The sequence below is a fragment of the Salana multivorans genome (assembly GCF_003751805.1).
Taxonomy (GTDB): Bacteria; Actinomycetota; Actinomycetes; order Actinomycetales; family Beutenbergiaceae; genus Salana; species Salana multivorans.
This window is the reverse complement of the sequence record NZ_RKHQ01000001.1, coordinates 53,356-111,026: the sequence shown is the minus strand read 5'-3', so window position 1 is coordinate 111,026 and position 57,671 is coordinate 53,356. Positions and strand designations below refer to the sequence as shown.

Here is a 57,671-nt window from a genome sequence, read left to right as displayed (position 1 = left end):
CTCGACGAGCAGGCCGCCGGCATCGAGGCTGCCGTCGAGCAGGACATCGCCGACCGGGCGGGGAACCCCGCCCCGCGCAGCACGACCGAGGTCGGTGACTCGATCGTCGCGCGAGTACGCGGCTGACATCGAGCTCTCCCGTCCTCCGTCGGTGACCAGGGTCGCCGGAGGAGCCGTAGCGGCACGCGTCGTCGTGCGCTCTCCCGCCCGTCAGAGGGCGTAGGTTCTACCCAACGCGAACCACGGAGGTTTCTGCTGTGTCCGAGTCCACCCTGACGTCTCCCGCGACCGTGTCGTCGTTCGAGGTGCGTCCCTCCTCCAGCCCGCGCACGGTCACCGAGCGCGCCGCCGTCCTCGCCGACCTCCGGTTCGGCACCGCCTTCACCGACCACATGGCCCGCGCCGTCTGGACCGTCGACGAGGGCTGGCACGACCGCCGCGTCGAGGCCTACGGGCCGCTCCAGATGGACCCCGCAGCCGCCGTCCTGCACTACGCGCAGGAGGTCTTCGAGGGCCTCAAGGCGTACGCCCACCCGGACGGCTCCGTCTGGTCCTTCCGCCCGGAGGCCAACGCCGCGCGGTTCGCCCGCAGCGCCGAGCGTCTCGCGCTGCCCGTCCTGCCCGAGCAGGACTTCCTCGACTCGCTGCGCACGCTCGTCCACACGGACGTCGAGTGGGTGCCGACGACGCCGGGCTCCTCGCTCTACCTGCGTCCGTTCATGTTCGCGTCCGAGGCGTTCCTCGGCGTGCGTGCGGCGAACCGGGTGGACTACCTCGTCATCGCCTCGCCCGTCGGGCCCTACTTCGCGAAGGGCCTCAAGCCCGTCGCGATCTGGGTGAGCCGCGACTACAAGCGCGCGGCCCCCGGCGGCACGGGCGCGGCCAAGTGCGGCGGCAACTACGCCGCGAGCCTGCGGCCGCAGGCCGAGGCCGCCGCCAAGGGCTTCGACCAGATCCTGTTCACCGACGCGAGCGACACCTACGTCGAGGAGCTCGGCGGCATGAACGTCGTGGTCGTCGGGAAGGACGGCGTCGCGTCGACCCCGCGCCTGTCCGGCTCGATCCTCGAGGGCGTCACGCGCTCCTCGATCCTCACGCTGCTGACCGAGCGCGGCCTCGAGGTGCGCGAGCGGGACATCCCGGTCGCCGAGCTCATCGACGGCGTCCGCTCGGGGGAGGTGGCCGAGGTGTTCGCGTGCGGGACGGCCGCCGTCGTCTCCCCGATCGGACGGCTGGCCGGCGAGGGCTTCGACCTCGAGGTCGGGGGCGGCGAGGCCGGTCCCGTGACCGAGTGGGTCCACCGCACGCTCACGGACATCCAGTACGGGCGCGCCGAGGACTCCCACGGCTGGCTGACCCGCCTCGTCTGATCGACGCGGTGTCCGGCGGCCGGCACCGGCCAGCGGCGCCGGGCGGACACGTGGACACGTCCGACGCATCGGACGCATCCACGCGGTGACACCAACGGAGGAGGTTGCGTGAGACTGCTCGTCCTCGGCGGGACCGGCTACCTGTCCGCGCTCGTCGCGCGGGAGGCGCTCGCGCGCGGCCACTCGGTCGCGTGCGTGACGCGCGGCCGGGGCGGTCGCCTGCCGGACGGCGTCGACGCGCTCGTCTGGGACCGGCTCGTCCCGGCTCCCGACGACGTGCGGGCCGCGCTCGCCGACCTCGCGCCGGAGATCGTCATCGACGTCGTCACGACGCCGCTGGCCGTCCGGAACGCGCTCGACGCGCTCGCGTCGAGCGCCCCCGGCGCGCACTGGACCTACGTCTCCTCCGTGAGCGTCTACGCCGACCACTCCGCGCCGACCGGCACGGCCACCCCGCGTCACGCGCCGCTGCCCGACGCTCTCGCGCCGCCGGCCACCGCGGCCGAGTACGGCGGGATGAAGGCGGCGTCCGAGGACGCCGTGCGGGAGCGCCCCGGCGCCGAGCCGGCCGGCACCCTCGTCGTGCGGCCGGGTCTGCTCGGCGGACCCGGCGACGAGACGGGGCGCCTGGCGTACTGGCCGGCCCACGCCCTCGCCGCGGCCACCGACGGCGACCCGCGCCTGCTCGTCCCCGGCGATCCCGAGGCCCGCGCGCAGGTCCTGGACGCCCGCGACCTGGCGACCTTCCTCGTCGACTCGGCCGAGGCGCGGCGCACGGGCACGCTCGACGCGGTCGGCACGCCGACCGCGTGGGCGGACGTCGTCGCCGCCCTCGAGCACGCCGTCGGCACCCGCCTCGATGCTCGCCGGCGCAGCGACTCCGAGCTGCTCGCGGCCGACGTGCGGCCGTGGGCCGGCCCCCGGTCGCTCCCGATGTGGCTCGGCGGCGACGCGGACCTCGCCGGCATGCAGCGCTGGCCGGGTGAGGAGGCGATCGCCGCCGGGCTCGCGCCGCGCCCGCTCGCCGCGACGCTCGCCGACGTCGCCGCGTGGCTCCGGGCGGCTCCGGGAGCCGCCGTGACCGGCCTGACGCGCGCCGAGGAGCTCGCGGTGCTCGACGCCGGCACCGGCTGAGGAGACACGGCGTCGCGAACCGGGCGGGGCGGGGGCGTGACCTGTGGCACACTGGATGCGTGGCACACAAGGCCCTTCTCATTACCTAGCGCGTCCGGCCCACCCGGACGCGCCGCCTCCCCTACCCGGGAGGCTTTTGTGTGTCCGGACGACCCCGCTGGACGCACGAGTCGGCACAGCGGACGGGCGATGAGCTCACGGACGGGCCACCGGCACCACCCCAGCCGGTCGATCCGTGAGCATGCAAGCAGAGAGCAGGACTACACGATGACGACGCCCCGCGCGCTCGACGGCGTGACCGTCGAGATCTACGACACCACCCTGCGCGACGGCGCCCAGCAGGAGGGCATGAACCTCACGGTCGCGGACAAGCTGATCATCGCGCCGCTGCTGGACGAGCTCGGCGTCGGCGTCATCGAGGGCGGCTGGCCGGGCGCGATCCCGAAGGACACCGAGTTCTTCGGCCTCGTCGACAAGGAGATCGAGTTCGAGCACGCGACGTTCGCGGCGTTCGGCTCGACCCGCAAGCCCGGGGCCCGCGCGCACGACGACGTGCAGGTCCGCGCGCTGCTGGACTCCGCCGCCGACGTCGTGACGCTGGTGGCCAAGAGCGACATCCGGCACGTCGAGCGCGCCCTGCGCACGACCGGCGAGGAGAACCTCGCGATGATCGCGGACACCGTCGCGTATCTCGTGGGGGAGGGGCGACGCGTCATCGTCGACGCCGAGCACTTCTTCGACGGCTACCGGTTCGACCCCGCCTACGCGCTGAGCGCCCTGGAGACGGCGTTCGCGGCCGGGGCCAGCGACGTGGTGCTGTGCGACACCAACGGCGGGATGCTGCCCGACTGGGTGCACGAGATCGTCTCTGCGGTCCGGCTGCGCAGCGACGGTGCGCTCGGCATCCACGCGCACAACGACTCCGGCTGCGCCGTCGCGAACTCGATCGCGGCCGTTCTCGCGGGTGCCCGGCAGGTGCAGGGCTGCATCAACGGCTACGGCGAGCGGACGGGCAACGCCGACCTGCTCACCATCGTCGCGAACCTCGAGCTCAAGCTCGGGGCGACCTGCCTGCCCGAGGGCCGGCTCGCCGAGGCGACCCGGATCGCGCACGCGGTCAGCGAGGTCACGAACATCCCGCCGTACGGACGCCAGCCCTACATCGGCGCGAGCGCGTTCGCGCACAAGGCCGGTCTGCACGCGAGCGCGATCCGCGTCGACCCCGACCTCTACCAGCACATCGACCCGACGCTCGTCGGCAACGACATGCGGATGCTCGTCTCGGAGATGGCCGGCCGGGCGTCCGTCGAGCTCAAGGGCCGCGAGCTGGGGATCGACCTCACGGGGCGCCCGGAGGTGCTCGGCCGCGTGGTCGACCGGGTGAAGAACGCCGAGGCCGCCGGCTACACCTACGACGCGGCCGATGCCTCGTTCGCCCTCATGCTCCGCGAGGAGCTCGACGGACAGCGACCGACCTACTTCCGCGTGCAGTCCTGGCGGGCCTCGGTCGCCTACTCCGAGAAGGTCGGGGGCGACGGGGAGAGCGAGGCGACCGTCAAGGTCCACGCCGGGGGCCAGCGGTTCGTCCGCACGGGCGAGGGGAACGGGCCGGTCAACGCGCTCGACCACGCCCTGCGCCTCGGGCTGTGCGAGGTCTACCCCGAGATCGAGGCGTTCGACCTCGTCGACTTCCGCGTCCGCCTGCTCGACACCTCGCACGGCACCGACGCCGTGACGCGGGTGCTCATCCAGACGACGGACGGCGAGCGCGTGTGGAGCACCGTCGGCGTCGGGCCGAACATCCTCGAGGCGTCCTACGAGGCGCTCGTCGACGCGCTCGTGTTCGGGCTCATGCAGGCGGGCATCGAGCCGCGCTGAGCGGCTCGACCGTGCCGGGCTCAGAGCTCGGCGCGCGGGACCTGGTCGACGACGAGACGGACCCGCTCGGCCTTGCGGGCGAGCTGCTTGCGCATCGCGGCGATGGTGGCGTCGACCTCGGCGTCCACGATCTCCTCCGCGATCGTGACCTGGAGGACGATCGGGTGGTCGTCCGGCGCGTCCGCCGGCGCGGGCGAGTCCGGGCCCACGGCCGCGGCCAGCGCGGTCTCGACGGCCGAGCGCAGGTCGGTCGCCGCCCCGGCGTCGCTCGCGTCCGCGAGCTCCAGCCGCGCGACGACGCCGCGCAGGTTCGGGTTCCAGGCCGGAGCACCGGGCGACGACGGGGACGTCGCCGGAGCGGGAGCCTGGGAGGGCTGGGGCGCTGGTGACGCCTCGACCGGCGCCGACGTCGGCGTCGTGGTCTGGGTCTGGGTCTGGGGCGCCGCGGGCTGCTCGACCGGCGCGGGTGCCGCCTCGACGGGGGCGGCGACGGTCGGCGCGGGGGCCTCGGCGGGGACAGCCGGCTCGCTCGGCGCGACGGGCTCGACGTCCGCGGGCTCGGGCTTCGCGGGCTCCGCGGGCTCCGGCGTCGTCGGTTCCGCCTGCCCGGGCAGGACGCCGCTCTCGACGGGGGCGACCTCGTCCGGCGCCTCGTCCTCGGACCGCTTCTTCCGCCACGGGAACCATGCCATGCGCCAAGCCTGACACAGCCGCGGGCACGTTCGGCGCACGGCGGACGTACCGCCGAGCGCGGCGTGTGGGGTTGGATGGACCCATGCACGGTGAGTACAAGGTTCCGGGCGGGAAGCTCGTCGTCGTCGACCTCGAGACCGACGGCGACGGCGAGGACGCGACGATCCGCGACGTCGTCATCTCCGGTGACTTCTTCCTCGAGCCGGACGAGGCGCTCGGTGACATCGTCGGCGCGATCACCGGCCTCCCGGCCGCCACGTCGGTCGAGGCGATGGCGCGCCTGGTCGCGCGCGCCGTCGGCGACGAGGCGGTCATGGTCGGGTTCACGCCCGAGGCCGTCGCGATCGCGGTGCGCCGCGCGCTGGGGCACGCGACGAGCTGGCAGGACCACACGTTCGAGGTCATCCGGGGCGGTGCCGAGGCGCCGTTCGTGCAGATGGCGCTGGACGAGGTGCTGGCCCAGGCGGTCGGCGCCGGGACGCGCGGGCCGACGCTGCGGTTCTGGGAGTGGGAGCGCAACGTCGTCGTCATCGGCTCGTTCCAGTCGATGCGCAACGAGATCGACCCCGAGGGTCGCGACCGGCAGGACGTGACGGTGACCCGTCGGGTCTCCGGCGGGGGCGCCATGTTCATCCAGCCCGGCAACACGATCACCTACTCCCTGTACGTGCCGGCGTCGCTGGTCGAGGGCCTCAGCTTCGAGCAGTCGTACGCGTTCCTCGACGACTGGGTGCTCGGCGCGCTGCGCGAGATCGGGATCGAGGCGACCTACGTCCCGCTCAACGACATCGCCTCGCCGGCCGGCAAGATCGCGGGTGCCGCGCAGAAGCGCTACGCGTCGGGCGCGGTGCTGCACCACGTCACGATGGCGTACGACATCGACGCCGACGCGATGCTCGACGTGCTCCGGATCGGCCGCGAGAAGCTGTCCGACAAGGGGACGAAGAGCGCGAACAAGCGAGTCGACCCGCTGCGCAGCCAGACCGGGATGAGCCGCGAGTCGATCATGGACTCGTTCGCCGCGTCCTTCTCGGCGCGGTACGCGACGGTGCCGGGGGAGATCACGGCGGCCGAGCGCGCCGAGGCCGAGCGGCTCGCGGCGGAGAAGTTCTCCACGCCCGAGTGGCTGAACCGCGTGCCGTGACGAAGGAGGAGACATGACCACCGACCACCTGTGGCTCTCGGGCAACGACGAGGCGGACGAGCTGCTGACGCGCGACGACTTCGCGCTGCTCGTCGGCATGCTGCTCGACCAGCAGGTCCCGATGGAGACGGCGTTCGCCGGCCCGTGGAAGATCGAGCAGCGCCTCGGCGCGTTCTCGCCGGCGGCGATCGCCACGGTCCCGGCGGAGGAGTTCGTCGAGCTGTGCCGCACGCCGCCGGCCGTCCACCGCTACCCGGGCTCGATGGCGGGCCGGATCCAGGACCTCGCGCGCGCCGTCGTCGAGCAGTACGGCGGCGAGACGTCGGGACTGTGGCGCGGGACGGACGGCACGACGGTCACGGGTGCCGAGCTGCTCGCGCGGCTCCGCGCCCTGCCGGGCTTCGGCGACCAGAAGGCCCGCATCATGCTCGCTCTCCTTGGCAAGCAGCGGGGCGTCGACGCGACCGGATGGCGCGAGGCGGCGGGCGACTACGGGCTGGACGGTTTCCGCTCCATCGCCGACGTGCGCGACGCCGAGAGCCTGCACCGCGTGCGCGAGACGAAGCAGGCGGCCAAGGCCACGGCGCGCGCGGCCAAGGGCTGAGCCCGGGTCGTCAGGGGGCGGGGCTCACCGTGATGGTGACGTCGGCCTCGAGCCAGGAGTACTCGGTGAGCAGCAGGAACGACGAGCCGGCCGGGAAGGTCGCGTCGACGTAGGGGTCCCACTCGCTTCCGCCGAGGTCGGACGCCTTCTGCGCGCCGCGGTCGCCGGACAGCGTCGGCACGCCGCGGGGGAAGAACGCGATCTGCGGGTCGTCCCAGTCGCCGTCGCCGCGCACGTCCACCACGAGGTCGGTCTCCGCGTCGAGCGTGAGACGCAGCACGACGTACTGGTCCTCAGGGATGGTGACCGTCACGGGGGCGTCGGGCGAGATGTCGACGGTCTCGACGGGGTAGAGGAGCACCTGCGCCGAGGTGGCCAGCGCGTCGTGCTCGGTCACCTCGAAGGCGTAGTCGCCGGTCTCGAGCTCGACGAACACCGCGGGGTCGGACCACTCGCCACCGATGACGTCGGCGAGGACGTTGCCGCGGTCGTCGCCGCGCCACAGCTCCTGGTCGCCCTGGAGCAGGCGACCGGCGATGTCGCCCTGCTCGCCGACGGCCTCGATGAGGTAGGACCCCGGCTCGCTCACGTGGATGGGCACGACACCGGTGCCCTGCGCCGGGACGTCGACCGTCACGGCCTGGCCGACCTCGACGGCGGAGGACGCCGTCACGGTCGACGACGGCGACGGGTCGACCAGCGGGGACGTCGTGTCCGGTCGCAGCGCCGTCACGACGCCCACGACGACGAGCACGAGCGCGACGGCGCCCGCGACGATCCACCAGCGCAGCGCCGAGCCCTGCCGGCGCGGGCGACCGGGACCGCCGCCGATCGGCGTCACGACCTCCGGCGTCCACGTCTCGACGAGCCGCGGCTCGCGCGCCGGCCCGATGTTCGCGTCGGCGAGGTAGGGGTAGTCCGCCTGGGCGGTCTCCGGCCCGTGGGAGAGCACGGCGACCGGGGTGAGCGGCTGGACGTAGTCCGTCCACTCCTCACCGTCCCAGAAGCGCACCTGCCGACCCCCGTCGGGGTCGGGGTGCCAGCCCGGTTCCTTCGTCAGCACGGGGGAAAGACTACGCTGTCGGGCTCGCCGGCCCCAGGCGCACCGGACGCACGACGAGCTCCCCGGCGGCGTCGGAGGCGTCGAGGTCGACCTCGAGGACCAGCCGCCAGTCCCGGTCGCCCTCGGGGTCGTCGAGGATCTGCGCGAGCCGCCAGGTCCGCCCCGTCTCGTCGAGGATCGTGAGCGACGGTGCCCGCGCGGCGCCGGAGACGCCGATGTCGTCGTACTCCTCCCAGTACGGGGCGAGCTCGTCCCGCCAGCGCTGCGCGTCCCAGCCGGCGGTCGCATCGAGCTCGCCGAGCGCGCCGTAGTCCTCGCGAGCGAGCAGCTCGACCCGGCGGAACGCCGCGCCGCGGGCGGCCACGCGCACGGCGCGCGTGTTGACGGAGAACGGGGGCGGGGTCTCGGCGTCGCCGAAGCGGCGCTCGGCGCGCTCGACCTCCTCGTCCGTGAGGCCGTCCGCCGCGTCGGAGGCGGCTCCGGCGAGCGCCTCCCACTCGTCGAGGAGCGAGGAGTCGACCTGCCGCACGACCTCGCCGAGCCACGTGAGCACGTCCTCGGCCTCGGGTGTGCGCAGCGCGTCGGGGAGGATCTGGCGCAGTGCGCGGTAGACGTCCGTCAGGTAGCGCAGGACCAGACCCTCGCTGCGCTGCACCGAGTAGCGCGAGACCAGCTCGGAGAAGGTCATGCCGGTCTCGACCATCTCGCGCACGATCGACTTCGGCTGGAGCTCGTGCTCGGCGGCCCACGGGTTCGCCCTGGCGTAGGCCGTCCAGCCCGCGCCCAGCAGCTCGGCGAGCGGCTGCGGGTAGGTCACGTCGTCGAGCAGCTCCATCCGCTCCTCGTACTCGAGGCCGTCGGCCTTCATCGCCCCGATCGCCTCGCCGCGGGCGGCGTGCTGCTGTGCCATGAGGACGGGACGCGGGCCGGGTGTGACGGCCTCGACGACGGAGAGCACGTCGAGCGCGCGGGTGAACGGGTCGGCCTCGGGGTCGAGCAGCTCGAACGCCGCGAGGGCGAAGGGGGCGAGCGGGGAGTTGAGCGCGAAGTCGTCCGGCATCTCGGCGACGAGGCGGACGGTCGGCTCGCCGGGCGCCGTGCGTGAGCGCTGGACGTGCTCGACGAGACCGGCCTGACGCAGGGAGCGGTAGATCGCGACGGCGCGGCGCAGGTGCGGGTTGGCCGGGTTCGGGTGCGGCCCGAGGGAGTCGTGGGTCGAGGTGAGCAGCCGGTACAGGCGGGTCACCGGGTCGCCGGGGCGTTCGAGCGCCGCGAGGACCATGGCGTGCGTGACGGTGAACCGGGAGGTGAGCTGCTCCGGGTCGGCGTCGCGCAGCCGCTCGAAGGTCTTGTCGGTCCAGTTCACCTGGCCCTCGGGCGCCTTCTTCCGGACGATCTTGCGGCGCTTGCGCTCGTCGTCGCCGGCCTTGGCGAGCGCCTTGGCGTTCTCGATGACGTGCTCGGGCGCCTGGACCACGACGTCGCCGACGGTGTCGAAGCCGGCCCGGCCCGCGCGGCCGGCGATCTGGTGGAACTCACGCGCCGTGAGGTGGCGCTGGCGCTCGCCGTCGAACTTGACGAGCGAGGTGAGCACGACCGTGCGGATCGGCATGTTGACACCGACGCCGAGCGTGTCGGTGCCACAGACGACGCGCAGGTGGCCGGCCTGGACCAGTCGCTCGACGAGCCGGCGGTAGCGGGGGAGCATCCCGGCGTGGTGGACGCCGATGCCGAGCCGGAGGAGGCGGGACAGCGTGCTGCCGAAGCCGCCGGCGAAGCGCTCGCCCGCCAGCGCCGCGGCGATGGCGGCGCGCTGCTCCCGGGTCGTGACCGGGATCGAGGTGAGCGCCTGCGCGCGCTCCAGGGCGGCCGCCTGGGTGAAGTGGACGAGGTAGACGGGGGCGCGGTGGGTCGTGAGCAGCTCCTCGACCAGCTCGGTCAGCGGCTCGAGGGAGTAGGTGAAGCTGAGCGGGACGGGCCGCTCGGTGTGCGTGATGACCTGGGCGGTGCGGCCGGTCCGGCGCTCCAGGTCGGCGACGATGCCCGTCATGTCGCCGAGCGTCGCGGACATGAGGACGAACTGGGCGCCCGGCAGGTCGAGCAGGGGGATCTGCCAGGCCGCGCCGCGCTGCGGGTCGGCGTAGAAGTGGAACTCGTCGGCGACGACGACCACGTCGGCGTCGTTCTCGCCGTCGCCGGCGTCGTGGCCCGACGGCGCGGCGCCGGACGCGAGCTGGCCGCGCAGCGTCTGGGCGGCGAGGATCTCGGCGGTGCAGCAGATGATCGGGGCGGTCGGGTTGATCGCGACGTCGCCCGTGATCATCCCGACGTTGGCCGCCCCGAACACGGCGGCGAGGTCGAAGAACTTCTCGCTGACCAGCGCCTTGACCGGTGCCGTGTAGAAGGTGCGCGCCCCGCGCGCCAGCGCCGCCGCGTGCGCCGCGACCGCGACGAGCGACTTCCCGCTGCCGGTCGGCGTCGCGAGGACGACGTGCTCGCCGCCGACGATGGCGAGGGCGGCCTCGGTCTGGTGGTCGTAGAGCGTGAGGCCGCGCTCGCTGGCGTACCCCTCGAAGGCCTCGAACGCCTCGTCCGGTGAGGTACCCGCGGCGAGAGCGAGCGGGTGGGCGGGGCTGAGCACGGTCACCCCTCGACCGTAGTTCACGTCGATGGAGCGGGAGGGGCTCGATGCCGGCGCGCGCCGGGCGGAGCGACGGTGCCGGGCACGGCACCGTCGCAGGGCGGTCACCTAGGACGCCGCGCCCTCCACGACGATGGTGAAGGTGGTCACTTCGCCGTCCGGGCTGGTGACCTCGGCGGCCGTCGTCCCCTCGGAGCGGCCCTCGAAGCCCGCGTTGAAGACCGCGCCGTCCTGCTGGGGGTGGGAGAAGACGGCGATCGAGTCGTCGTCGGTGCGGCCCGACCACGCCTCGTCGCCGGTGTCCTCGATCACCAGCGGCCTGGTGGTGGCGATCGTCACCGTGCTGCCGGCGAGGTCGTCGAGCGAGACCATCACGGGTGCCGGGAGCTGCTGGTCCCCGCCGTCGGTGCTTCGGGCGCAGCCGGCGGCGGTCGCGCCGCTGATCAGGACGAGTGCTGACAGGACTCCTGCCGTGTGGCGGCGTACCGCCGTGACGCGGCTGTGCGGACGTGTCTCCGACATCGTTGGCCTCTCGTCATGGGCCCGTCTCCGGAGAGGCGCGAGTCGTCGGGCGACCGACGCGAGCCTCGTCCAGAGGGCCGGTACGTCACTCGACTCTACTCGTCACGGTCGACCGACGGTCCGGGTGCGCGGACCGCGTGCGGCGCGACCCGCCCAACGGTCGGCGGTGCGTCGACCGAGATCGGCTCCGGATGCCGGTCGGCGATGTGCGATAGTCCAGGCTATGACGCGCCAGACCCGTCCCGATCACCGGATTCGCACGGATCGACTTGTCCTGCGGGCGTTCCGGCCGGACGACGGTGCCGGGCTGCTGGCGATGCTCGGCGACCCGGAGGTCGTCCGGTTCGAGCCGTACGGGCAGCAGACGGCAGCTGACTGCGACCGCATGGCGCTCGAGCGCGCGGCGGACGAGCGGTTCCTCGCGGTGACCGACGCCGACGGTGAGCTGGTCGGGAACCTCTGGGTGGCCCCGGAGGGGACGCCACGACTTCGGACGTGGCTCATCGGATACGTGTTCCGTCGCGACCGCTGGGGACGAGGGCTCGCCGGGGAGGCCGTCGAGGCGGTGCTGACCGATCTGTTCGTCCAGCGCCGGGCGCACCGCGTCGTGGCCCGCTGCAACCCGCTCAACGAGAGGTCGTGGCGGCTGCTCGAGCGCGTGCCGATGCGCCGCGAGGCGCACGTGAGGCAGGGGGCGAGCTTCAGTGACGATGAGGAGGGCGAGCCGATCTGGCACGACTCGTTCCACTACGCGATCCTGGCCGAGGAGTGGCGCGCGCTGAGGCTCCCCGAGGTGCGTCCAGTCGGCTGACGGCTGTCCGGCGTGCCGGGCCCGTCCGGCGAAAGCGGCCTGCCCGGCCCGGGCCACCCCCGTGCTGACCAGGTGTAGGTCCGCCGGAGCGCGCGCCGCGGCCCGGCCCTACTGCGCCGACCCGATGTTGACCATCCAGAACGTGCCGTACCGGTCGAGGAGCATGCCGAACTCGTCCCCCCAGGGAGCCTTCGTCAGGTCCTCGAGGATCGCCTGGGCGCCGTCGCTCAGGAGCGCCCACTGGCGGTGCATCTCCTCGGCGTCCTCGGCCCCGCCGAACAGGGACACCGCGATGGACGACCGCTCGGGCAGCTCCATCGACGCCGGGGTGTCGGCGCCCATGAGGACGGCGACGCCGTCCTTGACGATCTGGCTGTGCATCACCTGGTCGGCCTCTGCCGGGTCCTCGGTCATGCCGAACTCGCCGAAGGTGGAGAACCCGACCTCCCCGCCGAGCACGCTCCGGTAGTAGGTCATCGCCTCGCGGGCGTTCGAACGGAACTGAAGGTAGGGCGCGACTGCGATCGTCATGGGAAGCTCCTTCGCCGGTGGCCCCGCGGTCGGAGCCGATGTCGAGACGGTAGACCCGGCTACCGACAAGAACTCATCGGTCACCGCTCTCGCCGCCGCAGGAGGGTCAGCACCTCCGAGTGCGGGGTGTTCGGGAACATGTCGAGGAGCTGTGCGCGCTCCAGCCGCAGCGAGGGCATGGCGGCGAGGTCGCGCGCCAGCGTCGTCGGGTTGCAGGAGGAGTACAGGACGGCCTCGGCCCGGCCGCGCTCCAGCCACGCCGCCAGGTCGGGTCCGATGCCGCGTCGGGGAGGGTTGACCACGACGACGTCCGGGGTGGGCGCGACGTCCGGACCCGACGAGTCCGCGTCGCCGGCCGGTGCGCCGCTCGTCGTGCGGCCCGCCGCGCCACCCGTCGTGTCGGCCTCGCCGCGGCCGACCTCGCCGCGGCGGGTCCCGCTGCCGTCGACCGTCGTGGCGTCGCCGACCTCGAACCGCGCGTTGTCGAGCCCGAGGTCGGCGGCGCTGCGTCGCGCGCTCGCGATCGCCTCGTCGGAGATCTCCACCCCGAGCACGTCGAGCCCGGGGACGGCCCGCGCGGCACTGAGCGCGAAGCCGCCCACCCCGCAGTACAGGTCCCACAGGGAATGCGGCGCGAGCTCCCCGACCCACGCGGCCGCCCGTCGGTAGAGCGCCGCCGCGACACCCGTGTTCGTCTGGAAGAAGGACCGCGGGCGCAGATGGAGGTCGAGGTCGTCGACCGGCATGGTGAGCGTGTCGCCGACGAGCACGATCTCCTGCGCCCCCTCGGTCAGCGCCGCATGCTCCGGCAGCAGGTTGAGCGAGACGACACGCAGACCGGGCAGCTCCGCGAGCAGGTCGGGCAGGTGCTTGCGGATGCGGGTCTCGGCCTCGCGCGAGCGCAGGACGAACCGCACCATGAGCTCTCCGCGCGGGTTGGCCGTGACCAGCAGGTGCTTGAGCTCCCCGCGCCGGGTCGCGACGTCGTAGGGGACCAGCGTCGCGCGCGTGACGAACGACCGCAGCGTCCCGAGCGCCGCCTCGATCGGCTCGACGTGCAGGGGGCAGGCCGCGAGATCCGTCACGGCGCCGACCGGGCCCGCGAGTGAGGGGATGCCGAGCAGCGGCGCGTCGACCGTCCCGCCGACGCTCACCTTGGCCTTGTTGCGGAACCGCTCGCGCGGGCTGCGGACCGGAGCGAGCCAGCCCTCCCTCGGCTCCGGGAGGAGGGCTCGCGCGGCCGCGAGCTTGTCGTCGAGCTGGTCGTCGTAGGACAGCGGCAACCAGGAGCAGGAGCGACACACGTCCCGCTCGAAGTAGTCGCACCGCACGCCCGTCAGCGTACGGGCCGGCGCGGGGCCGTCTTTCGTCGCCTCTGTCCACAGCGGCTGCGTTCCGGTGGCGGACTCGGCGGATGCGAGGCACCCTAGAGGGTACGAGAAGGAATGCGACGGTTCGGGTCCGGATGGGGGCCTGGCCGTCGACGAGCGAGGGGGTGGGTTCATTGGCAGCCAATCGGGGGGCGAGTGATCGGTGACGCCGGCTCATCACTCGGTGCTGCTCATGCTGCGCCAGCTCGGCCGGCGCTACACCTCCGGCCCGCTGCCGGAGTGGGACACGTTCGCCGCCTCGACCCGACTGCTCGCGTTCAACCCGCGCGAGGTCATCCCCTCCACCGAGCGCGACGTGTTCATCGTGGTGCGTGGCCTCGTCAAGATCGTCAACGCCGACCCGGAGGTCGTCGAGCCCTACGTCGAGGAGTTCATCGAGGCGCCGGGCGTCATGGCACCGCGCGCTCGCCCGTCGTGGGCCTCCTCGACCGGGGCCCCGCTCAGCTTCACGCGCGCCCGGTCACGGGCCTGGGGCATCTCGCCCACCGACCTCGTCGCGATCGAGCGCTCGCACCTGTTACGTGCCGACTATCGGGTGCTGGAGGGTCTGGCGGCACGCCACCCGCAGTGGGGACAGGTCCACGCCGCCTTCCTGTGGACCGGCATCGAGTCCGTGTACTCCGCGGCGCGCACGATCCGGCTCAAGGACGCCGAGCAGCGCTACCGGGACCTGCTCAAGCACCGCTCGTCGCTGGCCGCGCGGGTCAGCCAGCGCGACCTGGCCTCCTACCTCAACGTCACGGAGTCGGCCCTCAGTCGGATCGCGCGCCGGGTGCGGGAGGCGCCAACGCCGCCGGCGGCTCCGGCCCGGTCCGCGCGGGCGACGCGGCCTCCTTCGCCGGGTGAGCCCGCGTCGGGCGTCCGGAGGAGTGCGGACCCGAACGGGTCCGCCGCGGCACCGGGCGGGACGCGGCCGGCGCCGACCGAACGGCCCGCGGTACCGAAGGGGCCCGAGCCGGGGGGCTCGGCCGCCGGACCGATCGAGCGATCCTCGACCTCGGACGAGCGCCCCGCGGCGTCGAGTGGGCAGCCCCGGTCAACCGGTCGCGTTCCGACGACGAGACGGTCCGCGGCGCCGACCGGCCGGCCGACGACCATCGGACGACCCGCGCCCGAGGGGCCGACATCGGGGGACGCAGCGGCGACGTGACCGAACCGTGACCTGGACCGGTGCAAGCCGGCCCCGGCCGCGGCACACAGCCAGGACATCACCAGGTTCCACCCCCGAGGAGTCCCGATGTCCCTGACCACGACCGTCCCAGCCCGCACGTCCGCAGGCGCCGCCCCGGCGCGCGGCCGTCCACGTCGCCGCATCCTCGTCGGCCTCTCGCTCGCGGTCTCGGCCGCGCTCGTCGGCGCCTGCTCGAGCGGCGGGACCGACAGCGGTGGCGCCGCCTACGACTCGGCCGCGGACGGTGGCGAGTACTACGCCCCCGAGGCCGGCGACATGCCGGTCGACCCCGGCCTCCCCGGCGGGGTGAGCGGCGCCGAGCGCAGCGTCATCCAGACCGGCTACGTGTACGCCACGTCCGACGACCCGGTCGCCGCGGCCACGAAGCTGGTCGGGATCATCGACGCCGTGGGCGGGCGGATCGAGTCCCAGCAGATCGTCACGGCGTCCGAGTACCGCCACCCCTCGGCCGACCTCACGACGCGGATCCCGAGCGACCACCTGACCGAGATCCTCGCGCAGGTGGGCGACGCCGTCGACGTCGTGGAGAGCCAGCTCACGTCCGAGGACGTGACGGCCCAGGTGGTCGACCTCGACGCCCGGATCACGGCCAAGGAGCTCTCCATCGAGCGCCTCGAGGAGCTGCTCGCCGGGGCGACCACGACCGCCGACATCATCAGCGCCGAGGAGACCCTGACCCAGCGTCAGACGGAGCTCGAGCAGCTCCTCACGATGCGCAAGGGCTACAGCGACGCCGTCGAGATGGCCACGATCACGCTCCACGTCTCGATGCCGGACCAGATCCCGGTCTCCCCGCCACCGGGCTTCACCGGCGGGGTCGCGTCCGGCTGGACCAGCCTCGTCGCGACCGTCACGGGCGTGCTCGTCGTGGTCGGGTTCATCATCCCGTGGCTGCTCGTGGTCGCCGTGATCGGCGGCGCGTGGATCCTCGGCCGGCGCTGGCTCCGCGCGCGCCGCCCGGCCACGCCCGTCACCATCACGACGGTCGCGTCGCCGGCCCCCGCGTCGCCGTCCACCCCGGCGGAGCCGTCCGCGCGGGTGTCGGAGCCGACGGCCCCGGCCGCCACCCCGCCCCGTGGGAGCGAGCTGCCGACCCCGGCACGGCTGTCCGACCCCGTCGCCCCAGCCGGGACGACGGCGGCGGCGACGGCAGCGCCCTCCGCGCCCGCGTCGGAGGCCTCGCCCACCCCGGCCGACGAGTCGGCGCACCCGGAGGCATCCCCCGAGCCCTCGCCGACCGAGCAGGCGCCCGAGCCGCCGGCCTCGACGCGGGACTAGCGGATCGACGCGGGGACCGGTCCGCCCTCAGGGGAGCGCGGGCGCTGCCGCGAGCAGCGCCCGCGTCACCGGGTGCTCGGGCCGGGCCCAGACCCGCTCGACCGGTCCGCGCTCCACGATCTCCCCGCCGCTCATGACCGCGACGGTGTCGCACGTGCGACGGACCACCGCGAGGTCGTGCGAGACCAGCACGAGCGCCAGCCCTCGCTCGCGCTGCAGCGTCGCCAGGAGGTCGAGGATGCCGGCCTGCACCTGGACGTCGAGCGCCGAGACCGGTTCGTCGAGCACGAGCACGCCGGGATCCGTCGCCAGGGCGCGCGCGATCGCGACGCGTTGACGCTGTCCACCGGAGAGGCTGCGGGGCATCCGTCCGGCCGTCGCCGGCTCCAGCCGCACGGACGCGAGCAGCCGGACGACGGCCGCGTCGTCCGCCGCACCCGCGTCCCGCAGGATGCGGCCGACGCTGCGTCGCGGATCCATCGCCCCCAGCGGGTCCTGCGGGACGAGCCGGACGAAGGCGCGTCGGCCCCGCCGCTGCCGCTCGGGCGCCGGGCTCCACGGGGCGCCCGCGAGGGTGACCTCGCCCGCGTCGGGTCGCTCGGCCGCGAGGAGCAGCCGGGCCAGCGTCGACTTGCCCGACCCCGACTCGCCCACGACGCCGAGCGACTCACCGGCGTGCAGCGTCAGGTCGACGTCACGCACGGCGTCGATCGGTCCGGCCGGCGTCGGGTAGACGCGCCGGAGGCCGCGGCCCTCCAGCAGCGGCGGTCCGGTCGGCTCGTCGCGCGCGACGGGCTTCGGGCCGCGGGGGAGCGCGGCGAGCAGGCCGCGCGCGGCGTCGCTCGCCGGGGAGGTCAGGACGCTCACGGCCGGACCCTGCTCGACGACGCGGCCGGCGTCGAGCACGACGACGCGGTCGGCCACCCGCGCCACCGCGCCGAGGTCGTGCGTGATGAGCAGCAGCCCGTGGCCCGCGTCCCGCAGCCGCGCGAGCAGGTCGAGCACGCCGACGGCGACCGTGGCGTCGAGCGCCGTCGTCGGCTCGTCGAGCACGAGGAGGGGCGGCGCCGTCACGATCGCCGACGCGACGAGCGCGCGCTGGCGCATCCCGCCCGACAGCTCCTCCGAGCGCTGACGTCGCCGGACCGGCGGCCGGTCGAGCCCGGCGTCCGCGAGGGCCGTCTCGACGCGCGCGGTCCGCTCGGCTCCGGCCGCGAGGCGGTGCACCGCGAGCGGTTCGGCGACCTCGGCGCCGACCGTCCGGAGCGGATCGAGCGAGCCGAGCGCGTCCTGGAGCACGAGCCCGACCGCGCGCCCCCGCACCTGGCGCCACGCCCGCTGGGACGCGCGCGCGAGGTCGCGCCCGGCGAGGGCGAGCCGCTCGGCCGTCACGTGTGCGCGCGCCCCGCCCTCGCCGGCGAGGCCGAGCAGACTTCGCGCGAGCACCGACTTCCCGGCGCCGGACGCACCGACCACGGCGACGCACTCGCCGGCCGCCACCGTGAGGTCGACGCCGTGCAGGACGTCCGTCCGGCGACCGCGGCCGGCGTCGAACGCGACTCGCAGCCCGCGCACGTCGAGCACCGGAGACGGCTGCCCCGTCGTCATGTCGATGCCCGTGAACCGTCCCGGCGTCCTCATGACGGGCTCACCCGCCCGAGCGCACGCCCCAGCACCGTGAGCGCGGCTGCCGTGACCGTGATCGCGAGACCGGGCCCGACGCTGAGCCACCACGCCGTCGTGAGGTAGACGCGACCCGCGTTGAGCATGGCCCCCCACTCCGCCGCGGGCGGGAGCGCGCCGAGGCCGAGGAAGCCGAGACCGGCGACCCAGACGACGGCCTGCCCGATCCCGAGCGTCACGACGACGACCAGCGGCCACAGCGTGTTCGGCAGGACGTGCCGGGTCAGGCGGCGCCACCACCCCGCGCCCTCGAGCCGCGCGGCCGTGACGTAGCCGGAGACGGCGACGCCCCGCACCCGTGCCCGGAGGATCCGTGCGTACCCGGGCGCCGTGGCGATCCCGACGGCGAGGACGGACGCCGCGAGCCCCGGGCCGCGCACGGCGACGAGCAGCAGCGCGAGGACCAGCGTCGGGAAGGCGTAGAGGATCTCGACGATGCGCGCGACGACCGTCGACAGCCAGCGCGGGCCGAGGCCGGCCGCGAGACCGAGCACGAGGGCGATCGCGACGCCGATCGTCGTCGCGACGAGGCCGACGCCGAGGGAGGACCGCGCCCCGTGCACGACGCGGGTCCACACGTCGCGGCCGAGCTCGTCCGTGCCGAGCGGGTGCCCCCAGCCGGGCGGGTGGAGCGAGGTGGTGACGTCGGTGGCGTCCGGGTCGCCCGGGGCGAGGAGGTCGGGTGCGGCGACGGCGAGGAGCAGGAGGACGACGACGGCGAGGGCCGCCCACCCCGCGACGCCGAGCAGCCGGGCCCTCATCGGTCCTCTCCGGTCGTGGCCGCGCGCGGGTCGAGCAGCCCCTCGACGGCCTCCGTCACGACCGTGAGCAGCACGTAGACGAGCGCGATGACGACGATGGCGCCCATGACGACCGGCACGTCCCGCTGGAGGGTCGAGTCGACCAGCAGCCGGCCGAGCCCTGGCCGGCCGAACAGCGTCTCGACCACGACGGCCCCCGAGACAAGGAAGCCGAACGCCCACCCGGTCAGCGCGACCGTCGGGATGGCGGCGTGCCGCAGCGTGTGCCGCGCGAACACCCGCGTGGGGCCGGCGCCGCGGGCTCGCGCGGTCGTCGCGAACGGGCGCGACTCCGCGTCACCCACGCCCTCGCCGAGCAGCTGGCCGAGGAACCCGGCCAGCGGGATCGCGAGCGTGACGGTCGGCAGGACGAGCCCGGCCAGCGAGCCGGGCGTCGAGGTCGCGGGGAACCAGCGCAGGCCGACGGCGAACAGCGCGACGAGCACCGCCCCCAGCCAGAAGTGCGGCAGGACGGAGGCGAGCACCTCCCAGCCGCGGACCACGGCGACGACGGCGCGGCCCACCGGCGCCAGCCTGCCGGAGACGGCGCGCGCCCACGAGACGAGCCAGGCGGCGCCCAGCGCGAGGAGCCAGCCGAGGACCAGGGCGGACACCGCGAGCGCGGCCGTCGGCCCGAGCGCCGAGAGCACGAGGTCGAGCACCGGCGTGCGCCGGGCGTAGGAGTCGCCGAGGTCGAGCGTCAGGACACGCCACAGCTGGAGCAGGTACTGCTGCCAGATCGGGAGGTCGAGACCGTACTGCGCCCGCGCGGCGGCCACGGCCTCGGGGCCGGCCTGCGATCCCGGCCCGCCGAGCACGGCCTCGACCGGGTCGCCGCCCGCGGCGCGCAGCGCGAGGAAGACGACCGTCGCCGTCACCCAGACGACGAGCAGCGCCCGGCCCGCCAGCGCCGCCACCCGGAGGAGGGCGCGGCGCGACGGGCCGGGCGTCGTCGTCATCGATCGTGCGGTGGGGCGGGTGGGACGCGCGTCAGTCGGTGAGCGACGCGGTCTGGAAGGAGAGCGTCGCGACCGGGTTCGACGTGTCGATGCCCGTGACACCGCGGACCAGGAAGTGGTTCTGCTGGTCGTACAGCGGGAGGATGTAGTAGCCCTCGAGGATGCGGACCTGCGCCTGCTCGAGCAGGTCGGCCCGCTGGGCCGCGTCCTGCGTGGCGGAGGCCTCGTCGAGGAGCGCGTCGAGCTCGGCGTCCCGGACGTAGGCGTGGTTCGCGAAGTAGCCGGACGGCGCCGGCTCGGTGCCGCTGGAGTGGTACAGGATCCGCAGGACGTCCGGCCCCACCTTCGTGTACGGCGCCGACACCGCCTCGTACTCGTGCGCGCCGAGGGCCGCGTACCAGGCCCCGAGGTCGAGCGGGGTGAGGACGACCTCGAAGCCGGCCTCCTTGACGTTCGCCTGGATCTGCTGGAACAGCGCCTGCTCGGCCGGGACCGACTGGTTCGTGCTCACGGGGAACCGGACGCTCAGGCGGGCGCCGTCCTTCGTGCGGTAGCCGTCGGCGTCGCGCTCGGTCCAGCCGGCCTCGTCGAGGAGGGTGTTCGCCGCGTCGAGGTCGTAGGTGAACTGCTCCTCGCGGGAGACCGCCACCGGCTCGACGCTGGAGAGGGGGGAGAACGACGGGACGGCGGTGCTGGAGAACAGCGCCTCGATGCCCGGGCCGGGGTTGGCCGAGCGGATGAACGCCTCGCGCACGCGGATGTCGTCGAACGGCGTCTGCCCGGAGTTCAGCTCGATCCGGTTGACGCTGCCGGGCCGCGGGTTGTCGATGTGCTCGATGCCGAGCGACGCGTCGGCCTCGGCGGCCGTGATCGTGTCCGGCTGCGGGTTGTCGATGACGTCGACCTCGCCCGAGACCAGCGCGGCGTACCGGGTCGCGGCGTCCGGGACGAACCGCCACGTGATCCCGTCCAGCAGCGGCGGGGCCGCCTCGCCCGTCGCGTCGACGTAGTCCGGGTTGGCGACGAGGTCGACCTGCTGCTGCGGCGTCCATCCCGTGACGACGAACGGGCCCGTGCCCGCGGGGGCGAGGCAGTTCTCCTCCATGCCGCGCGCCAGCCCGGTCGGGGACTGGATGGCCGTCCACTGCTGGGCGAGCGACTCCAGGAGCGCCGCGTCCGGCTCGGAGAGGTGGAAGCGCGCGTGACGGTCGTCGACGACCTCCACCTCGGTGACCTTCTCGACGGCGAGGTAACCCGTCGACGAGCCCGTGTCGGGGTCCTGCAGGTGCTCGATGTTGGCCTTGACGGCCGCCGCGTCGAACGGCGTGCCGTCGGTGAAGGTGCGCTCGGCGAGCGTGAAGTCCCAGGTGAGGCCGTCCTCGCTGACCGTCCACTCGGTCGCGAGCCACGGCGTCGTCGTGCCGTCGGCTGCCCGGCCGACGAGGGGCTCGAGGTACTGGGTCGAGATGAGCGCCTGCGGGTAGTTGCCGCCGACGTGCGGGTCGAGGCAGGTCGGCTCGGCGTCACCGCTGGCGTAGACGAGCGTCCCGCCCGCCTGCGTGGGGGCGTCCGTGCCGTCGGACGCGGTCGAGCCGCCGCTCGCCGCGTCCGAGGGCGACGACGGGTCGGGCGCGGGCGAGCCGGAGCACGCGGCGAGGACGAGGGCTGTCGCGGCCGACGCGACGGCGAGGAGCGGGAGACGGCGCACGGGTGGCCTTCCGGAGAGGGTTGTTGATCGCAGTCCAACAATAGGCGTCGCGGATCGTCGACGTCGTAGCCTTGAGCCATGGACACCCCGCGCCGCGCCGGTCGACCGCGCGCCGCGTCCCGGGAGATCCTGGAGGAGGCGGCGTGCGAGCTGTTCCTCGAACAGGGGTACGACGCGACGTCCGTGGCGGACATCACGTCCCGCGCGGGGGTGAGCCGGTCGACGTTCTTCAACTACGTCGAGTCCAAGTCCGACCTGCTCTGGGCGCGGTTCGACGACGGCGTCGAGCGGCTGCGCGCGACGCTCGCCCGGTTGCGGGAGGAGGTGGCGGACGGCGGGGTCGGTCACGATGTCGGGATCGGTGGCGATGTAGCGACGGGTGGCGACGTGGAGAGTCGCGAGGCGCAGGCGCGCGCCGCCCTGGCCACGCTCGCGGCCGACCTGCCGCCCGAGAACGTCGCGCTCGCGTACACCCAGGCCGGCGCGATGGGCCTGGGGGAGGACCTGCGCCTCGCCGAGGCCCGCCGGCTCGTGGCCGTCCGCGACGCGCTGGCCGTCCACCTGCGCACCGCGGTGTCGGACCAGCTCGCGGCCCAGGTGCGGGCAACGGCGCTCGCGGGCGCCCTGCTCGCCGCCGTGCGCGAGTGGTCGCTCGCCGGTGTCGGGCGTCCCGCGCTGCCGGCGGTCCTGGCGCGAGCGCTCGACTGCCTCGGCCCAGGCGCCGCGACGGGTCTCGACGCGGGGACCCGCTGCTAGCTGGCCGGTTCCGGTGTGGACGCCGGGCAACCCGTGTCCACCGCTGGGCCGGATGGGTTCCGCGATCCGGCTCAGGTGTGGCCACGGCGCAGTCCGTGTCCGCCGTTGGGCCGGCTGCGGCGGTCATCCGGCTCAGGTGTGGCCACGGCGCAGTCCGTGTCCACCGTTGGGCCGGCCGCGGCGGTCATCCGGCTCAGGCGTGGCCACCGCGCAGTCTGTGTCCACCGCTGGGCCGGACAGGTTCGGTCATCCGGCTCTCCGGTGGCCACCGCGCGTCCGGCGCCACCACGGGGTCCCGCTCGGCCTCCCCGCCGCACGGCCCCGCCGCTAGCGTGGGGCCGTGCCCCTCAGCTCGCTGTTCCTCGTCGCGGTCGCCGCCGTCGTCGCACCGCTGCTGTCCGTCGCGACGCGACGCGTCGTGCCCGGCGTCATCTTCGAGATGCTGCTGGGTCTGCTCATCGGTCCCGCGCTGCTCGGCCTCGCCCAACCCGTCGGGCTCGTCGACGAGCTCGCGAGCGTCGGCATCGCCCTGCTCATGTTCGTCGCGGGCACCGAGGTCAACCTGGCCGACTTCCGCGGACCGGCGCTGCGCCGCTCGGGCGGCTCGTGGCTCGCCTCGCTGGTGCTCGCTGGGATCGTCGGCGTCGTCGTCGCCCTCGTCAGCAGCGTCGACACGGCGGTCCTCATCGCGATCGGGCTGAGCACGACGGCGCTCGGCACCCTCGTGCCGATCCTGCGCGACCGCCGCGTCCTCGAGCTCCCGCTCGGCCGGGCCACCATGTCGGTCGGCACGCTCGGGGAGTTCGGCCCGATCGTGCTCATCTCGGTGTTCCTCACCGACTCGGCTGGGCCGCTGCCGACGCTCGGCTTCCTCGCGGTGTTCGCGCTGCTCGTCCTCGGCTGGATGTGGGCGGTGCGCCGGTTCCCCTGGCCGCGACTGCGCCGGGCGCTCGCGGCCGGGCTGCACAACCCGTCCCAGCTCCCGGTCCGCGTCGCGATCCTCGCCGTCGTGTTCTTCGTCATCGTCGCCGACGACCTCGGCATCGACGCGCTGCTCGGAGCCTTCTGTGCCGGGCTCGTCGTGCGCCAGGCGGTCGGGATCGATCGCGAGGCCGGCGACGTCCGGCTGTTCGAGGGCAAGATCGAGGCCGTCGGGTTCGGCTTCTTCGTCCCGATCTTCTTCATCGTCTGCGGCATGAAGATCGACATCCACGCGATGGTCGCGAGCCCGTGGACCTTCACCCTCGTCCCCGCCTTCGCGCTGGCGTTCCTCGTGTGCCGGGGACTGCCGTCGTTCGTCGCCTACCGTGGGGTCCTCGGCGACGACCAGGCGCGCCGGCTCGGGCTGCTGGCCGCCTCGGCGATCTCGCTCGTCACGGTGCTCGCGACGATGGGGCAGGAGTCGGGCGCGCTGAGCCCGGCCGTGGCCGCGGCGTTCGTCGGGGGCGGGCTGCTCACGGTCTCGCTCTACCCGGTGCTTGCCCTGCGCGGCATCCGCGGTCCCGCCGCCAGGGACGCGGCCGTCGGCGCGACGGCGGCCTGACCCGGCGGCCCGCCGTGCGGCCCGGGTCGCACGGCTGTCGGGCCGACCAGCGCGTGAGCGCGACCGTCCAGCCGGGGCGACCAGCGGGCCGGGGCCGCTAGATCGCGCAGCCGTCCGGGCCGCAGGCGTCGCCGTCGGCGAGCTGCTGGAGCCGGGGCCGCGACGCGGCCCACGCCTGCTCCAGCGCGGTCGCGAAGACCTCGCTCGGCTGCGCGCCCGAGACCGCGTAGGTCATGTCGAGGACGAACGTCGGCACGGCCTGGATGCCGAGCGCCGCGGCCTCGGCGACGTCCGCGCGCACCGCGGGGATCCGCGAGCCGGAGGCCAGCTCGTCGCGGACGTCCTGCTCCGCCAGGCCCGCGGCGACGCCGATCCGCACGAGCACCTCCTCGTCGCCGATGTCGCCGCCCTCGACGAAGTGCGTCCGCAGCAGCGCCTCCTTGACCTGGTCGGCGACGCCGCTCTCCCGGGCGAGGTGGAGGAGCTGGTGGCCGCGCATCGAGTTGGCGACGACGAGTGCGTCGAAGTCGTAGTCCAGGCCCTCGCCGGCCGCCTGCTGCGCGACGTGCGCGAACATCTGGTGGACCTGCTCCTCCGGCAGCCCCTTGCGCGTGGCGAGGTAGGCGGCCTCGGTGCCGTCGTAGTGCTCGGGCAGCGTCGGGTCGAGCTGGTAGGAGTGCCAGACGACCTCGACCTCGTCGCGGTGCTCGAACGCGGCGAGCGCGCGCTCGAACCGGCGCTTGCCGATGTAGCACCAGGGGCAGGCGATGTCGGACCAGATGTCGATCTTCACGCTCGACGCAACCGCGCGTGCCGCCGTTCCATTCCGCCGTCGCCCCGGCGCCCGGCGACGACGCGCGTCGGCACCGGGCGCCGCGACCGCGGCCGCGACCCGCGGCCGCGACCCGCGACCCGCGATCGTGCCCGCGACCGCCCGCGGGTCGAGGGGCGAGACGACGCGGCCGGACGCCTTGACCACAGAGGGAAGTCATGCCTAACCTCAGTTACATCAGATGTGTCGGAGTCGGATGCATCGACACCCACATCCCTCAGGAGCCTTCGACCCATGCAGTTCTCCGTGCGCGCTCGGGCGAGCCTGGGGGCGCTCGTCCTCGGCGCCCTGCTCGCCCTCACCGGCTGCGGCGTCCCCGGGACCACGCCCGGCAACGACGGCGGCGCCTCGGCCGCCGCCGGCTCGCCGGCCGCCGGCGCCTCTGCGTCCGCCGCCGGGATCGGCCCGGAGGAGACCGAGATCGGGGCTGAGGGACCCGCAGCGGGGGTCCCCGGCGTCGCGGACGGCACCCCCGTCCGCGTCGTCGAGGACGTCCGGCACGACCCGGTCGTCGTCCCGGCGGAGCCGCTGCGCGTCGTGACGCTCTCCGAGCCGACCCTCGACGGTGCGCTCGCGCTCGGCGTGACACCCGTCGGCTCGGTCAACGGGCGCGGCCAGAGCACGATGCCGAACTACCTGCTCGACCGAGCGGAGGGCATCCCGGCCGTCGGCACGGTCGCGCAGTTCAACTTCGAGGCGATCGCCGCGCTGAAGCCGGACCTGATCCTCACCTATGCCTCGGGCGGCAACAACCCCGAGTCGATCGCCATCATGGAGAAGATCGCCCCGGTCTACTTCGTCGGCTACGCCGGCGCGGAGTGGCGCACCACCTTCCGCAACGTCGCGAACGCGCTCAACCGCTCCGACGAGGCCGAGCGGGTCCTCGGCGACTTCGACACCCTCGTCGCCGACGTCGGCGGGCGGCTGCGGGAGGCCGGCTACGACGACAAGACGTTCTCGATCGTGCGCTGGCAGGGCTCCAACGCCTCGCTCATCCTCAAGGAGCTGCCGCCCGGGATGGCGCTGGACGAGCTCGGGCTGGCGCGTCCGCCCGCGCAGGACCGCGAGGGCCGGGGCCACTCCGAGCCGATCTCGCTGGAGAACCTCGCCGACGCCGACGCCGACTACATGTTCTTCGGCACGCTCGGCGGCTCGAGCGTCGACAACCCCGTCGCGGGCGGCACGGCCGACATCACCGGCGCCCAGCAGGCGTACGACGAGGCCGTCGGGACCCCGGGCTTCACGGATCTCAAGGCCTACCGCGACGGCCACGTCATCCTCGTCGACGGCTCGCTGTGGACGTCGACGGGCGGTCCGATCCTCATGACGGGGATCGTCGAGTTCATCGAGGAGACGCTCCTGTGACCCCGCACCCCGGCCAGCCCGCCACCCGTCCGTTCGCGAAGCTCCCGACGACCCGCTCCGCGACCGCGCTGCGCTCGACGATCGGGATGCTGCTCGCGCTCGTGGTCCTCGTCGCCGGCGCCCCGGTCGCGCTCGCCGCGCCCGACGGCGTCGCGATTACCCGCCAGCCGCTGGCCGTGACGGTCACCGCGGGCGACGACGCCGTGCTCGACGTCGTGGCCGCCGACGCCGCCGGCTACCGCTGGCAGGTGCTCGCGGACGGCGAGGACGTCGCCGCAGCCGACGAGACCGCCTGGCACGACGTCGACGCGGCGGCGAACCCGAGCGCGCTCACCGCCGAGCTGACGCTGCCCGCGGCCGACGCCGCGGCGCAGGGGACCTACCGCGTCCAGGTGGCCGGCGCCGACGGCACCGTCGTCACCTCCGAGCCCGCGCTGCTCACCGTGACCCCGGCCGAGGAGACGCCAGCCGAGCTGGTGCCCGCCGAGGAGGTCGCAGCCGAGGACCCCGGGACCGCCGCGCCCCCGGCACCCGCGGAGTCCGCCGAGACCGACGAGGCCGCGCCCACCCCCGCCGCCGCGCCGGCCCCGTCCTCCGGCGAGGGTCGGGTCTCGACGCTCGCCGCCGGCCTCGTCGTGACCAGCCACCCGTCCGACGTCAGCGTCGCCACCGGTGCCCAGGCCCAGTTCCGGGCCGCCGCCACCGGCGGCGTCGGCCAGGCGAGGATCCAGTGGCAGCGCAGCGCGAGCCTGTCGGCGTCCGGCCCGCCGGCGGGCGACCGGTGGGTCGACCTCGCCGGTGAGAACAGGGCGACGCTCACCGTGACCGCCGGCGCCACCCCGCACCAGGGCAACCGCTGGTACCGCGCGGTGTTCACCGACGACGCCGGGGCGACGGTCGCGACCGACCCCGCGAAGCTCACCATCGCGGCGAAGCCGACCATCACCGCGCACCCGGTCGGCCAGACCGTGCGCGTCGGCGAGGACGCCACGTTCACCGTGACCGCGACCAGCGAGACGCCCGCCGTCACGCGGTGGGAGTCCACCCGGACCGCGCTCCCGAACGGCGAGCCCGACGACAGCACGTGGGCCGCGGTCGACGGCGCGACGCAGGCGACGCTCGTGGTCCCGGACGTCCGACCCGGCGACCACGGCACGTTCTACCGCGTCGTCGTCACCAGCGACGCCGGCTCCACCACCTCCTACCCCGCGCAGCTGCGGGTGACCGAGCGTCTGGACACCCGCGGTTCGGTGACGGTGACGGGCGAGTCGTACGGGCCGGAGGGGACGACCCCGACGCCGTTCAGCGTGAGTGCGCCGAACGCCGTCGTGGCCGGCCAGCCGATCGTCATCGAGGGGCGCAGCTACGTCCACCCGGACGGCGCGCAGGGCTCGGTCGCGATGTTCATGATCGACGCCTCGTACTCGGGCGACCCGAGCACGCTGCTCTCGACGCGCGACATCGTCCACCCGGTGACGGGGGAGGTGTTCGCCGACAAGCGCTCGCACGCGCTCGTCCAGGCGAACGCCGACGGCACGTTCCGGGTCGAGATCCCGTGGCCGGACGAGACGAACACCACGAGGGACGCGGAGTTCTTCGCGACGAGCTGGGCGCCGGGGACGCAGCACATGGTGCGCATCCTGACGGGGTCCCAGCTTGCCGGCGACTACCAGCGCGGCATCACGGTGCGCTTCACCGTCGTCGGGAGCGCGACGGACCCGGCCACCGCCCCCGTCGTCACGGTGCAGCCGGCCGATGCCTCCGTGACCGCGGGGGAGACCGCGACGTTCACCGCCGCCGCGTCCGGCACGCCCGCGCCGTCCGTGCGCTGGGAGTCCAGCCAGCCCGGCGGCCCGTGGGTCGAGCTCGCCGGTGCCACCACCGAGACGCTGACCCTGACCGACCTCACCACGGCCCGGTCGGGCACGCGGTACCGAGCCGTGTTCACGAACAGCGCGGGCACGGCGACGAGCGAGGCCGCCACCCTGAGGGTCGCGGCCAGCGGCATCGCGATCACGACGCAGCCGACCGACCAGAGCGTCGAGGCGGGGGAGACGGCGCGGTTCACCGCGACGGCGGCCGGTGCCGAGATCACGACCCAGTGGGAGCGCAGCCGGGACGGCGTCACGTGGGAGACGATCCGCGGCGCCACCGCGTCGGTCTACCCGCTCGGACCCGTCGTGGCCGACGACGCCGAGTGGCGCTACCGCGCGCGGTTCACCAACCCCGGCACCACCGAGGGCGTCGTGACCGACCCCGCCTCGCTGACGGTGACCGCGCGGGCGAACGTCCGCGAGTACTGCGGGCTCTCCTACGGTCCCGCCGGCCACGCGGGCGAGCCGTTCTGCTTCACCGGACCCGAGCGGGTCGTCGTCGGCGAGGACATCGTGATCCGTGGCACCCGCGGTTACCTCGCGACGGACGGGCGCACCGGCTCGGTCGTCAACTTCTTCCTCGACGCGCTCTACTCGGGCGACCCGAGCACCGTCTACGTCAAGCGGCCCGTGACGAACCCGATCACGGGCAAGCCGGTCGACGACCGCCGGACGCACGCGATGGTCCAGGCGGCGAGCGACGGCACGTGGACCGCGACCATCCCGTGGCCGACGCTCGCCACCGTCTCGCCCGCCTCGGACGGCGGCGCGAGCTTCACCCGGGCCGAGCTCGACGCGCGCTTCGCGCCCGGCACGACCCACGCCGTCCGCATGCTGTCGGGGTCGCTGCTGAGCTCGCCGGCTGACGTCCAGCGCGGCTCGACGCTGCTCTTCACGGTCGTCGAGGACCTCGCCGACCCGATCCCGGTGACCGAGCCCGTGTACCCGCACGAGACGTACCACTCCGCCGTCGCCGGCGACCACGCGACCGCCTGGGTGCCGTCCACCGCGGACTCGGGGCTGCCCGTCCAGCTCACCGGGACGGGCTGGCTGACGAAGGACCGCGCGGCGGGCTCCGTCGTCGACGTCCGGCTCCTGGACTCCGACGGCACGCCGTACCGGCGCGCCGGCACCGCGGACGACCCGCACGACGATCCGGCCGACCCGACGATCTGGCAGCGCGTCCACGTGCGCGCCGACGGCGTGCTCGACGCGAGCCTCGACCTGCCGGCGGAGGTGACGGCGGGCTCCTACGTCGCGGTCCGGCTCACGACGCGCGACGACGGCACCGCGCTCGGCGACGTGGCGCGCGAGTGGACCTCCCGGCCGCTGACGGTGGACGGGACGCCGTGGACCGCGCCCGTCACCGAGGGCTGCACGGCCACGCCAGCCGAGGCGACCTACCAGCTCGCGCCCGGCATGGCCGTGCCAGCGGCGAACGTCGGCGGGACCATCCGGCTCACCGGCGAGAAGTGGTGCAACACCGTCACCGGCAAGGGCTCCTACATCGCCATCAAGATCAACGACGGTGCGTTCTCGCACAAGGGCAGCGGCTCCGCCAGGGTCTTCAACGCCGAGCTCGGCGAGGAGACGGGGCTGTGCGCCGCCGGCATCTGCCGGACGAACAAGACCATCTGGTACGTCATCGAGGCGGCCGACGACGGCAGCTTCGACGTCCAGGTCCCCCTGCCGGACCGGACCAGCTCGACGCCGGCGTTCGGGGAGGGGGCGTACACGCTGCGCATCATGACCGCGACGCTGGCCGGCGACCCGTACTACGGCGGCGTCCGCGAGGCCTCGCGCACCATGCAGACGCCCGAGTTCACGGTGGTCTGCGAGACGTGCGACACGTCCAACGCGACGCCGGGCGAGCCGACGCTCGCGCCCGACCCGCCGCACGCGACGCAGGACCTCACCCAGGCGACGCGGGGCGGGGTGAGCGTGACGCAGGAGGCGACGCGCTGGCTCGTCACCGTGCCCGCCGCGGCCCCGGGGGACTGGGTGTACGCGAACGTCTACGACGAGATGTCGCCGCGCTTCCCGTGGGGCGCGCGCTGGTTCCAGGTGGACGCGACGGGCCGGATCGCCCTGCCGCTCGCCGGGGTGACGCTCCCGGTCGGGACGAACAGGCTGTCCGTCCAGGACCGCACGGGCGCGCTGCTCGGCTGGACGACGGTGACGGTGCTCGCCCCCGAGACCGCCCCGCCGCCGGTCACGCAGCAGCCGGTCGACGGCGCCGGGAAGGCGTCGTCGGGCGCCCTCACCCGCCCCCGCACGACCATCCGGACGGCCCCTCAGGTCCTCGGCGCGGCCCAGCCGCGACCGGCCGACCCGGCCCCGGCCCCGGTCGGGGCGTACACGGACCTCGACGACACGAACGTCGGCGACGTCACCGCCGTCGAGACCGAGGACGGCCTGGTCGTCACGCTCCCCGGCGTGCCGGGCGGGGCGTGGGTCTTCCTCCACCTGTACACGGAGGACGGCCGGGTGATCCCGGTCGACTGGGTCCAGGTCGGGGCCGACCACACGTTCACCGTGCGGCTCGGCACCCTCCCCGACGGCCTGCACCGCCTCACCATCACCGACGCCACCGGGACGCTCGTCGGCTGGCTCGCCGTCAACGGTCCGCAGCCGCTCGCAGCCGCGGCCGAGGCGGAGAGGACCGACGACCAGGCGGACCCGGACCCGGTGGCCGCCCTGACCGCTGGCACGCCCGGCGCCGTCGCGGGCGCGCAGGACCCGACGCCGACCCTGATCCTCGTCGGTCTCGCGCTCCTCGTGCTGGCCGGCGCCGGCGCCGCGGCGATCACGCTGCGCGGTCCCGCACCGACGACGAAGCCCGCCTGAGGAGGCCGGACGACATGATCCACCACACGACCGATGGCACGACGACCACGCGCGCGACGACCGCCGCGCGGACCCGCGGGGGGCGCCGCGTCGCCAGACGCGGGCCGGGGCGACTGCTCGCCCTGCTCCTCGCGGTCCTGGTCGGGGCGGCGGGCGCCGTGCTCGGCCTCGGCGGTGCGGCGCTCGCGCTCCCGCCGGACGGTCCGGGACCGGAGACGCCGGGCACCTCCTCCCGCGTCTGGCCGACCGAGGTCCGGCCAGGCGACCGGCTGTACTTCGAGGTGTCCGGGTACCCGGCGAACGAGACGGTCTACATCAAGATCGACGACGGACAGATGTGCTCCGACACCTCCCACGGCGCCTGCGTCTACGCGACCCAGGCGCTCGACGCCACCGGTTACGCGAGCGGGTCGATCATCGTGCCCGACCTCGCCGAGGGTGCCCACTGGCTGCGCATGCTCGCCACGGGGGACGTCTTCGACTCCGTGACCGGCGAGAAGCTCGGCTACGAGGGCTACACGCGCCGCGGTGGCAACGACTTCACGGTCGTCGCCGGCGCGAGCGGGGGAGCCGACGGGACGGGCGGTGGCGGTGACACCGGCGCGGCCGGGGCCGCCGGCGGGTCCGGCGCCGCGGGCGGAGCAGCGGACGGGGCGTCCGGCGGTGCCGGTGCCGCGTCCGGTGAGGACGCGGCCGGCGGATCGGTCACCCTCGACCTGGGCGAGGAGGCCGCCCCGAGCGCGGAGCCGACGGTGACCTCGACCGAGGACACCCCGGCGGAGACGGCCGAGGAGCTCGCGGCGACGCAGGACGCGTCGGCCGACGGCTCCGTCGCCCCGGTCGTCGTCGCCGAGCAGCCGCCGGCCTCGAGCGTCCCCGTCGTCGGGATCGTCGTGCTCGGCGGAGCCGTCCTCGTGGCGGCGGCGCTGCTCGGCTGGGCGCTGGCCAAGCGGCGCCGGAGCGCGCCCGCGGCTGGCAGCGGGGAATGATCGGGCCGAGCGAGGAGGCGACCGGGGAGACCGTCCTCGTCGTCACGCCGGGGGCGAGCGACGCGGCGCCCGGGGCGTCCGTGCCACCACCCGTGCGCCCTGGCCCGCCGACGATCACCCGTCCCGGTGCGGTCAAGGCCGGCGTCCTCGTCCTCACGCTGGCGGCGCTGGCCGTCGCGGTCCTGCTCTCGCTCTCGGTCGGCTCGAACCCGATCCCGGTGGGCCGGGCGTGGGAGCTGCTGCGGCACCCGGACGGATCGATGGACGCGACGGTCGTCCACGGCCTGCGTGTCCCGCGGACGCTGCTCGGCATCGTGGTCGGCGCCGCGCTCGGGGTGGCCGGCGGCCTCATGCAGTCCCTCACCCGGAACCCGCTGGCCGACCCCGGCATCCTCGGCGTCAACGCGGGTGCGTCGATCGCCGTCGTGCTCGTCGTCGCGCTCACCGGCGTGAGCGGCATCGGGTTCTACCTGTGGTTCGCGTTCGCTGGCGCCGCGCTGGCGTCCGTGGCCGTCTACGCCCTCGGCACGTCGCACCGCAACGCCGCGACCCCGGTCCGGCTGGCGCTGGCCGGTGTCGCGATCAGCGCGGCGCTGCAGGCCCTCACGCAGACGATCATCCTGGGCGACCAGACCGCGTACAACGAGTTCCGCTACTGGGTCTCCGGATCGCTCGAGGGCCGGCTCTACCCGATCCTGTCGATGATCACGCCGTTCGTGCTGGCCGGTCTGGTCGTCGCGCTGCTGCTCGCGCCCGCGCTCAACGCGCTCGCCCTGGGGGAGGAGACCGGGCGGGCGCTCGGCGTCCGCGTCGGCCTGACGCGGGCCGGGACGATGGCGGCGATCACGCTGCTGTGCGGCGCCGCCACGGCCGCGGTCGGCCCGATCGCGTTCGTCGGCCTGGCCGTTCCGTTCCTCGCCCGGCGGCTGGTCGGCTCCGACCAGCGCTGGGTGATCGCGTTCAGCGTGTTGCTCGGCCCCGTCTGGCTGCTCGCCGCCGACGTCCTCGCCCGGGTCCTGGTCCGCCCCGAGGAGCTGCCGGCCGGCATCATCGCCGCGCTCATCGGGGCCCCGGTGTTCGTCCTCATCGTGCGGCGACGCACGATCGCGGCGCTGTGAGCGTCGCGTCCGTCCCGGACCGGGACGTGCTCGCTCGGGGCGTCGCGGCCAGCCTCCGCCGCCGGCACACGACCGTGCGGCTGGGCCGGACCGGGATCCGGTTCGCCACCCGGGCGGCGCAGGTCAACGCGGCGCTCGTCGCGGCCGCCGTCGTCGCGGCCGTCGTCGGCATCATGATCGGCGACTACGGCATCGGCCTCGACCAGGTGGGCGCCTCGATCCTCGGGGTGGCGGACGACCAGCTCGCCCAGTACTTCGTGCGGGAGGTGCGGCTGCCTCGCGCGGTGTGCGCGCTGCTGGTCGGTGCCGCGCTCGGGATGAGCGGCGCGATCTTCCAGACCGTGTCCGGCAACCCCCTCGGCAGCCCGGACATCATCGGCTTCACCACCGGTGCGGCGACCGGGGCGCTCGTCCAGATCATCCTGCTCGACGGCGGAACGCTCGCGGTCGCGATCGCCGCGCTGCTCGGCGGTCTCGTCACGGCCGCGATCGTCTACGGGCTGTCCTGGCGGGCCGGCGTCGCCGGGTTCCGGCTCGTGCTGGTCGGCATCGGCGTCGGTGCCGCGCTCGGGGCCGTCAACGCGCTGCTCGTCGTGAAGGCCTCGCTCGAGGCGGCCCAGACGGCCGCGCAGTGGCTCGCCGGGTCGCTCAACGCCACCCTGTGGCCCGAGGCGCGGGCGGTGGCGATCGCGCTCGCGGTCCTCACCCCCGTCGCGATCGGGTGCTCGCGCGCGCTCGCCCAGCTCCCGCTCGGTGACGAGACGGCCACCGGCCTGGGCGTGCGCGTCGAGCGGTCGCGGCTCGTGCTCGTGCTCGTCGGCGTCGGGCTCATGGGCGTCGCGACGGCCTCGACCGGGCCGATCGCCTTCGTGGCGCTCGCCGCTCCCCACCTCGTCCGGCGACTGGCGCGGACGCCCGGCACCGGGCTGATCGGCTCCGCGCTCATGGGCGCCGTGCTGGTGCTCGTCTCGGACATCGTCGCGCGCCGGCTGTTCGCGCCGACCGAGCTCGCGGTCGGCGTCATCACCGGGTCGCTCGGCGGTCTCTACCTGATCTGGCTGCTCGCGATCGAGAGGAAGCGGCTGTGACCGATGCGCGGATGGGCCCCACGACGTCGGTGCCTCCCGGGACGCCGACGGCGGCCGGGACGGCGTGGCACGGGGCGGCGAGCCGCCTGCGTGCCGAGCGGCTGCGGGTCGGGTACGGCCAGTCCGACGACATCCTGCACGACGTCGACGTCGCCGTGCCCGAGGGCGAGCTGACGGTCATCGTCGGCCCGAACGCGTGCGGCAAGTCGACGCTGCTCAAGGCGCTGGCGCGGATGCTCGCGGCCCGCCAGGGGCAGGTGCTGCTCGACGGGCAGCCGATCGGGACGCTGGCGCCCAAGGCGGTCGCCCGCCGGCTCGGGCTGCTGCCGCAGGGCCCGACCGCGCCCGACGGGATCACCGTGTCCGACCTCGTGGCGCGCGGCCGCTACCCGCACCAGAACCTGCTGCGGCAGTGGTCGGCCCGCGACGAGCAGGCCGTCGTCGAGGCGCTCCTGGCCGCGAACGTCGCCGACCTCGCCGACCGCAACGTCGACGAGCTCTCCGGCGGTCAGCGCCAGCGGGTGTGGATCGCGATGGCGCTCGCCCAGGAGACCCAGCTGCTCCTGCTCGACGAGCCGACGACCTACCTCGACATCGCGCACCAGGTCGAGGTGCTCTCGCTCACCCGGCGGCTGCACCGGTCCGGTCGCACCGTCGTGCTCGTCCTGCACGAGCTGCACCTCGCCTTCCGGTACGCGACGCACCTCATCGTCATGCGCGAGGGTCGGATCGTCGCCGAGGGTCGGCCGGAGGAGATCGTCACGGCCGACCTCATCGAGCGCGTCTACGACCTGCCCTGCCGGGTCGTGCCGGACCCGGTGACGGGCCGGCCGCTCGTGCTGCCGCTGGACCAGGACGCCGCGTGGGTCGCCGGGCGTCCGTGACGGGGCGTCGTCGCCGCGCCGGACCGGTGACGGTCGGGGCGCTCGCCCTCGTCGGCGCGGTGCTGGTCGCCGGGTCCGCCGCCGGGTGGTTCCGGCCGGGGGCTGCGGTCGGCGGGGCCTCGGGGAGCGACGGGTCGAGCGCGGCGCCGGCGGCGACGCCGAGCGAGGCGTCGACGCGGGACCCGATCGGGGGCGCCGACCCCGTGGAGACGGCCCGGACGCCCGAGCCCCGCGAGGTCCCCGAGACCCGCGCGCCCGGTCTCGCGGACGCGGTGGACGCGACGTGGGTCGCCGCGGTCGCTGCGGCCACGGGCATCCCGGAGCGCGCGGTCGCGTCGTACGCCGGCGCCGAGCTGCGGCTGCGCGCCGAGCTCCCGGGCTGCGGCGTCGACTGGGCGACGCTGGCCGGGATCGGCTGGGTCGAGTCGCACCACGGCGAGATCGACGGTCGCGTGCTCGGCGCCGACGGGCGCCCGGTGCCCGAGGTGATCGGCATCGCGCTCGACGGCACGTCGACGGCGCTCATCCGGGACACCGACGGGGGAGCGCTCGACGGCGACGCGACCTGGGACCGGGCGGTCGGGCCGATGCAGTTCATCCCGGGCACGTGGGAGCGCTACGCGGCGGACGGCGACGGGGACGGCGAGACCGACCCGCACCAGCTCGACGACGCCGTGCTCGCCGCGGCGCGCTACCTGTGCGCGGCCGGCGGCGACCTGACGCGGGGCGAGGGCTGGATCGCCGCGGTGGCCGCGTACAACGACAGCGACGCGTACAACGCGCGGGTCGCCGAGGCCACGTCGTCCTACCGGGCGACGGCCTCGGGGATCGGCTGAGGCGTCCCGTCTCGGCCGTCAAGACGCCACCGTTCCCCACTTCCGATCTGAAGAAGGTAAGCCTAAGGTTACCTACAGCAGATGTCGCACGTCGCGGGTTCGTGTCCCCGTGCGCGTCCGCACCACGACCTGTCGAGAGAGAAGCACCATGTCCGGATCACCCTCACCGACCGTCGCGCCCCCGTGGAAGCGACGGATCAGCCTGCTCGCCGCGGCCGCGCTCGCCCTCGGGGTCGGCGTCGTCGCCTCCGGCGCGCCCGCGCTGGCCGCCGAGCAGACGTACACCCACGCGACCGGCGCGACGATCACCTACGACAACGAGGTCGTCGCGGGTGAGCCGATCGCGCTGTCGGGAACGAACTGGTTGGCGAAGGAGGGCTACAGCGGCGACAACGACCCCAACGACTTCCTCGGCCAGGGTGACGAGGGCTCGATCATCGGCGTCAAGTTCTTCGGGCCGGACGGCACGATCGTGCGCAACCCGAAGCCCGTCAACCCCTACACGGGGGATGCCGGCTACTCCAGCCCCGACGTCTGGGAGATCATCCAGGCCGCGGGCAGCGCCGAGTGGTACGACGGCGCCACCCCGGGCTCGTGGGCTGTCGAGCTGCCGTGGCCGAGCGCCGCGAACGGCGCGACGACCCCCGTCGAGCTCGAGCCCGGCGACACCTTCAGCCTTCAGCTCCTCACCGGCACGCTGTTCGGCGGCGACCTGGTCGGGATCGACCCGAACACCAGGCCCGACGTCTCGCGGACGATCAACCTGACGTTCACCGTCGTCACCGACGAGCCGGCGGGCACCGCGCCCACGATCGCCGACACCCCGGCGCCGGCGGACGGCACGGTCGGCGTCGCGTACGAGGCGTTCACCGTCCCCGCGACGGGCGACCCGACACCGGACGCCTTCGCCATCACCTCGGGTGCGTTGCCCGCCGGGCTGGAGCTCGACGCCACCACCGGCGTCATCTCCGGCACGCCGAGCGCGGCCGGCTCGTCCACGTTCACGGTCCGGGCGGCCAACGGCGTCGACCCGGCCGCGACGCGCGAGTACACGATCACGGTCGTCGAGGCGGCGAGCCCGCTCGCGGTCGCGACGCAGCCGCAGCCGGTGGCCGTGGCGAACGGCGCCGAGGCGAGCTTCACGGCCGCGGCCAGCGGCGGTGCGCAGCCCGTGACGGTGCAGTGGCAGCGCAGCACCTCCGCGAGCGCGAGCACGGCTCCGGCGAGCTACGTCAACCTCACCGCGGCGAACACGCTCGACGGCAGCTTTGCCGCCGGGACGCTCCGGTTCACCGCCGGCTCGAACACCAACACGACCAACCGCTGGTACCGCGCGGTCTTCACCGACGCGGACGGCGCGACGGTCACCACCGCACCGGCGAGGCTCAGCATCGTCGCGGTGCCGACCGTGACGCAGCACCCGACGGGTCAGACCATCGCCGAGGGCGGGACGGCCACGTTCACCGCCGCGGGCAGCAGCACGGTCGACCTGACCGTGACCTGGCAGTCGACCAGCACGGCGCTCGCCAACGGCGAGCCCGACGCGAGCACCTGGACCGCGGTCGCCGGTGCGGAGGGGGACACCCTCACGGTCGCGGGCACGGACGCGGCGACCCAGGACGGCACGTTCTACCGCGCGGTGCTCACGAACGTCTCGGGGTCGGCCTACAGCCAGCCGGCGCAGCTGCGCTTCTACGAGCAGCTCGACACGACCGCCTCGGTCACCGTCACCGGCACGACGTACGGCCCGGCCGGCACGACGCCCAAGGAGTTCAGCGTCAGCGCGCCGAACGCGGTCGTGCAGGGCGAGGACATCGTCATCGAGGGCTTCGACTACCTCGCCGTCGACGGCGTGACCGGCTCGGTGTCGAACGCGCTGGTCGACGCCGAGTTCTCCGGCGACCCCCGCACGCTGAGCACGACCCGCACGGTCTACAACCCGCAGACCGGCGGGACCTACTCCGACAAGCGCGGCCACAACGTCGTCCAGGCCGGCGGCGCCGGCGAGAACGCGGGCGGGCAGACCATCGTCGCGCAGGACGGCACGGCCCAGCTCGTGCACTACCCCGAGTGGGAGCCCGGCTACTTCCGGGTCGTCATCCCGTGGCCCGACGAGACGAACACGACGCAGACCGCCGAGTTCTTCGCGGAGAACTGGAAGGTCGGCACCCAGCACACCGTTCGCTTCCTCACCGGCAGCCTGTTCACGCCGGCCGGCGGGGACTACCAGGGCGGCATCTCCGTCCGGTTCACGATCGTCGACGAGCCCACCGGTCCGGTCGCCGTCGCCCCCGTGGTGACGACGCAGCCGACCGCGCGGACGGTCGTCGCGGGCGAGAGCGTCTCGTTCACCGCGGCAGCCACGGGTGACCCCGAGCCGACCGTGCGGTGGGAGTCCTCGACCGACGGCACCACCTGGGCGCCGGTCGCGGGGGCGACCTCCGCGACGCTGTCGCTGTCGAGCACGACGACGGCCCAGTCGGGCACGCGGTACCGGGCCGTCTTCACGAACGGTGCGGGCTCGGCGACGTCCGACGCGGCGACCCTCACGGTGCGCCCGGTCGCGAGCGTGACGGTGGAGCAGACCGCCGAGCTCGGTGGCACGATCCACGTCACGGGCGAGGGCTTCTTCCACCCGTCGAGCACCGAGCAGGGCTCGCGCATCGGCATCAAGATCGACGAGGGCGCCTACTCCCACCTCGACGCCTCGGTGCACGCGAACCGCACCATCTGGGCCGTCGTCGACGCGGACGTCGACGGCACCTTCGCCATCGACCTGCAGCTGCCCGACGGTACGACCGAGGGTGGCAACGGCTCGACCCCCGCCTTCACGACGGGCACGCACTCGCTGCGCCTCCTGACGGGCAGCCTGCTCGCGGGCGACACGAGCCGCACGGTGAGGTCGGCCGACTTCACCGTCACCGCGCCGTCCGACCTGGTCGAGACCACGGCCCCGGCTGGCGGCACGCTCATCACGCCGCGCACCGTTGTGATCGGTGAGCCGATCACCATCTCGGGCAAGGACTTCTTCCTGTCCGACGGTTCGGGTGGCTCGGGCGGGCCGGTCTTCATCAACCAGCCCTCTGGTGGCACCGGCCCGGTGAACGTGGCGAACCGCACGATCGAGAACCAGATCCCCGGCTCGAGCTACGCCGATGCTCGCGCCCACGGTGTGTTCCACTCCGACGACGAGGGCAACTGGACCCTCACGATCCCGTTCCCGACGCCGGAGAACTCGACGCTCACCGAGGAGACGGCCTGGCAGGTCGGCCAGATCCAGAGCATCCGCATCCTGACCGGCTCGCTCGTGGCCGATGACCGGGTGCGCTCCCTGGCCGCCGAGTTCACGATCGTCGGTGAGGACGGTCCGGCGCCGGTCGCACCGGTGGTGACCGCTCAGCCGAGCGACGTGTCGGTCGAGGCCGGCCAGGACGCGACCTTCACCGCCGCGGCCGCGGGCGAGCCTGCGCCGAGCGTGCAGTGGGAGTCGTCGGTCGACGGCGCCACGTGGGCACCGGTCGCGGGCGCGACCGAGACGACGCTGACGCTCTCGGGTGTCGGGGTCGGTCAGGACGGCACGCAGCTCCGCGCGGTGTTCACCAACAGCGCGGGCACGGTCACGACCGACCCGGCGACGCTCACCGTGACCGAGGGTTCGGGGGCAGCCCCGGTGGTCCACAAGCACGGCAGCATCCTGGACAGGGGCGGGTCCACGCTGCTGCGTGACGTCGACGCCGTGGAGAGCGGTGATGCCTCGTACCGCATCTACGCCTGCCTCTCGGCGGCCGAGTCGGCGACCTGGCAGTGGCTGAAGCCCGGCGAGACCGAGTGGTCGCCGGTCCCGATCGGGGCCACGTCGAGTGAGCGCTACCGCGCCCAGTTCGTGACCAACCCGAACGTCGTCTCCCCGGGGGCCCCGTGTGAGGCGACGGGAGCGCAGACCCAGGCGGCGCTCGTGCTCAGGCCGCAGCGTGACGGTATCGACTTCCCGTCGGGTACGCAGTTCCGCGTGGTGGTCGAGGGTGCCGGCGGGACCTCGGTCGTCGTCGGGCCGCGCACGGTGACCCACGACCTCGCGGTCGCGGACCCGGCGGTGGCGGTGACCGCCACCGAGGTCGAGCAGTACGGCGACGTGTGGTTCGACCTGAGCGGCTTCGTGCCCGGCACGGCCGTGTCGGTCGAGCTGGCGGACGCGGCCGGCGCCGCCGTGGTCTCGCGGCCCTTCACGATCGGCGACGACGGCAACACCGCGAACCCCGACGGGCAGACGTACCGGAAGGTGACGGTGCCGCGCGACGCGGCCACGGGCCCCTACATCGTCCGGGTCCGGGACACCGCCTCCGGCGACGTGGTCGCCACCAGCGAGCCGGTGACGGTCGTCGCGGCGACGACGCGCGTCTTCAACCCCGGCGACCACGCCGGCGGCGAGGAGGACATGCTCGTCCAGCGGGGCGGCACGTGGACGTTCCACGCCGTTGGCTTCGCGCCGGACGGCAGGCTCACCGCGACCGCCGAGGTCGGCGGCGAGACCGTGGTCCTGAGCGGCCTCGGTCAGGTCAGCGCCTCCGAGCTCGCCTGGCAGCTCGACGCGAACGGCGACACCGAGCGCGAGCCGGTCTTCACCCGGGTGCAGATCCCGGCGAACGTGCCCCCCGGGCCGTTCGAGGTGACCTTCGGCGACGGAAGCACGACGGTGACCCGCACGGTCGTCGTCGAGGCGCCGACGCAGGCCGCGGTCACCGTCGGCGAGACCGCGGAGCTCGGCGGCACGATCCGCGTCACGGGCGAGGGCTTCGTGCACCCGAACGGCGAGGAGGGCTCGACGATCGCGATCAAGATCAACGACGGCGCCTACTCGCGGCTCGACGGCTCGACGCACGCCAACCGCACCATCTGGTGGATCGTCGAGGCCGACGAGCACGGCGACTTCGCGATCGACCTGCCGCTCCCGAACGGTACCGAGGCCGACTCGGACGACAGCTACGGCTCCGTCCCGGCCGCGACGCCGGGCCAGTACACGCTGCGGTTCCTCACCGGCAGCCTCAAGCCGGGCGACCAGTCGCGCACGCTCCAGTCGGCCGCCTTCACGGTGACCGACGAGGGGGGCGAGGTCCCGACGAACCCGAAGCCGGTCGGCGTCCCGAACCCGCCCGGTGACTGGGAGCTGGTCGAGGGGAACACGGGCGGCGCGAGCGTCGTGCAGGAGGGCGTCGACCAGATCGTCACCCTGCCGGACGTGCCGGTCGGCACCTGGGTCTACCCGATCCTCTTCCTCGAGTCGGACAGCCCCTTCGAGCCGGGCGAGACGATGGTCTCGAACCGCTTCCTCGGCGACTGGTTCCAGGTGGACGAGAACCATCGGGTGCGTACGTCCTGGTCCGCCCTCACGTTCAACGACGCGAGCCCCGTCTCGATGGTGTTCATGACCGGTGTCATGCGCGAGTCGGAGATCGCGGCGTGGGTGCCGGTCGAGCCGGTGCTCCGCAGCCGGACCGGCTCCGTGGCGGTCACCGGGACGGGGGTCGCCGGCGAGCAGCTCACTGTCGACCTCACGGGCACGTGGGACCCCGAGGTCACCCGGGCGCTCTACCGCTGGTACGTCGACGGCGAGGAGGCCGGCAGCCTGAGCAGGACGTTCACGCCGTCGGTCGACCAGGTCGGGCAGCAGGCGTGGGTCGACGTGACGCCCGTCGGGCCGAACGGGTACACCACGCCCGTGATCTCGAGCGAGCCCGTCACCATCACGGCACCGCAGCAGCCCGGCGTCGCGCCGACCGTGTCGGGGCACCCATCGGACGTGGCCGTCGAGGAGGGGGAGGACGCGGCGTTCACTGCGTCCGCCTCCGGCACCCCCGAGCCGGCCGTGCAGTGGGAGTCGTCGACCGACGGCACCGCCTGGACCCCCGTGGCCGGCGCCACCGGCGCGACGCTCACGGTGCCCGCGGCGACGCTCGCGCAGGACGGCACGCGGTACCGCGCGGTGTTCACGAACACCGCCGGCACGGCGACGACGGACGCCGCGACGCTCACGGTGAGCGCGGCTCCCGTCGAGAACCCGGAGCCCGACGGCACGCCCGAGCCGCCCGTCGAGGACGGCGACGACCTGCCGGCGGACCTCCAGGGCGGGGTGGTCATCGTCCAGGACGGGACGACGGCGCTCGTCACGGTGCCGGGGGCCGAGGCGGGCGAGTGGTTCTTCGTCTACGGCTACTCGACCCCGACGCCGCTCGGCTGGCACCAGGCGGACGCCGAGGCCGGCTTCGCGGTCGACCTGACCCCGCTCGGCCCGGGTGAGCACCGGCTGGCGGTGCTCGACGTCGACGGCGAGCTGCTCGGCTGGGGGATCGTCGTCCTCGCCTCGGACGAGCCGTCCCCGACGCCCAGCGAGCCGTCCCCGACCGAGCCGTCCCCGACCGACCCGTCGTCGGCCGGCCCGACGGGCGTGACGCCCAGCGGCACGACGTCGCCGACGGCCTCCGCGTCGCCGAGCGGGACGCCGATGCCGGGCACGGGTCTCGGGCTGTCCCCGGCCGTGCCGGCCGCGGCGGTCGCGCTGCTGCTGATCGGCGGGCTGAGCCTGGCCCTGCGCCGCCGCTCGACGCACGTGGACTCGTGACGCGGGTCCTCACGCGCGCGGCCGGGAGCTCCGCCCTCGTGGCGGTGCTCCTGGCCGGCCTGCTGGTGATCGTCCCGCCGGCGTCGGCCGCCGGGCCCAGCCCGTCGCCCCCGGCGCGGGCGGGGCTCACGGCCGAGCTGGCCGGCGACGTCACGGTGGAGCTGGACGGCTCGCTCGCCACGATCACCGTGGACGCCGAGCGGGTCCGCCCCGTCGTCTACGCCGGTGACGCCGAGCCGGTGAGCGTCGGCTGGGTCGACGTCGTGGACGGCGCGGCCCGGATCGACCTGGCCCTCATGCCGGCGGGGGACGTCACGATCGCCGTCCTTGGCGCCGACGGCGAGCTCATCGGCTGGGCGAGTGCCGAGCTCGCGGCTGACGACTCCCACGCGCCCCCGGCCGCCGAGACCACGCCGCGCCGCGCGACGCCCTGGCCGGCCGTCGCGGCCGTCGCCGGGGCGGTGCTGCTCGCCGTCGTCGTCCTCGTCCTGCTTCGGCGTCGTCCGTCCCGTCCGGCGCCCGCGGCCGAGGAGGCGGACGAGGACGGGCCGATCGCGTCGGACGAGTCGGCCGCCGAGCCCGGCGACGAGGGCCCGGCCGCGTGACGCCGGGCGCGCGGCTGCCCCCCGCGTCGCCGCGGGCGACGCCGGCTCCCGTCGTGCCGAGCCCCGCGATCGAGCGGTTCGAGCGCGAGGTGCGCGACCTGCCCCGCGAGCGGCGCGACGCCCGCGTCGATGACTTCTGGCGCGCGCACCCCGCCGCCCCGCTGATCGAGACGCCATCGGCGGACGGGGACGGGGGAGCCGCGGACCCGCTCGTCACCTTCCTGTGGCGCGACGCGGGCGCGGACGAGGTGCTGCTGTTCGTCAACCGGCTCACCGACCCGCACCGGCCCGACGACAGCCTCATGCGTCGCGTCCCGGGCACGGACGTCTGGCACCTCACCTACCGGATGGCCCCGGACTGGCGCGCCTCCTACGCCTTCCTCCCGCGTCCCAGCGGGGAGCGACGGACGTGGGTCGCGGGGGACCGGGTGGGGTTCCGGCGCGCGCTCGGCGACGCGCGCGTCGACCCGCGGGGACGCGAGAGCGTCCGCGACGCTGCGGGACGCGAACGCTCGGTCGTGTCGCTGCCGCGGGCTCCGGCGCAGCCGTGGCTCGCCCGTCGCGACGGCGTCGCCCGCGGCGTGACGACCCGTCTCGACGGCCCGGACGGCCGTCGCGTGTGGGTGCACGAACCAGCGGCGCCCGAGGGACGGCTCCCTATCGTCGTCGCGCTCGACGGCGACGTGTGGACGGGCGCCCACGACCTCGCCACCACGGTCGACAACCTCGTCGACGACGCGGTGGTGCGGCCCCCGCTCCTCGTCATGCTCGACTCCGGTGGCCGGGAGCGACGTCGCGACCTCGACGCGGCCGGTCTCGCGGACTGGCTGGCCGACCGCCTGCTCCCGTGGGTCCGCGACCGGTGGAGCTCCGGCGAGTCCGCCGCGGAGGTGGTCGTCGTCGGCCAGAGCCTGGGCGGCCTGGCCGCGCTGGAGGCCGCGCTGCGCCGCCCGGACGCGATCGGCGGGGTGCTCAGCCAGTCGGCGTCGCTGTGGCGAGCCGACCTCGCCGAGCTCGCGGGCCTCGCTGCCGCGACGGCTCCGGCTCGGTTGCGCTGCTACGTCGAGGTCGGCACGCAGGAGTGGCTGCTGCGCGAGCCGAACGAGCGCCTGGCCCGTGCGCTCGCGGCGGCGGGAGCCGACGTGCGGTACGTCGAGTACAACGGCGGGCACGACTACGCGTGCTGGCGCGGGGGCGTCGCGGACGGCCTGCGTCACCTGCTCCCGGCGGGGGAGCGACCGGAGGGTCGCGGGTCCGACCGAGCGGCTGCGTCTGCGCGTGACTAGCTCAGCAGGTCCGCCTGCTCGGCCGCGTGCTCCTCGAGGAGCCGGGCGCGCAGGCTCAGCGTGAGCGACTCGGCGTCCCCGTCGTCGGGCACGAGGTCGCGCTCGACGTGCAGCGCCATGGCGTGGGCGGCACGCGTGACGTCCTGCGCCTCGATCGCGCCGAGCAGCGCGGCGTGGTCCCGACGACGCAGGTCCTGCCCGGTGGCGAACACGATCTGTCGCTCGTTCATCGCGCGGCGGACGGCCGCCATGACCCCGGAGTACAGCGCGCCGAGCAGCGGGCTCTCGGCCGCATCGAACACGAGGTGGTGGAACTGGCCCGGCGTGGTGCCGCGCTCGATCTCGTCCGGCACGTCCGGGTCGGCCCGCAGGTCGGAGTCCAGCGAGGCGCGCAGGGCGGCCAGGTGCGCCTCCGACCGGTTCAGCGCCGCGAGCTGAGCCGCCTCGATCTCCAGGGCGCGGCGGAAGACGAGCACCTCCTCGAGCCCGTAGTCGAGCATGTACTCGGTCAGGACGAGGCTGATCGGCGACGTCGAGCGCACGAACGTCCCGACCCCCCGGATCGTCTCCAGCATCCCGAGGTTCGCCAGCGAGCGCACCGCCTCGCGCACGGTCGACTTCCCGACGCCGATCAGCTCCATGAGCTCCGGCTCCTTCGGGATGCGGCTGTTGATGGGCCACTCGCCGGAGACGATCTTGGTGCGCAGGAACGCGAGGGTGCTGCGCGCCATGGTCGAACCGCTGCGGTCATCGGCCACGCCGCATCTCCTCCTCGGAGCTGGGGGACGGGGGTCCGGGGAGTCTATCGACCCACCGCGTCCCGAGGCGCACCGGCTCGGCCTCGCCGGCGGTGAGCGCGGCGACCCGCGCGGTCGCCTCGGCCAGCTCCGCCGGCGGGACGCCGAGCAGGACGTCGACCGCGGCGCCGTAGGTGTGCTCGACGCTCCACCCGCGGCGCGCGGCCTCGGCGTCGAGCGTGTTGGCCCGCGGGTAGTCGAGCGTGACGCCGAGCAGCTCCAGCTCGCTGCGCCGGACCAGGGGCGCGGTCGCGAGCGTGTCGGCGACGGCCGCGCGGTAGGCCCGGGTGAGACCGCCGGCGCCGAGCAGGACGCCGCCGAAGTAGCGGACGACGACGGCGAGCGCGTCACCGACGCCGTGCTGGCCGTCGCCTCCGGTCGCACCGAAGGACTGCAGCGCCTCGAGCATCGGGGCGCCGGCCGTCCCGGACGGCTCGCCGTCGTCGTTCGACCGGGCGACGGCCGGGTGACCGGGCCCCCGCGACGCGAGGACGAACGCCGTGCAGTGGTGCCGTGCCATCGGGTGCGCGGCCCGCGCGGCGGCGATGGCGGCGCGCGCCTCGTCCTCGGTCGTCACCGGCGTGAGGAACGTGAGGAACCGGGACCGCTTCACCTCGAGCTCGCCCTCGTGCGGGCGCGCGAGGGCGACGAAGCCGTCGGGGCGGCTCACGTGAGGCGGCCGAGCCGCGCCCTTGCCACCCGCAGCTCGCGCTCGGCCGCGACCGCCGTGCGCCGCCAGGTCTCGAGCCGCGCGCGGGTGCTGTCCCGGTCGCGCGTCAGCTCGGCGAGCTCCTGCTCGAGGCCGTCGAGCATGCCGGTGAGCGAGGCGACCGTGTCCGTCGCGGCCGCGAGCCGGTTCTCGGCGTCGACGACGGCGGCCGTCGCGACCGCCAGGACGTCCTGACCGGCCTCGCGCCGCCGTGGCACGGTGACGGGGACGGACTCCTCGCCGTCGCCGGCCGTGCCGCGCAGCAGGTCGAGGTCGGGTGCCTCGACGGTCCGGGCCAGGCAGCCGGCCCGGACCAGCTCGGCCACCTCGTCGTCGAGGACGGCAGCCGTCACCGTCTCCAGGACGAGCGCGAGGTCCTCGGGCGTCGGGTGGATGCGGTGGGTCGAGTCGACGGTCGGGGTGTCGTCGTCGGGCTCCTCCTCGGCGCCGTGGTGCCACAGGAGCGAGAGCAGCGCGTCCGTCCGGACGCGTCGCGTGCGGTCCAGCTCCGTGAGCCGGGCCAGGTTGCGCTCCTCGGACGCGGCGCGCAGCCGCGCACCGAGGTCGAGCAGGGCCGTCAGCTCGTCCGGCCAGCGCAGCGCGAGCTGGTTGATCCACCACGCCGCCGTCGTCGGGACGGGCAGGCGACGGATCCGCGCCGCCCCCAGCTCGTCGCCGGAGGCCTGGAGCTGCGCGGCGACGGCCTCGCGGTGCCGCGCGAACGTGGCCGGGCTGTGCCGGTACAGGTCGCTAGCGGCCTCCTCGGTCGACGCGCCGTTGGCAGTGGACGCGCGCGGCTCGGACGGAGACATGGGAGCAAGCGTCTCGCGATTCGGCCACCGTGTCGAGACGGCCCGCGGCGGGCTATCCGGCTCGCGCGTCGTCCCGCTGGGCGAGCGCCTCGTCCAGCTCCGCCATGATCCGCCGGCACTCCGTGACGTCCCAGCTCTCGCCGGACAGCTCGAACTCGAACAGGATCGGGCGGCCCGACGCCGCCGCGATCTCGCGCGCGGCCTTCTGGTAGAACGCACCGAAGTTCCGGTTGCCCGAGCCCATGACGCCGACGAGGTGACGGCGGTTGTGCGGCGAGCGCAGGAAGCGCTTGATCGCCTCGGGGATCGTGTCGTTCGCGACGTTGCCCGTCTTGTACGACGGCGTCAGGAGCACCCAGGCGCCGTCGACCTCGGAGAGCCGGTTCTCCCGCTCGGCGAGGTTGAACACGGGCCGCCCCAACCGCTCCGCGAACGTGCGCACGAGGCCGCTCGTCGAGGAGTAGTAGTAGATCGGGGTCTGCCGCACCATGCCGTCCAGCATGCGCCCGGACGGTTCGGCCGCCCGGGACGTTGGTCCCGGGTCCGGCCCCCGGGTCCGGCCCCCGGGTCCGGCCCCCGGGTCGGCCCCCGGGTCGGCCCCCGGGTCGGCCCCGGAGGCCGCGGGCCGTCAGGCGGCCGACGCCAGCAGGTCGCGGCAGACCGCGAGCAGCGCGGAGCGCAGCGGCTCCGCCCGCGCCGCGAACGCCCGCTGGGCCGCGACGTACTGCGCCTTGCCCGCGGCCGTCTCGATGGCGACGGGGGCCAGCCCGAACCCCGAGACGTCGTACGGCGACGCCCGCATGTCGAGCTCCCGGACGTCCCGGGCCAGCTCGACGACGTCGAGCGCCAGCTCACCCGGCACCGCCGGCCCGAGGTGCACGACGACCTTGACGAGGTCCATGCTGATTCGCCTACGATGCACCCGTGGACGTGGCCCTGTACGTGAGAATCTCGCTCGACCGTTACGGCAACCAGGAGGGCGTCGAGAACCAGCGCGAGGCGCTCGTTGAGTGGTGTTCTCGGCAGGGGTGGCGGATCGTAGGGATCTACGAGGACAACGACATCTCGGCAACGACCGGAGCCCGCCGACCGGGGTTCGAGGCCCTACTGCGCTCGGGCGCCGAGGCGATCGCGGTCTGGCACACCGATCGCCTCGTGCGCACCAACCGTGACCTGGAGCGCGTCATCGAGCTCGGCATCAACGTGTACGCCAAGGAGGCCGGACACCTCGACCTGTCGACACCAGCGGGGCGTGCAGTGGCGCGCACGGTTACCGCCTGGGCCCAGTACGAGGGGGAGCAGAAGGCGATCCGCCAGCGGCTCAGCAACGCGGCGCGGGCACGAAAGGGCAAGCGCTGGTGGGCAACCCGTCCCTACGGCAACGAAATGGATGGCAGCCTGAACCAGGCCGAGGCGGCCGTGATCCAGCGCGCCGCGGGAGAGCTCATCGGCGGGGCCAGCCTCTACGGAATCGCGAAGCGGCTCAACGAAGAGGGGCACCCGACTGCGCGCGGCGGGAAGTGGACCGGCGCGCTCTTGCGTCAGGTGCTACAGAACCCGCGGATCGCCGGCGTTCGTGTGTACGACGGGGTGGAGGTGGGCACGGGCGACTGGGAAGCCCCGCTCGACATGACGACCTGGCGCACCATGAAAGCCATCCTCGACCGGCCCGAACGGAACACGAACCCCGTGCGCAAGGTGCGTAAGCACCTGCTCGTGTCGCTCGCGACCTGCGGAGTCTGTGGGAGCACCCTCAAGTCAGGCCGGCGCCGTTCGACACCGCCTCGGCGAGCGATAGGGGCGGAGCGCGTCACGCCCCTGGGGTACTACCTCACCTGCTCCTCGGGCTACCACGTCATGATTCCCGAGCCTCTCGTCGACGACACGGTAGAAGGGTTCATCTTCACCCTCGTCGACATGGCTGAGATTGAAGACCCAGACACCTCCACCCCGGAGCATGGCGCGACCCTGGTGGGCGAGGCCGCCGCGCTGCGGGAGCGGCTCACCGAAGCCGCAGCGAGCTTTGCTGAGGGCGTGCTCACCATCGAGCAACTTGGCACCATCACGACTGGTCTTAGGGGGAGGCTTGAGGAGATCGAGCGTTCGATAGCCGAAACAGAAAAAGCCCCCACCCTCGCTCGCTTCCTCGCGGCGGAGGATGCGAAGCGGGAGTGGGGGCGGATGTCTCTGGATGAGAAGCGTCAGATCATCGACAGGCTGGTGCAGGTCTCCGTGCACCCTGCGGGGAAGGGGCGTCGGTACGGCCGCGAGCACGTGATCGTGACCCTGCGAAGGTCTGAACCAGGAAGTCGCGTTGCCACGGCAGGAGTTTGAAGTCGGGCCCGAGGGCTCGGGCCGTCCACTCCTCGACGGTCACTCCGCCACCGTCACGCGGGCGCGGGGGTCAACCTGGACCACCACGTCGCCCGCGAACCAGAGCTCGATGGCGGGCTGGGCCGTGGGGTTGTGGGCCAAGCCGGGGAAGTCGGACGGAGCCACGAGCTGGGCGTCGATCCGCTGGAGCACGCCTCGCAGCTTGACGCCGGCGCGTGAGTTCACCTCGATCACCGCACCAAGGTCGGTTGCGGACAGGTCGGCGGCGCGCAGAGCGGCGTCAACGAGGGGGATGGGGTCGATGTCAGTCGCAGTCAAGGTGGCTGTTCTCCTCTCGCGGGGCGCCGTTCAGGTCGTCCCTCATGTGTTCGATGGCGGCCATGTAGCGCCGCTGTGCTGTGTCCTTGGAGCACCCCTCCAGGGCGCCGATCGTTCGGAAGTCGAGGTCTTGGGCGTGCCGTCGGAACACCGCGCGCCGCCAGTCGTCGAGCGGGAGTCGTCGCCACGCGCTCGACATGTCTGCCCACACCGCCCAGGCCGTGCCGGACCTCGTCGGGTCAGAGCTCGGGTTACGGGGCATGTCGGGATCGGGCGACCCCTCCCGCTCCTGGGACTGCTGGAAGCGGCTCTCGTCCCACAGGGTCGACAGGGCCTCCTCGATCGTCTTCGTGTCGTACTGCCCCACTAGCCCTCCTCAGCCTCGGCCATCTCGTCGTAGGCGTCGGACAGCGGTCGGCGGTGCCACGACGCCCAGGGGCTCTTTCGGACCCGGTCCCGAAACGTCTGCGAGACCAGCTTGCGGACGTTGTCGCTACCGCCCCGACGGGCGAGCGCGGCGAGGACGCGAGACTCGTTCTCCAGGAGGAACAGGTACGCCTCCTGGGTGGCGTCGTCGGGTTCCAGGTCGTTCGGGTAGCGCCTCGCCGCCTGCCTGGCGCCGCGCACCGCCGCCGCGACGGTCTTCTCGTCGGGGTAGCTCCGGCTCACTCGCCGCCTCGCAGCGCCTGCTCGACGGACGCACGGAAGTGCTGGTGGCGATCGACGCGACCCGCCTGGCCGGGGTGAGCCCGCGACCACTCGATCTCCATGCGGTCGGCGACGTGGGCGTCGAGATCCTTGAGGTGGGCGATCTTGGTCGTGTCGTTGAGCCGGGTGTCCTCGAACGGCGTCGGGCACGAGCACCCTGAGTCGTCCGCGACGAGCACGTCGCCCGTCTCCGTGTCGAGCCAGGCGTCCGTCATGTTGAACTGGTACGACTCTTCGTCCCAGTCGATGCTGTCGATCCAGCGAAAGCGATCGCTTCGGATGTGGGGATTCTCTTCGGTCACGGTCGACCTCCTCTCCGGCCCCACCGCAGTGGGGCTCCTCTATTCAGTTGTCAAGGCGCAGTACACGCCACGTTATACAGTCGGCCCTAGCACACCGCGAGGTCGCGCCAGCCATCCTCGTCGACCACGAAGGTCAGGACACCAGGAGCCGAGTCCGCCCCGGACAGGTTGCGGAACCAGTCAGAGCCGTTGTCCGACGTCGGCGCCACGAACAGCCATCGGTCGTCGCCGACGGTCTGGATGCGCAGGTTGTGGAAGTGCCCGAACACCGCGATGTCTGCTCGCCCGACCGGCGTGCGGCCGAGCGCCTGCCCCGCGAGCCACTTGGCGAGCCCGTCGGCAGTGCCGGCCTGGTGGCCGTGCGCGACCCCGAGAACCTTGCCCCCAGCGAGCTCGATGGCGACCGACTCCTCGTGCGTCCCCGGCGTGAAGAACTCGACGTGACCGTAGAGGTCGTTGTTGACCGCCGCCATGTCTGCGACCTGGGCGATGACCTCGATCCCGTAGTCGTCGGACGCGGGCCCCATCTTCGCCTTGCCGCGCCTGACGGCGCCGTGGTTCGACGGAACGCCGATGACCTTCACGCTCGCGGACAGCCGAGCGGCCGTGGCAACCCAAGTCCAGAGGACTCGACGCCACACCCGGATCTGCTCGGTGAGCTGGAGGTCGTTCGTCCGGTCCTGCTGGGGTGCGGACTCGAAGTTCTCCACGGCATCGCCTGCGTCGACGAGGATGATCTCCGAAGCCGCGACCGTCCGAGCGCGATGCTCGAACCGCTCGCGCGAAGCCTCCAGGCGGCCGAGCACCTCCTCGGCGCCGCCCCGGCTCCCGACCTTGCCGATCTGCGGGTCTGCGATGATCGTGACCAGCGACGCTCGCCCACCCAGCGGGACCACCTGCGGGGTCAGCTCGGCACGAGCGCGCTCGATGGCTGCGTGCAGGTCGTCGAGGTCTGGAAGGGTCGAGCCGGCCGCGCCACCCGCACGGCGAACGAAGCTGAACCTCTTCGACTCGCCGACGGCGCCGTTGGGCATGGTCCACTCCGACGAGCGGAACCCGCTGGCCTCCCACTCGTGTGGATCGAGCCCCTTCGTCGTGAGGAACTCCGCGACGGTCTCGTCCGTGATCGTGCCCTCGGGGGCGTTGATCTCGGCCTCGGCCCGGTCGCCACTCACCTCAAGCTTGCGCGTGAACGCTCGCTCTGCGGTCCGCGCGCTCTGCGGCGGTGCTGGCGGTGGCGCCAGCAGGTCGTCCTTGAGACTCAAGCGAGTCCTCCTTGATGTTGAAGTTGACGAACCAGTCGTCGTAGTCGAAGGGGTCGCGGCCGCTCGCGCAGCCCATCACCTGGCCCGCCGTCGTCGTCGGGCGTTGTACTTCGTGTGGAGCTGGCGCCGACGAGCCCGGCTGAGCGGGTCGAGCCATCGGAGGAGGTGCATGCGCTTGAGCAGTTCATCCGCGGAGATCGTGAATGACATGCTCACGTCACCGAGGTGGCGGAATGACTCGGCCACATCGTCGAGTGGCCGAGTCGGCGATGTGAGCGGGCCGGTGATCTTGCCGACCTCGGTCCACTCCCCGCCGTCGGTGTCGGCGATCCACACCCCAGAGGCCGGCGCCAGTGAGTCAGCCGGCCCCATTGCGGGCCTCCCTGGCGATGCGCAGTCGCTCAACCGCAGCCTCGCGCTGGTCATCCGTCAGCGGCTTGCGCCTGCGCTTGATCCCGTGAACCGGGCTCCACTCCGCCGCCGGGAGGATGGCCTCGACCCAGGGCGTGCCGTCGTGGACCCCCTCAGAAACGATGGTAACGCGTGAGTGATTCCTGAGCTTGGTGATGTCACGCCTGCGGTTGGACCAGACGCGCACGTGCGCATCGGAGTCACACACTGTGACAGTGGTTTCTCGCTCGTCAGCCGTCGCCACGGTCCACCTCCTGGGCCAGCTCGTCGACGCGACCGGGCCAGAACCCGGACCAGTGTCGGTCCTCGTTCACGTACACGACCGGGGCCGCGTTGTGGCCAAGCCCCTTGGCGAAGCGCAGCGCCTCGGCGTCGAGGTCGAGGTACCGGACGTCGTAGTGCTGACCCTCGCGAAGGCCGTGCCGATCGAGCACTCGCTGAGTCGCGACGCACGGCTGGCAGCCCTGGGACTTCTTGAAGAGGGTGAACCTCATTCGCAGTCACGCTCCCGGAGCATTCGGTGTGAAGCCGTCTTCACACCGCGCAGCGCCCGGTGGGCGTCGACAATCTGACGGAGCCGGTCCAGCGCGACGATCTCCTCATGAAGCGGCGTCGGCTCGCCCAGGTCGTGAACGATCGTGCGGTCGAGCGGGAGCCAGTTCCGGATGCGGTCTCCCGCGTCGGTGATCCACTCCACGTCCAGCCCGTCCGGGCAGTCGACCTCCCAGTGGAGGCCGGAGAGGCGCCCGCCCGGAATGCCATGCAGCGTGAGCAGGTCGATCAGGTCATCCCGAAGGGTGCGCAGCCTCACGGTCGCAGCCCCTCTCGTCGGGCCCAGCGGCGCACGGCCGCCTCTCCGACCTGGTGGCCATGCTTCGTCAGGATCAAGGCCACGTGCGCGGCCGGCTGCCCCTCCCGCAACGCCGACCTCACAGCGTCACCCTCGGCCTCGGTCAGGCTCCCCAGTACGGCGTCCATCAGCATCGGCCGCGGTCGTGCGGCGGGTGCCCTCAGCTCGTCTTCAAGTCCCACTCATTCCTCCATCAGGTCGTAGATCGCCTCAGCGCCTTCGGCGAGGTACAGGTCCGTCACGTCCATCTCGGACGGCATCCGGACCCGCTTCGCCGTCGACAGCGAGGCGGTGATCTTGTTCGCGAGCTTGGCGCCCGCCTCGTCGCCATCCGCCCATACCCACACCCGGGAGTAGCCCGCGAACAGGTGACGATGACGCCGCCCCCACATCGCGGCACCGGGAAGGGCGACCGCGGGGAGTTCGAGCTGGTTCAGCACCAGGGCGTCCAGCTCCCCCTCGCAGACGTGTACGACGTCCGCTGCGTCATGCAGCGCCTTCACGTTGAACGTGCGGGCAGCCTCGCCCGCCACCGTCGCGTACTTGCCGTGGCCCGCCTCGCGATGGTCGTGGTCGTCCATGCACCGGAACCGCACCTGGAGCACCCCGCCGTCGTGACGGAGATACGGGATCGCTAGCCAGCCCTCGAAGCGAGCGTGCTCGGGGAGAGGGTCAGTGACGCAACCAAGGCGGAAGCGCTGTGCGGTCTCGCGGCTTACGCCCCGCTCCCGGAGATACTGAGCGACCTCGCGTGTAACCCCCGCCTGATACTTGGCGACGGCCTCCCCGAGGATCGCCCGCTGCTCCGACGAGCTGGGCCTCAACACTTCTTGCTCGTCCGTAATCCCCAGCCTCCATTCGTAGAACCATCTGCCACGCGTTCCCGCCCTCGCCACACGAGTGGCAGTTCCAGACGTCCTTGTTCAGGTCGACGGACAGCGAGGGTGTGGAATCGCCGTGGAACGGGCAGCGCACCATCTGGCTAGAGCGCCCGCTGTGGATCGGGATGGAGTAGTGCTCGAACACCGTGACGATGTCCAGGCCCTCCCCATCCCGATCCCGCCTCGCGCTAAGCCGCGCGAGCACCGCTCGTCCTTCGGGCGCGACGTCGCAGCGCTCCAGTGACGCTCTCGCGCTGAGACCGTGACCCAACGAGCCATCGCTCGCGCCGGCGAACGTCGTCTGACCAGCCCAGCCCTGGGCGCGAGCCCGAGAGTGAGACCTGCTGCCCACCTGCGCCCGCCACCTCGACGCCGCCGCCCCCACTCGCGGACTCGATCCGACGCCTCTCGTAGTCGGTGAGCGCCTGGAGCGCAGGATTCGCGGCAGGGGAGGCCCCCTCCCACGACCCGTCCCACCCGTCGAGCGACATCCCGCGCGAACCACGCCACTGGGACGCACCCGGCGGGAGACCCCAGTTCTGGTCGCCACGCTCCGACAGGGGGTCGCCCATCTGCGCGAGGCGGTCGATGAAGACGGCGAACTCTCGTCGCGTGAGGCGCTCGATGACGGGCCAGTCGAAGTCGAGCGCACGGGCGATCGCGACGAGATCGATGATCCCGTCGCTCCGTGGGCGGGTCACGTCGCCGCCTCGACGGCGGGGAGCGTGAGGTACTCACTGAGGCGCATCACGACGATCGCTCGCTCGATCGGCTCCTCGCGGTCCTTCACGATCACCACCGCCTGGACGTCCTCGCGCCGGACGCCGGGACGGACTGCGACGTAGTTCGCCGCCTCCTCCTCGGCTTCCGCGAGCCACGAGCGCAGGCTCATCGCCTTCGCGTCCTTGGCCTCGATCAGGATGGTCCCGTAGGTGTCCTGGACGGCGATGTCGCCCTGGTCGAGGCGGCCCATCTTCGGCAGCCGCTCGGCGGCGTGCCCTCGGTTCCGGAAGAAGTCGGTGAGCGAGATCTCCCAGGTCGCCCCACGCCGCTTGTTGGCGCGGTTGCGACGCTGAATCGTCGGGTCAGCCAACGGGCGCCTCCCCCTTGGGCTGGGCGTCGTTCTCCAGGAGCACCTTGAAGGTGGAGCGCGACGCCGCATGAAAGACGACCACGCCCTCGGGCCGGTCGAAGCCGGGGGCGGCGGACGAACCAGAGAGGGTCAGGCTCGTCAGCGCGCCGTTCACGAGCCCGTCACCGAACGTGCCGACCTCCAGGATGGGCACCGTGAACAGCTCGCCCCGCAGAGGGTTGTGCTCGTTGAGCTTCGACTCGTAGCGGGCGGTGTTGAAGAGCGAGAACCGGCGGTGGTCGAGACCGTAGTTGCGCGCGATGCCCTTACCCCACCACTCGCCAAAGTGCCGACCGGGCCCAAGGGTGAGGGCTAGCGCCTCGGCGTTCTCGGCGACCCACCCCGCGAACCCGTAGTTGTCCGTACTCTTCCCGGGCGTGATGATCCGGTTGCGCGACTGGGCGCCCACCTTGTAGAAGGTGTCGCTGACATGCACGCCGGCCACGTAGCCCTGCTGGTCCTCGGACGGGTCACCGAGGTCGATGATGACGGCGGAGTTGGTGCCGTCGATCTTCTCGGTCACGACCGCGTCGCGGTAGAGGCGCGGAGTCTTCGGCCACGCCTCGAAGGTCACGGCGCTCATCGAGCGCCCGCCCGCGTCGAGAACTTCTTCGCCGTGCGGCGGATCGTCGCCTCCCGAACGGCCCCCACCACAAGGGCGAGGGCGACCAGGAGCGCCGCCCAGATGAGGGCGAGCGCGACGGGCGCAAGGAGCGGGAACAGGATCACCAGCCACCACGGCCAGGCGATGACGCCGCCGAACTTGAGGGCGACGAACACGATGAGTAGGGCGCCCCAGAACCCGAGCCCCCCGCGCACGTTCCTCGTGGGAACGTCGGCGGTGGCGGTCACGCTGCACCCCCGGCCGTCGAGGCCACCACCGACGGCTTGACCGGCTCGACCGGGTGGATCAGAGTCCAGCCCTCGTACCGGTCAAGCTCGGCGACGGTCTTGAGTCGGTCGATCGCAGCGGAGGCCCCGATGACGATGAGCGCCATGCCGAGCGCGGCAAGAGCCGCCGCCCACCCGTAGGTGGTGCCCAGCATGACCGTCCCCATGACGAGCGTGAACATCACCGCCACTCGCAGGGGCCAGGGCGTCTGATCCGCCCACGTCTTGAATCGCTGATACACGACGATTCCTCCTTCTCCATATTCAGTTGTGACGCGCTCTACAGCGCGTGAAAGCGGGACAGCTCCGGCTCCGTGCCGATCTCGATGAAGTGTCGAGCGGTCGGGTCCGAGCGTCCGTTGCGGTTCTTGATGACCGCCACGTTGGCCGTACCCCGCCGCGGGTCCAGGGCGATGCTGAGGGAGATCTCCGGCTTCTCGGAGAGGCCCCCCTTCACGTCTGCCCGGTTCGGCGGGTCGTACGGAGCGTTCTTCGCGTCCATCGTCTTGTCGCTCGCGTGGTGCAGGATGAACACCGTCGCCCCCGTCTCCCGTGCGAGCTCGGTCACGATCGACATGGCCTCCATCTGCACCGAGTAGTCCGACTCGGCGCCGTCGAGGTCCATGAGGTTGTCGATCACGAGCACCTCGGGGTAGGCGTCCCAGAGCTCTACGTACGCCTCAAGGGCATCCGTGACGCGCTGCCAGGTGATCGGTGCCCCAAAGACGAACGTCACCTTCGACTCGGCGAGCGCGTCGACGTACTCGGTCTGGGTCCCGGCGTCGAAAGCGGCCTCGATCATCGGTACCGTCTCGCCGGACACCATCGACGCGAGTCGCGTCGATGCGTCGAACGCCGACATGTCGCCCGAGAAGTACAGGGTGGGGAGGCCCATGTCCTGGACCCAGGCCATCGTGAGGGCCGACTTGCCAGAGCCGGACCTCCCCACCACCATCACTACCTGGCCGTGTCGTGGCGTACAGCCGTAGCGGTACAGGTCCCGAAGCCAGGGGACGCGAGGAAGCTCCTTGCCGTCGCTGATGTTGCGACTGAGCGCCCTCGATGCGGTGAACACCTAGTCGCCGGCGCCGATCTGGGTGAGCCGGAGTGGAGCGTAGACGCCCCGCAGTCCGTCATCCCATCGGTCGTCGTATCGGAGGCGGCACGCCTCTCGGTCGTCGGGCTCGCTACGCCACCGAACGAGGGTGATGCCAGCCCCGTCGAACTCGTACTGGTCGCCCTGGCGGTCCGCTACGCGACTTCCCGCCGGCAGCGCCCGGAACTCGTCAACGGTGACGACGTCCCCGACCTTCGGACCCGCAGCCTCAGCCGCGGGCGGGCGGTTGATGAAGTACCGAACCTGATCCAGCGGCGCGAGGAACAGCACGAGACCTTGGGCGTCCTTGACGGTGACTACGCCAGTCCCGTCGCCGTAGTCGACCCTCTTCGCCCCTTCCAGGCGGATGCACTCACCGTTGTCGAGGACGACCTCGGTCACCTGGGTCACTCGTCGTCTCCGAAGAGGTCGTCCTCCACGCCGGCGGAGGCCGCCTCGCGCGACTCGTAGTAGGCGAGGACCGCCTGCTGCGCGTCCGGCTCGGGGTCCAGCCAGTCGTAGTAGTTCTTGCCGCGGGGCTTGCCGACGGTCTGGATCACGGCGTCGCCGGTGCCCACCAGGTGCTCGATCGTCGAGACGAGCACCTTCGAGGCGATCACCATGTTCTGGTACACCTCGGGCTTGCCGTTCGGCTTGAGGGAGGACGAGTTCGGGAACACCGTCACGTCCGCAGTCAGCTCGTCGCGGTAGGTGATCTGGCCGTTGTACTCGTTCTTCTGGTCGCGCTTGATCGACTTCGGCTCGACCAGGATCGCCAGGTCGTTCGTGTGATCCGCGGGCTTGAAGAACCCTCCGCCGCCCTGCTTCTTACCAATCGCCACTGTTGGGGCCTCCTCTGTTCAGTTGTGTTGTGGGGTACTACTTGCCGGCGATGACCGCGCGGCGGTCCTTCACGCGCTTCTGGAGCGCGGGGGTGGCCGTGATCTCGGCCTTGTGCTCGGCGAAGATCGCCTTGAGGCTGTCCACCGACTCGGCCACGTCGATCAGCGCGCCGACGTCGACCTTGGGCTCCGGCTCCGGCTCCTTGGCGGGGGCCTTGCGCGTCCGGGTGGTCGGCTTCTTCGCGGCGGGGTCCTCCTGGGGTTCGTCGCCCCACGGGTCGC

At 73.4% G+C, this 57,671-nt stretch carries 56 protein-coding genes (2 of these 56 only partly in view); 22 read left to right on the top strand and 34 right to left on the bottom strand.

The window, feature by feature from the left end:
- The 4 genes from EDD28_RS00690 to cimA all read left to right on the top strand — a co-directional run.
- Positions 1-126 carry the final stretch of a 3-isopropylmalate dehydrogenase gene (locus EDD28_RS00690; RefSeq protein WP_123737879.1) on the top strand. The gene continues 924 nt to the left of window position 1, outside the view, so 126 of the gene's 1,050 nt are visible here — the last part of the coding sequence; its start codon lies off the left edge, out of view; it ends in the stop codon at positions 124-126.
- Between the two features lie 131 nt (positions 127-257).
- A complete protein-coding gene (locus EDD28_RS00685; protein WP_245967855.1) occupies positions 258-1,370 on the top strand; it encodes a branched-chain amino acid aminotransferase in 1,113 nt (370 codons plus the stop codon).
- A 108-nt stretch (positions 1,371-1,478) separates the two neighbouring features.
- Positions 1,479-2,504, top strand: coding sequence for an NAD-dependent epimerase/dehydratase family protein (locus tag EDD28_RS00680; protein WP_123737878.1), 1,026 nt, complete (start codon positions 1,479-1,481; stop codon positions 2,502-2,504).
- Between the two features lie 267 nt (positions 2,505-2,771).
- Positions 2,772-4,382 carry a citramalate synthase gene (cimA, locus tag EDD28_RS00675; RefSeq protein ID WP_123737877.1) on the top strand — a complete coding sequence of 537 codons (1,611 nt, stop codon included), beginning with the start codon at positions 2,772-2,774 and terminating at the stop codon, positions 4,380-4,382.
- Positions 4,383-4,402: 20 nt separating this feature from the next.
- Here cimA and EDD28_RS00670 read toward each other — a convergent pair whose 3' ends face one another.
- The gene (locus EDD28_RS00670; RefSeq protein WP_123737876.1) at positions 4,403-5,074 is read right to left on the bottom strand and encodes a hypothetical protein; all 672 of its coding nucleotides are present in this window, start codon (positions 5,072-5,074) and stop codon (positions 4,403-4,405) included.
- 83 nt (positions 5,075-5,157) lie between these two features.
- Here EDD28_RS00670 and lplAB point away from each other — a divergent pair, with 83 nt between their 5' ends.
- Positions 5,158-6,219, top strand: a complete 1,062-nt coding sequence (gene lplAB, locus EDD28_RS00665; RefSeq protein ID WP_123737875.1) for a lipoate-protein ligase LplAB — start codon at positions 5,158-5,160, stop codon at positions 6,217-6,219.
- Positions 6,220-6,232: 13 nt separating this feature from the next.
- Entirely contained in the window at positions 6,233-6,823 is a 591-nt protein-coding gene (locus tag EDD28_RS00660) for an HhH-GPD-type base excision DNA repair protein (RefSeq protein ID WP_123737874.1), read from the top strand.
- A 10-nt stretch (positions 6,824-6,833) separates the two neighbouring features.
- Here the strand turns inward: EDD28_RS00660 and EDD28_RS00655 are convergent, their stop codons facing one another.
- The 3 genes from EDD28_RS00655 to EDD28_RS17110 form a co-directional block, all read right to left on the bottom strand.
- The gene (locus tag EDD28_RS00655; protein ID WP_123737873.1) at positions 6,834-7,886 is read right to left on the bottom strand and encodes a DUF2510 domain-containing protein; all 1,053 of its coding nucleotides are present in this window, start codon (positions 7,884-7,886) and stop codon (positions 6,834-6,836) included.
- Between the two features lie 10 nt (positions 7,887-7,896).
- Entirely contained in the window at positions 7,897-10,533 is a 2,637-nt protein-coding gene (locus EDD28_RS00650; RefSeq protein WP_425469956.1) for a DEAD/DEAH box helicase, read from the bottom strand.
- A 102-nt stretch (positions 10,534-10,635) separates the two neighbouring features.
- A complete protein-coding gene (locus EDD28_RS17110) occupies positions 10,636-11,049 on the bottom strand; it encodes a hypothetical protein (protein WP_148059501.1) in 414 nt (137 codons plus the stop codon).
- A 223-nt stretch (positions 11,050-11,272) separates the two neighbouring features.
- Between EDD28_RS17110 and EDD28_RS00640 the strand changes: the two genes are divergently transcribed.
- Positions 11,273-11,860, top strand: coding sequence for a GNAT family N-acetyltransferase (locus EDD28_RS00640; RefSeq protein WP_123737870.1), 588 nt, complete (start codon positions 11,273-11,275; stop codon positions 11,858-11,860).
- A gap of 108 nt (positions 11,861-11,968) precedes the next feature.
- Here the strand turns inward: EDD28_RS00640 and EDD28_RS00635 are convergent, their stop codons facing one another.
- Positions 11,969-12,391 carry a VOC family protein gene (locus EDD28_RS00635; protein ID WP_123737869.1) on the bottom strand — a complete coding sequence of 141 codons (423 nt, stop codon included), beginning with the start codon at positions 12,389-12,391 and terminating at the stop codon, positions 11,969-11,971.
- An 80-nt stretch (positions 12,392-12,471) separates the two neighbouring features.
- Positions 12,472-13,722, bottom strand: coding sequence for a methyltransferase domain-containing protein (locus EDD28_RS00630; RefSeq protein ID WP_245967854.1), 1,251 nt, complete (start codon positions 13,720-13,722; stop codon positions 12,472-12,474).
- 202 nt (positions 13,723-13,924) lie between these two features.
- On the opposite strand from EDD28_RS00630, the gene EDD28_RS00625 reads away from it, so the two are divergent.
- Together EDD28_RS00625 and EDD28_RS00620 are read left to right on the top strand one after the other, a co-directional pair.
- Positions 13,925-14,932: a Crp/Fnr family transcriptional regulator gene (locus EDD28_RS00625; RefSeq protein WP_148059500.1), complete on the top strand. Its 1,008-nt coding sequence runs from the start codon at positions 13,925-13,927 to the stop codon at positions 14,930-14,932.
- An 87-nt stretch (positions 14,933-15,019) separates the two neighbouring features.
- On the top strand, positions 15,020-16,252 hold the full coding sequence (locus EDD28_RS00620) for a DUF4349 domain-containing protein (RefSeq protein ID WP_123737866.1): 1,233 nt from the start codon (positions 15,020-15,022) through the stop codon (positions 16,250-16,252).
- A gap of 27 nt (positions 16,253-16,279) precedes the next feature.
- Here EDD28_RS00620 and EDD28_RS00615 read toward each other — a convergent pair whose 3' ends face one another.
- Genes EDD28_RS00615 through EDD28_RS00600 form a run of 4 tightly spaced genes read right to left on the bottom strand, consistent with a single transcriptional unit; the run spans position 16,280 to position 21,402 of the window.
- On the bottom strand, positions 16,280-17,893 hold the full coding sequence (locus EDD28_RS00615) for an ATP-binding cassette domain-containing protein (RefSeq protein ID WP_245967853.1): 1,614 nt from the start codon (positions 17,891-17,893) through the stop codon (positions 16,280-16,282).
- Complete coding sequence (locus tag EDD28_RS00610; RefSeq protein WP_123737865.1) at positions 17,890-18,696, bottom strand: ABC transporter permease; 807 nt, start codon at positions 18,694-18,696, stop codon at positions 17,890-17,892. The genes EDD28_RS00615 and EDD28_RS00610 overlap by 4 nt, the downstream gene beginning before the upstream one ends.
- Positions 18,693-19,694, bottom strand: a complete 1,002-nt coding sequence (locus EDD28_RS00605; RefSeq protein WP_123737864.1) for an ABC transporter permease — start codon at positions 19,692-19,694, stop codon at positions 18,693-18,695. The genes EDD28_RS00610 and EDD28_RS00605 overlap by 4 nt, the downstream gene beginning before the upstream one ends.
- Positions 19,695-19,725: 31 nt before the next feature.
- Entirely contained in the window at positions 19,726-21,402 is a 1,677-nt protein-coding gene (locus EDD28_RS00600) for an ABC transporter substrate-binding protein (protein WP_123737863.1), read from the bottom strand.
- Positions 21,403-21,480: 78 nt separating this feature from the next.
- On the opposite strand from EDD28_RS00600, the gene EDD28_RS00595 reads away from it, so the two are divergent.
- Together EDD28_RS00595 and EDD28_RS00590 are read left to right on the top strand one after the other, a co-directional pair.
- The gene (locus EDD28_RS00595; protein ID WP_123737862.1) at positions 21,481-22,158 is read left to right on the top strand and encodes a TetR/AcrR family transcriptional regulator; all 678 of its coding nucleotides are present in this window, start codon (positions 21,481-21,483) and stop codon (positions 22,156-22,158) included.
- Between the two features lie 340 nt (positions 22,159-22,498).
- Positions 22,499-23,701 (top strand): cation:proton antiporter, encoded by a 1,203-nt coding sequence (locus EDD28_RS00590; protein WP_123737861.1) that lies wholly within the window; start codon positions 22,499-22,501, stop codon positions 23,699-23,701.
- Positions 23,702-23,798: 97 nt separating this feature from the next.
- Here the strand turns inward: EDD28_RS00590 and EDD28_RS00585 are convergent, their stop codons facing one another.
- Positions 23,799-24,494, bottom strand: a complete 696-nt coding sequence (locus EDD28_RS00585) for a DsbA family oxidoreductase (RefSeq protein ID WP_123739841.1) — start codon at positions 24,492-24,494, stop codon at positions 23,799-23,801.
- 273 nt (positions 24,495-24,767) lie between these two features.
- Between EDD28_RS00585 and EDD28_RS00580 the strand changes: the two genes are divergently transcribed.
- The 10 genes from EDD28_RS00580 (at position 24,768) to EDD28_RS00535 (ending at position 44,041) form a co-directional block, all read left to right on the top strand.
- Positions 24,768-25,898 carry an iron-siderophore ABC transporter substrate-binding protein gene (locus tag EDD28_RS00580; protein WP_123737860.1) on the top strand — a complete coding sequence of 377 codons (1,131 nt, stop codon included), beginning with the start codon at positions 24,768-24,770 and terminating at the stop codon, positions 25,896-25,898.
- Positions 25,895-30,619 carry an immunoglobulin domain-containing protein gene (locus EDD28_RS17765; RefSeq protein ID WP_245967852.1) on the top strand — a complete coding sequence of 1,575 codons (4,725 nt, stop codon included), beginning with the start codon at positions 25,895-25,897 and terminating at the stop codon, positions 30,617-30,619. Before EDD28_RS00580 ends, EDD28_RS17765 begins: the two co-directional genes overlap by 4 nt.
- Positions 30,620-30,633: 14 nt before the next feature.
- Positions 30,634-31,608 carry a hypothetical protein gene (locus EDD28_RS00570; RefSeq protein ID WP_123737859.1) on the top strand — a complete coding sequence of 325 codons (975 nt, stop codon included), beginning with the start codon at positions 30,634-30,636 and terminating at the stop codon, positions 31,606-31,608.
- Positions 31,605-32,726, top strand: a complete 1,122-nt coding sequence (locus EDD28_RS00565; RefSeq protein ID WP_123737858.1) for a FecCD family ABC transporter permease — start codon at positions 31,605-31,607, stop codon at positions 32,724-32,726. Before EDD28_RS00570 ends, EDD28_RS00565 begins: the two co-directional genes overlap by 4 nt.
- Entirely contained in the window at positions 32,723-33,814 is a 1,092-nt protein-coding gene (locus tag EDD28_RS00560; RefSeq protein ID WP_123737857.1) for a FecCD family ABC transporter permease, read from the top strand. Before EDD28_RS00565 ends, EDD28_RS00560 begins: the two co-directional genes overlap by 4 nt.
- Before the next feature lie 11 nt (positions 33,815-33,825).
- Complete coding sequence (locus tag EDD28_RS00555; protein ID WP_123739840.1) at positions 33,826-34,698, top strand: ABC transporter ATP-binding protein; 873 nt, start codon at positions 33,826-33,828, stop codon at positions 34,696-34,698.
- Positions 34,677-35,534 carry a lytic transglycosylase domain-containing protein gene (locus EDD28_RS00550; protein ID WP_170169303.1) on the top strand — a complete coding sequence of 286 codons (858 nt, stop codon included), beginning with the start codon at positions 34,677-34,679 and terminating at the stop codon, positions 35,532-35,534. Before EDD28_RS00555 ends, EDD28_RS00550 begins: the two co-directional genes overlap by 22 nt.
- Before the next feature lie 148 nt (positions 35,535-35,682).
- Positions 35,683-42,150 carry a putative Ig domain-containing protein gene (locus EDD28_RS00545; RefSeq protein WP_123737856.1) on the top strand — a complete coding sequence of 2,156 codons (6,468 nt, stop codon included), beginning with the start codon at positions 35,683-35,685 and terminating at the stop codon, positions 42,148-42,150.
- Positions 42,147-42,755 (top strand): hypothetical protein, encoded by a 609-nt coding sequence (locus EDD28_RS00540; RefSeq protein WP_123737855.1) that lies wholly within the window; start codon positions 42,147-42,149, stop codon positions 42,753-42,755. Before EDD28_RS00545 ends, EDD28_RS00540 begins: the two co-directional genes overlap by 4 nt.
- 53 nt (positions 42,756-42,808) lie before the next feature.
- Entirely contained in the window at positions 42,809-44,041 is a 1,233-nt protein-coding gene (locus tag EDD28_RS00535) for an enterochelin esterase domain-containing protein (protein ID WP_148059499.1), read from the top strand.
- Here EDD28_RS00535 and EDD28_RS00530 read toward each other — a convergent pair.
- From EDD28_RS00530 to EDD28_RS00510, 5 genes are all read right to left on the bottom strand, one after another.
- The gene (locus EDD28_RS00530) at positions 44,038-44,799 is read right to left on the bottom strand and encodes a FadR/GntR family transcriptional regulator (RefSeq protein WP_123737853.1); all 762 of its coding nucleotides are present in this window, start codon (positions 44,797-44,799) and stop codon (positions 44,038-44,040) included. The two genes, EDD28_RS00535 and EDD28_RS00530, sit on opposite strands and share 4 nt — an antisense overlap.
- The gene (locus EDD28_RS00525) at positions 44,789-45,508 is read right to left on the bottom strand and encodes an IMPACT family protein (RefSeq protein ID WP_123737852.1); all 720 of its coding nucleotides are present in this window, start codon (positions 45,506-45,508) and stop codon (positions 44,789-44,791) included. Before EDD28_RS00525 ends, EDD28_RS00530 begins: the two co-directional genes overlap by 11 nt.
- Entirely contained in the window at positions 45,505-46,359 is an 855-nt protein-coding gene (locus EDD28_RS00520) for a hypothetical protein (RefSeq protein WP_123737851.1), read from the bottom strand. The genes EDD28_RS00525 and EDD28_RS00520 overlap by 4 nt, the downstream gene beginning before the upstream one ends.
- A 52-nt stretch (positions 46,360-46,411) precedes the next feature.
- Positions 46,412-46,846 (bottom strand): class Ib ribonucleoside-diphosphate reductase assembly flavoprotein NrdI, encoded by a 435-nt coding sequence (gene nrdI, locus EDD28_RS00515; protein WP_123739838.1) that lies wholly within the window; start codon positions 46,844-46,846, stop codon positions 46,412-46,414.
- Positions 46,847-46,987: 141 nt separating this feature from the next.
- The gene (locus tag EDD28_RS00510) at positions 46,988-47,260 is read right to left on the bottom strand and encodes a hypothetical protein (protein WP_211339081.1); all 273 of its coding nucleotides are present in this window, start codon (positions 47,258-47,260) and stop codon (positions 46,988-46,990) included.
- Between the two features lie 23 nt (positions 47,261-47,283).
- Between EDD28_RS00510 and EDD28_RS00505 the strand changes: the two genes are divergently transcribed.
- On the top strand, positions 47,284-48,693 hold the full coding sequence (locus EDD28_RS00505) for a recombinase family protein (protein WP_123737789.1): 1,410 nt from the start codon (positions 47,284-47,286) through the stop codon (positions 48,691-48,693).
- 39 nt (positions 48,694-48,732) lie between these two features.
- On the opposite strand, the gene EDD28_RS00500 is transcribed toward EDD28_RS00505, so the two are convergent.
- The 18 genes from EDD28_RS00500 to EDD28_RS00410 all read right to left on the bottom strand — a co-directional run.
- A complete protein-coding gene (locus EDD28_RS00500) occupies positions 48,733-49,011 on the bottom strand; it encodes a hypothetical protein (RefSeq protein ID WP_123737788.1) in 279 nt (92 codons plus the stop codon).
- A complete protein-coding gene (locus tag EDD28_RS00495; RefSeq protein ID WP_123737787.1) occupies positions 48,998-49,378 on the bottom strand; it encodes a hypothetical protein in 381 nt (126 codons plus the stop codon). The genes EDD28_RS00500 and EDD28_RS00495 overlap by 14 nt, the downstream gene beginning before the upstream one ends.
- Complete coding sequence (locus EDD28_RS00490) at positions 49,378-49,680, bottom strand: hypothetical protein (RefSeq protein WP_123737786.1); 303 nt, start codon at positions 49,678-49,680, stop codon at positions 49,378-49,380. The genes EDD28_RS00495 and EDD28_RS00490 overlap by 1 nt, the downstream gene beginning before the upstream one ends.
- Positions 49,677-50,021 (bottom strand): DUF7574 domain-containing protein, encoded by a 345-nt coding sequence (locus EDD28_RS00485; RefSeq protein WP_123737785.1) that lies wholly within the window; start codon positions 50,019-50,021, stop codon positions 49,677-49,679. The genes EDD28_RS00490 and EDD28_RS00485 overlap by 4 nt, the downstream gene beginning before the upstream one ends.
- A gap of 86 nt (positions 50,022-50,107) precedes the next feature.
- On the bottom strand, positions 50,108-51,286 hold the full coding sequence (locus EDD28_RS00480) for a metallophosphoesterase family protein (protein WP_148059490.1): 1,179 nt from the start codon (positions 51,284-51,286) through the stop codon (positions 50,108-50,110).
- Positions 51,287-51,644: 358 nt separating this feature from the next.
- Positions 51,645-51,941: a hypothetical protein gene (locus EDD28_RS00470; RefSeq protein ID WP_123737782.1), complete on the bottom strand. Its 297-nt coding sequence runs from the start codon at positions 51,939-51,941 to the stop codon at positions 51,645-51,647.
- Positions 51,928-52,191, bottom strand: coding sequence for a glutaredoxin family protein (locus tag EDD28_RS00465; RefSeq protein WP_123737781.1), 264 nt, complete (start codon positions 52,189-52,191; stop codon positions 51,928-51,930). The genes EDD28_RS00470 and EDD28_RS00465 overlap by 14 nt, the downstream gene beginning before the upstream one ends.
- Positions 52,188-52,508: a hypothetical protein gene (locus tag EDD28_RS00460; protein ID WP_123737780.1), complete on the bottom strand. Its 321-nt coding sequence runs from the start codon at positions 52,506-52,508 to the stop codon at positions 52,188-52,190. The genes EDD28_RS00465 and EDD28_RS00460 overlap by 4 nt, the downstream gene beginning before the upstream one ends.
- A 221-nt stretch (positions 52,509-52,729) precedes the next feature.
- Positions 52,730-53,128, bottom strand: a complete 399-nt coding sequence (locus EDD28_RS17605; protein WP_211339080.1) for a toprim domain-containing protein — start codon at positions 53,126-53,128, stop codon at positions 52,730-52,732.
- A 91-nt stretch (positions 53,129-53,219) separates the two neighbouring features.
- Positions 53,220-53,633, bottom strand: a complete 414-nt coding sequence (locus tag EDD28_RS18170; RefSeq protein ID WP_170169295.1) for a CHC2 zinc finger domain-containing protein — start codon at positions 53,631-53,633, stop codon at positions 53,220-53,222.
- Positions 53,634-54,125: 492 nt separating this feature from the next.
- Complete coding sequence (locus tag EDD28_RS00445; protein WP_123737849.1) at positions 54,126-54,521, bottom strand: hypothetical protein; 396 nt, start codon at positions 54,519-54,521, stop codon at positions 54,126-54,128.
- A complete protein-coding gene (locus EDD28_RS00440; protein ID WP_123737848.1) occupies positions 54,514-55,143 on the bottom strand; it encodes an RNA ligase family protein in 630 nt (209 codons plus the stop codon). The genes EDD28_RS00445 and EDD28_RS00440 overlap by 8 nt, the downstream gene beginning before the upstream one ends.
- The gene (locus EDD28_RS00435; protein WP_211339079.1) at positions 55,140-55,412 is read right to left on the bottom strand and encodes a hypothetical protein; all 273 of its coding nucleotides are present in this window, start codon (positions 55,410-55,412) and stop codon (positions 55,140-55,142) included. The genes EDD28_RS00440 and EDD28_RS00435 overlap by 4 nt, the downstream gene beginning before the upstream one ends.
- Positions 55,409-55,693 carry a hypothetical protein gene (locus EDD28_RS00430; protein WP_148059489.1) on the bottom strand — a complete coding sequence of 95 codons (285 nt, stop codon included), beginning with the start codon at positions 55,691-55,693 and terminating at the stop codon, positions 55,409-55,411. The genes EDD28_RS00435 and EDD28_RS00430 overlap by 4 nt, the downstream gene beginning before the upstream one ends.
- A gap of 38 nt (positions 55,694-55,731) precedes the next feature.
- Positions 55,732-56,526, bottom strand: a complete 795-nt coding sequence (locus EDD28_RS00425) for an AAA family ATPase (protein ID WP_123737847.1) — start codon at positions 56,524-56,526, stop codon at positions 55,732-55,734.
- Entirely contained in the window at positions 56,527-56,949 is a 423-nt protein-coding gene (locus tag EDD28_RS00420; RefSeq protein ID WP_148059498.1) for a hypothetical protein, read from the bottom strand.
- 5 nt (positions 56,950-56,954) lie between these two features.
- Entirely contained in the window at positions 56,955-57,389 is a 435-nt protein-coding gene (locus tag EDD28_RS00415; protein WP_123737845.1) for a hypothetical protein, read from the bottom strand.
- Positions 57,390-57,426: 37 nt separating this feature from the next.
- A protein-coding gene (locus tag EDD28_RS00410) for a hypothetical protein (protein WP_123737844.1) crosses the window boundary here: on the bottom strand, positions 57,427-57,671 show its 3' end. It continues 301 nt past the right edge of the window; only the last 245 of its 546 coding nucleotides appear in the window; the start codon falls outside the window, past its right edge; the stop codon is at positions 57,427-57,429.

Coding starts and splice junctions, on each gene's coding strand:
- cimA (WP_123737877.1), top strand. CDS start 2,772: ATGACGACGCCCCGCGCGCTCGACGGCGTGACCGTCGAGATCTACGAC.
- EDD28_RS00670 (WP_123737876.1), bottom strand. CDS start 5,074: ATGGCATGGTTCCCGTGGCGGAAGAAGCGGTCCGAGGACGAGGCGCCG.
- lplAB (WP_123737875.1), top strand. CDS start 5,158: ATGCACGGTGAGTACAAGGTTCCGGGCGGGAAGCTCGTCGTCGTCGAC.
- EDD28_RS00660 (WP_123737874.1), top strand. CDS start 6,233: ATGACCACCGACCACCTGTGGCTCTCGGGCAACGACGAGGCGGACGAG.
- EDD28_RS17110 (WP_148059501.1), bottom strand. CDS start 11,049: ATGTCGGAGACACGTCCGCACAGCCGCGTCACGGCGGTACGCCGCCAC.
- EDD28_RS00640 (WP_123737870.1), top strand. CDS start 11,273: ATGACGCGCCAGACCCGTCCCGATCACCGGATTCGCACGGATCGACTT.
- EDD28_RS00635 (WP_123737869.1), bottom strand. CDS start 12,391: ATGACGATCGCAGTCGCGCCCTACCTTCAGTTCCGTTCGAACGCCCGC.
- EDD28_RS00620 (WP_123737866.1), top strand. CDS start 15,020: ATGTCCCTGACCACGACCGTCCCAGCCCGCACGTCCGCAGGCGCCGCC.
- EDD28_RS00615 (WP_245967853.1), bottom strand. CDS start 17,893: ATGAGGACGCCGGGACGGTTCACGGGCATCGACATGACGACGGGGCAG.
- EDD28_RS00610 (WP_123737865.1), bottom strand. CDS start 18,696: ATGAGGGCCCGGCTGCTCGGCGTCGCGGGGTGGGCGGCCCTCGCCGTC.
- EDD28_RS00605 (WP_123737864.1), bottom strand. CDS start 19,694: ATGACGACGACGCCCGGCCCGTCGCGCCGCGCCCTCCTCCGGGTGGCG.
- EDD28_RS00595 (WP_123737862.1), top strand. CDS start 21,481: ATGGACACCCCGCGCCGCGCCGGTCGACCGCGCGCCGCGTCCCGGGAG.
- EDD28_RS00580 (WP_123737860.1), top strand. CDS start 24,768: ATGCAGTTCTCCGTGCGCGCTCGGGCGAGCCTGGGGGCGCTCGTCCTC.
- EDD28_RS00570 (WP_123737859.1), top strand. CDS start 30,634: ATGATCCACCACACGACCGATGGCACGACGACCACGCGCGCGACGACC.
- EDD28_RS00565 (WP_123737858.1), top strand. CDS start 31,605: ATGATCGGGCCGAGCGAGGAGGCGACCGGGGAGACCGTCCTCGTCGTC.
- EDD28_RS00555 (WP_123739840.1), top strand. CDS start 33,826: ATGGGCCCCACGACGTCGGTGCCTCCCGGGACGCCGACGGCGGCCGGG.
- EDD28_RS00545 (WP_123737856.1), top strand. CDS start 35,683: ATGTCCGGATCACCCTCACCGACCGTCGCGCCCCCGTGGAAGCGACGG.
- EDD28_RS00520 (WP_123737851.1), bottom strand. CDS start 46,359: ATGTCTCCGTCCGAGCCGCGCGCGTCCACTGCCAACGGCGCGTCGACC.
- EDD28_RS00510 (WP_211339081.1), bottom strand. CDS start 47,260: ATGGACCTCGTCAAGGTCGTCGTGCACCTCGGGCCGGCGGTGCCGGGT.
- EDD28_RS00465 (WP_123737781.1), bottom strand. CDS start 52,191: ATGAGGTTCACCCTCTTCAAGAAGTCCCAGGGCTGCCAGCCGTGCGTC.
- EDD28_RS17605 (WP_211339080.1), bottom strand. CDS start 53,128: ATGGACGACCACGACCATCGCGAGGCGGGCCACGGCAAGTACGCGACG.
- EDD28_RS00440 (WP_123737848.1), bottom strand. CDS start 55,143: ATGAGCGCCGTGACCTTCGAGGCGTGGCCGAAGACTCCGCGCCTCTAC.